Raw genomic sequence first — 57,671 nt, 5'->3', positions numbered from 1 at the left:
TCAACATTGAAAAGATTCATTATTAAAAACCATATACCGATTCTTTGTGAATCGCACTTCATTAGCTGCTAAAGAAATAATACCTATTACCGAATATCGATTTCAAAGATCCTTAAATTTATGCTTTTATCCTGAGATAAGGATTTAATTAATTCAATCTTTGTTTACGATAGCTGCGGATACAGATTGCCGATCAAATTCATCCTCATTATTTGATGAAAGATAAAATCTGTAATTTACAGACAAATGAGTAGAGAAACATCCATCAGGATCTTAATTATAAGCTACTATAGCGCATAAAAATTCTTATTTTTATGTCTAATGACGCGCACTAGGTTCGATGCATTAGTGTTTAGGGCGGGTGCTATTATCTCAGCCAAGCTACGCTAGCTCACAGTATATGATGCTTATTTTAAAGTATTTTATACTTATCTAAATTAGGCTTACGCACAAATGCAGACGCACTATCTAGCAATTAGATTAATAAAATATAGCCAGAAGAACGCATGTTGCAGCATTGATTTTGACTATTCGCATCTCTAGTATCGACAAAGAAACTATTACTCGCTTGTGTGTTTTGATTATGAGTAGCGTACTAGCATCCCTAGTAACTAATAGACCTATATAATAAACAAAGTACATTCTGGTACGATTAATACCAAGCACTAGTAAGTTTTCATGTTGCACACTAATGGTAGCAACGGACTCAAGCAACAATTGCAGGCCGTCAATAGTAATTCGATCACTTCAGATAATTAATGTTAATAGTAATGAGCCAAGATTTGAGTGTACAATGTGCAGAAGTACAAAGGTGAATCCTTCAATGGCGAATTTTGTCTGGCCGCAATCACGCTGTTAACCGCTTTAGAAATATCTGCAGATATTGTTGTTTGACGGCCTTCGTTTTCTGAATGTATTCGGCCTAAATACGCATAGATTTTACTTGTGTGGTTGCTAATTTTTAATTTTCGTTACCAGCATTAGCTGGTAACGAGGAGATGTATTTTTGCTTACTCCCACCGGCCTATTTTGCCGAGTAGAGCTCTTTGATCGCTTTATGCAAATTGTAAAAGATTCTGCTTTGTGATCAACTCGGCATATTTATTGATTGCCATTTTAGTGCTCAGTTTACTATTTTGTAGTAAAATTTATGACGTAAGCTCCCTAGCCCCATGTATCGTCATGATCATTTAAGCTTTAAAAGGTATTAAAGTCTAGCAGACTACAGGGAAAATCTTTCGGCATAATCCATAAAGAACTTTGCCTACTAATTTGTTAATCTAGTACATAGCTCCTTGAAGGATAGATAATTAAGTATCGCAATTAATTTTTTGCTTGTTTTCGATAGCGTCTGTTTCGGCTAAGATAGCAGCCTACTGTTGACTAACCTTAAAATAAGGTGTGATATGGAAACAAGTGAAATCAAAGCTGTGCTAATGAAAGCCTTAACCCTAGACAAGGCACAAGTAAGTGGTGACGGTAGTCATTTTCAGGTGATTGCCATTAGCGAGCAGTTCGTCGGTATGAGTCGGGTAAAAAAACAGCAGACAATTTATGGGCCGCTGATGGAATATATTGCAGATAATCGCATTCACTCCTTATCTATTAAGGCCTATACCCCCGAAGAATGGCAACAGGATCGTAATCTACATATTTTTTAAGTGTTGGCTTTTACCCTATAGCAATATTCTTCCCGTCAAACACAGAGAGCACAGTCTTAATGGATAAATTTCGTGTCCAGGGACCTACCCGGTTAAGCGGAGAGGTTACCATTTCGGGGGCCAAAAATTCGGCGTTGCCTATTCTCTTTGCCGCATTGTTGGCGGAAGAACCTGTAGAGATCCAAAACGTTCCTAAGTTGAAAGATATAGATACAACAATAAAATTGTTAACCTACCTAGGTGCCAAAGTTAAACAAAATGGTTCGGTGCATGTGGATGCCAGTAATATTAACTTTTATTGTGCACCCTATGAACTAGTTAAAACCATGCGTGCGTCAATTTGGGCTTTGGGGCCGCTGGTGGCGCGTTTTGGCCAGGGGCAGGTGTCATTGCCGGGCGGCTGCGCCATCGGCGCGCGTCCCGTAGATTTGCATATCCGCGGTCTGGAACAGTTGGGCTCTACCATCAAATTAGAAGAGGGTTATGTCAAAGCATCTGTGCACGGCCGTCTACGGGGGGCGCATATTGTCATGGACAAAGTTAGCGTCGGCGCTACTGTAACGATTATGAGTGCTGCGATTTTAGCTATGGGCACCACCGTAATTGAAAACGCTGCTTGTGAACCGGAAATTGTCGACACCGCTAACTTTCTTATTATACTAGGCGCAAACATTAGAGGTGCAGGTACCGGAAAAATTACTATTGAAGGAGTTACGCGTCTCGGCGGGGGTGTTTATCGAGTACTGCACGATCGCATAGAAACTGGCACTTTCCTGGTAGCGGCGGCTATCTCCCGCGGTCATGTGGTATGTCATGCTACCCGCCCAAATACGCTGGATGCAGTATTAGCCAAGTTGCGTAAAGCGGGCGCGGATATTACAGTTGGCGATGATTGGATTAGCTTGGATATGCACGGCCAACGTCCAAAATCAGTTATGGTGCATACTGCCCCCTATCCCGGATTTCCCACTGATATGCAAGCACAGTTTAGTTTGCTTAATTTAGTGGCGGAGGGAACGAGTGTGATTACCGAAACAATTTTTGAAAACCGTTTTATGCATGTGCCTGAGTTAATCCGAATGGGTGCTCATGCGGAAATTAAAAGTAACAAAGTTATCTGCTATGGCGTCGAGACTCTGTCGGGCGCACAGGTCATGGCAACAGATTTACGTGCTTCCGCTAGTTTAGTGCTTGCTGGCTGTATCGCTGAAGGTGTGACGGTAGTTGACCGTATTTATCATGTTGAGCGCGGTTATGAACGTATAGAAGAAAAGTTGCGGCTTATGGGTGCCAATATAGAACGGATCATCAGTGAATAAACGATGCTTCTGGGCACATTGTTTGTCGGGGCTTAATATATATTTAGTTTGACGTGTTGCTTGCAAGCGTAGTTATATATTGACACACTCCTCATTAAGCACCGAACGTTGGCATACTTAGCGGTTGCACGCTCTCTGTCTTTGTTTTATCGGCAAGCGACTTATCGCATCATTGACAATTCTAGCACGAGTCCTTTATTTTAAGGATAGATATTTAACATGACCAAATATATAACGTCAATTTTTTTATTGTGGCGTAGGATTATACTAGGATCAGCGGTCCGTAATAAATATCTGCTACTTGATTTATCTTTCGCGTATACATATAAACCATCTTATGGTTTATTTTCAGTATTACAGCATCTACTCAAACATTAACTTGCGCTGTCGTGGCAAGTTAGCGACACTTCATTCATCATGAAACACTTAATGAGAATAAGGCCATCACTGTTGTTCGTGGCGTTACTTTATGGCTATCGATGCTGATATTTATCACCGCGTATTAATTTATTGATTACCTTTGGCAGCCAAAGTCGTAGAAATTATTAAGATCGATAACTTTTAAGGTATTATCCTTATTTTATCTAACATAATGAAAATATTACTTTTACTAACTTGTAAATCATATTAATCAGAGCGAAGCCGTAGTTGTTCGTTATTTATAGAAACATAGGTCTACAAGAAATTCTGATACTCTTACCGGATCGGGATATTATGGTAAAATAACTTTTGTATATCCTTGATAATAAGATTCTTACAGATTTTAGGTATTCACGATCACTACTACCACATTAATAATATGAGGATTTTTGTTTATTGCAGTTGGTGAGGATTATTAGTAAGTTATTAGGCGTTGATTGTAGCCATAATAAGGGAGCAGTAAAAATTATCAAAATTACTAGAATTGCTAGGCGCGTTAATTTTTTCTGTATTTATTAGCTGATTTTATCAGCATCATTTATGACATGTTTATTGGTCAACAGATAGCTTTTTTCATTTATAATCACATCGGATCCCGATGTGCAAATTTCTAATTAATTATGAGCACTGTTGTTTATGACAGCGTTCAGTAATTTTAGGATTATGAGCCCGCCAGGGGGCGTATTAGGAACATTGTGGTAGGATAAGATTAAATATGAGTAGAACGGACACCTCTGCACAGCTGTCCGTTTTTTGTGTTATTTAGCGCAGTAATAGGAAAATATTTGCATCGCCGCGCACAATATTTAAGGCTATGACCGCCGGTTTGGCTTCCAATAGTTTGCGCAGTTGCGCCAGATTTTGTACTCTTTCGCGGTTTAGGCCAACGATCACATCTCCTTTTTGCAAACCAATCGCTGCAGCTAGGGAGTCTTTGACGACATTCTCCACTTGAACACCTGTAGTTCCATCTTTTAACTGACCATTGCGAAGAGAGGCCCCCTGTAGTGCTGGGGTGAAAATTTCTTCGCTGTTGATGGTAGACGCACTGTCATCTAGAACTACTGATGTCATCTTTAGTTTACCGTTGCTTAATATTCCCAGTTTAATGGTTTTACCAGGCGCTGTCGTGCTAACCTTGACTCTCAGTTCGGCAAAACTATGAATCGGTTTGCCTTCTATTGATATAATGATATCGCCAGCTTTGATATTAGCCTTGGCAGCGGCAGAATTCGGCAAGACCTCGCTGACGAATGCTCCGCGCTGGGCTTCAATATTAAAAGCTTTAGCAATATCGGCCGTCAGCTCAGTGCCTTTAATGCCTAATTGGCCGCGTTTGACTTCCCCATATTCTATCAGCTGTTGACTAAGGTTTTTAACGATATTGCTTGGTATGGCGAAGCCGATGCCTATATTGCCGCCACCAGGTGCCAAAATGGCAGTATTAATACCTATAAGTTCGCCATTGAGATTCACCAGGGCACCACCAGAATTACCGCGGTTGATGGAGGCGTCGGTTTGAATAAAGTTCTCAAGCCCCTCTAGATTTAGACCGCAGCGACTCAGGGCTGATACAATACCGCACGTCGCGGTCTGGCCTAGACCAAACGGATTGCCAACTGCGACTGCAAAATCGCCGACTTTCAGGGCATCAGAATCGGCTATCGTTACCTCGCTGAGGTTTTTTGGGGCAGGTAATTTTAGTAGTGCAATGTCAACCTGCTCGTCGTGCCCTACTAGCTTAGCTTCAAATTCACGACCGTCATTTAGCTGGACTTTGATCTTATCCGCTCCATTAACCACATGATTGTTAGTGATTACATAACCCTTAGCAGCATTAATAATGACTCCTGAACCAAGACCTTCAAATGATCGCATTCCACCGTTGCTGCCCGGGATGTCTGGGCCGAAAAAGTATTTGAATTCTTTCGGTAGCCTTGGACGTCTGACCGGCTGGGAACCTTCAACATAGACGCTCACCACCGCTGGCAAGACTTTGGTTAGCATCGGTGCCAAGCTGGGCATTGGTTGTTTTTCAACTCCTGTTGGTAAAGCCGCAATAGGAGCTGAAAAAGGGAATAGACTTAGTCCTAGACCGAGTGTCAATGCATTAAATAGTAATTTTATTTTCATTGTAACGTTAACTCGCTCGCTTTCGTATCAGATACTCTGGTTAAAGTATCTGGTGCCGGTATCCTAATATCAATTATAACCCTGACGGCACGGAAAATGTAGCTTAGTCACACGCTTAAGCTAGCGTGCCACGAGGATGATGGGAGCTTATTTGCTACGCACGCCTCGCGTCGTGCTTAGTAAGCCACTGGCGTTTTTTGGGTAATCTCGAGGCTGTATTTCTACTGAAGTTTGATAGTTATCTGTTTCTGCTTCAGTCAGAAGAGAACTGAACGGATTATCCTCTCTGCGCTGATCTGGTAGAAGGTTATTATAGCTTTTGGCCATATGATAGTAAAGCTGACGGTAATCATATGCCATATTGTCTAGCAATGTCGCGCTGCGGGCAAAATGATTGATCAGCTTTTCGCTAAACTCTTTTAGTTCGTCTTTGCTTTTTTTCAACTCTTGCTGAAGAGTTTGCTGCTCACGCAGTTTACGGTTACCAAACCGCATAGCAACTGCACCAATGATAATTCCCACAAACAATCCAATCAGCGCATCTGCCAAGGCCATAATAACTCCTATTTTGATTTTGTTTTATCGTAGGGTTTAAATATGCACTATATTCATTATAACAGGTAACGTGTCATCAATGGAAACGTGCAATGTGATTATTTTTATTGCTCTTGGCGCTATGTTATTGTATTTGTTTGCGTTACTATCTAATAATGTGCATTCTGCATTTTTACCACCACCCTTTATTAAAGGGGTTTAGCACATGTAATCTAATCTGCTGTCGCAGCTTGATCAAAAATGTTGGCAAAAAGAAAATAGCAGCTAGATGACTTATAACCCGCATTCCATTTCCGTTAAAAATGGATCTAAAACAATTAAGCGCGTCGTGAACTTATGCCACTTTTTTTTCTTATTTATTCTATTACTAGTATCCGCAGCTTGGCTAGGTGTCCGTATAGGTGACATAAATGAGCTAGTACAAAGTTTATAGATGTATGATGTAAGTAAGGTTACTGAGGATGACAGGCAATACCTAGCTAATAGATTAATTTTATCGCAGTCTGTTTAAATAACACAAACAGTGACTAAAAGCATAGTCTATGACTTGATTTTTATCAGTGCTTAATGCGTTGCAGGTACATGATGAGTATAAGGAAGGCTTTATTTATAAGGCTACTAAGATTTTTTAAATATTATCGCAAATAGCTTCAAGGCTGAAACTGATTTGTTCTGTTTCGAAGAATTTTATGATAAACTTCGTCGAAGTGATGTTGTTTATTAATTTCATACAAATGTTGTTTCTGTACGGAATTACATGTATAGCCACTTTTAATATTTTGCCGGGCAAAATTTATCGAAATATATTTTTATCACGCTTTTCCTGCTTACCATAAAACTTATCAAATATCATGTTGACGTGATGAATAATGTGGATATCTGCATCGATTACTAGGCTTAATGCTCCCTAATTTAGGTCAATTTTTACGTTCCCTTATATGTGCCGAAACAATACTGGCGATAGCGCCGATGTTCAAGTGTTTTTAGGGGTAAGACTTTGGGCTGTATTGAAAGCACTCAGTAGTGGCAATGAATTATTAACAGCTAACAATTTTGGGCGTGACCGGCAGTATGGTGACGCTCGATTTAGTATAGTTGTACGTCTGATCACGCAGTAAAACAATAGTAGTTCTCTCCGTGCTTTATGTTATTTATAACATACTTTTGTACAATGTGTAGAAGGTGGCAGAAACGAGAAAATTTTTTTCCCGACAGGTTTTAGCGTTGTTAGATAATGTTTACGAGTGCCTAGTTGGACTGGAGGTCCACGCTAGCATTTTAATATCTGTGCTGTATAAGGGCTTAATTATTAAGCTTATAGTACTAACATTGTTGTCGCATTTTGCAAGCAATGCTAAGCCAGGAGTATCTTAGGGTGTCGTATTAGTCTTGATAACACAAAATAGTCTATCTTTGTAGATTATTTCTTTATAAAGTTGCGTTATTACGTTCTAGTATTCAGATTTTTTTGCAAACTTTAATTATACCCACAAATTCCCATTTGGAAGTTGTGGCTGGAAGGCAATAGAGATTAGTCTAGTAATTTACTTGTATATTAGAGATTTTGCGTGCTCATCAAAAAACAACTTAAATTGGAAAAGCTTTTAATGAAAACTTTTATGGCAAAGCCAAAAACAGTCAAACGTAACTGGTATATTATTGACGCCGAAGGTAAGACTCTTGGTCGGCTTTCTACCGTATTGGCTTGTCGTCTGCGCGGCAAGCATAAAGCAGAATATACGCCACATATGGATACCGGTGATTATATCATTGTTCTAAACGCTGAAAAAGTACTTGTTACCGGTAATAAGCGTAAAGACAAGAACTACTATCACTACACTGGTCATGTTGGTGGTATCAAAAAAGTGACATTTGAAGAAATGATTGCCCGCCGCCCCGCACGTGTTATTGAAATTGCAGTGAGAGGCATGCTACCAAAAGGCCCGTTGGGCCGTACTATGTGTAGTAAATTAAAAGTTTACGCTGGGGCAAGACACAATCACATAGCGCAGCAACCACAACTTCTTGATATTTAATAGGAATTATAAATAATGGCTGATACTCAATATTACGGTACGGGTCGACGTAAAAACTCTTCTGCTCGCGTCTTCTTTAAAGAAGGCAGCGGAAACATCGTTATTAATCAACGCAGTTTAGAGCAATACTTTGGTCGGGAAACTGCCAGAATGGTTGTTCGTCAGCCTTTAGAGCTGGTCGACATGGTTAATAAACTAGATCTGTACATTACCGTTAAGGGCGGTGGTATTTCCGGTCAGGCAGGCGCTATTCGTCATGGTATTACCCGTGCATTGATGAAATATGACGAAACTTTGCGCGCTGATCTACGCAAAGCAGGTTTTGTTACCCGTGATGCTCGTAGGGTTGAACGTAAGAAAGTCGGTCTGCGTAAAGCACGCCGTCGTCCGCAGTTTTCTAAACGTTAATTGCGTACTTACTCGTTTAGAGTACTAATTGCAGTTAGTTATTCACATTAATTTGCTATATTACACCTCATGAAATAGACAAAATATGATAAAATAATAGGCGTTCATATATCTGTTACTTAAGTTAGTGGTTCGTTAACCGACTGCAAAGTTTTAGGCTTTAGTTGTATCGGGCAAAGTAGTTACGGATCAACGTCGAACAAATCAGAAAAATAATCCTGAGCTTAGGGGGTTATGCGCAGTATTTTGAATAAATTTGAAGGTTTTTATGGCCTACGCTGCCAATAAACGTTCGGTTACGGCGCTGTTTTTCGGCACGAAAAATATTTTTAGCCATTAAATGCGCATCATGTTTAACTGAAAAAGTTGGTGTTAAAATTAAATAGATTAAGATGAATAATCTGCTGCATAACTTACTTGACTTTAACCGCTACTGCATTGCGTCAACATTGATCGATCGTGAACTGGTATTTTATAAATACCTTATTATCATGGAATATTTGGATAAACGATTTCCTCATCCGTCGTTGATGCTGTATTATCTAGCAGTGCGCGGTGAGCGCCGCTTGATGATGCAGCACTGTAGACAAAACGATTGTTATAATCTTATGCTCAACATTGAGCAGTTAGTGGCAGCGAGGATGCTAACACTCTCGTCTGCAACTGCGCGACGTACTGCTAGCGGCGCCGGTCTTTAATGAAGTGCCATTGCTCATGAGCGAAAAAAATTAGTTTTGTGGATTGCTATCTCGCACTTTTGTTTTAGTGTTTTTCTTATTTGGCATTTAATTGTCCGGAGAAGGTGCCAAAAAATTAAAAAAGTATATGACGAGTAGTATTTGAACTAGATGCTTTCTTAGCTTTATTGACCGAAGCAGAGCACGTAATGCGCCTACAAACCCCGGGGTAAAAAAAATGTCAATAACTCAGCTTTCGCCGCGGCGTCCTTATTTGTTGCGAGCATTTTACGAATGGTTGCTTGATAATAAATTGGCGCCGCATCTTGTCGTAGATGTCAATGTGAGTGGTGTAATAGTGCCGATACAATTTTCCCGTCATGGGCAAATTTTACTGAATATAGCGCCAATAGCAGTGGCTAATCTTACATTGGATCATGATAAAGTGCAGTTCAACGCTAGTTTCAACGGCGTTCCGTGTCAGGTAGTAGTGCCGATGGCAGCCATATTAGCTATTTACGCCCGTGAAAATGGCGTTGGCACAATATTTGAGCCTGAAGTGGCCTACGAGCAGTTATCGCAGCAGTATGCTAATAATGCTAAAGCCCCAGACTTGACTACGAGAACCGTCATGTCGGTGATCCACGGTGCCCGGATGGATAACGCGCAAGACAGCGATCCTGAAAACGATCTATCATCTACGTTGTGTGGTGCAGGCAGACCGCCATTACATTTAATTAAATAAAATCGTTTACTTATTTGTGCGGCACTGAAAAACCAGCCTTAAGACGATCGTCCTTAATCTAACTACTAATAAATGTGGTTGCGTTATGTAGTTTTGTGAATAGTACGGTAGATAGTTTGCTTGCTATGTATCGGAAAGTACGGGTTTTGGCTTGCAAAATAAAAAGCGTCCTGGAGTTGACGTGGACTGCTTATGTTTCTGGTGTGTGCGTGGATGTAAGCATGTATACGATTAAATAATCTATGAGGCCTTGTATCATTTAGGCCCTTTAGCAAAGATAGTGATCACCAGATCGTCATTATCTTATCTTTTAAAATTCGATGCTACAATAGGCTATCTAGCTAACTTTGTGAGAACAAAAGACAAAGGCGATTGTTACTAGATCTATATCCGACTTCAGAATATATCTACATTTAGTTAAGATTTCTGCTAATCAGCACCAGAATATTTACTTATTTGACAGTTCTAATAATTTTGCTACTTTTTGGTTTTTAGATTATTTTAATGAGTTATATCGTTAACTTAGCATTTAATATTATCGATTGTAGCCGTGCCGAATTTATTGCTTAGCATGACAAATACTCACTTACATATTTTGTGTGCATTCAGTTTTTTTAATAAAAATATTGTTTGTATATTTAAACAATTTAAGAATATAAAGATGTAATAAATATTTTATTTATACTAATAAGGGATCAACGCAAAAATAACGGTTCTCCTAATCTTTTAGATCGATATTCTTAGAATCGCTTATAGATTTCTGTGAATTTAATTTACACACCTGATCACGTTGTTTTTATGGTAATATGTCATACCGAAAAGTCACCATACGCTGAAGCATTAGTTATCTCGTTGCCATAACGTTGAGCGTGAAGATGTAAATAGGTCATAATCTACTTGAATATTAATAATAATTCTCCTTCAAAGATATGCATGCATTAAAGGTTTAATATTTTGAATATTGCAGTAAAATATTTTGCTTGAATTGCAGTAATTATATAATTTCTCGTGTTCATCGGACGTGGTTGACCAAATCAGCTGACGAGCACACAATGATTATTGCTTTTACTCAACCGCCTATTGCAAGGTGCTTTTAAGGATAGAATTATCAGAATAACATTCTGAGCCGTGTCTTTATTTCAATAGCCTGTCTTGATCGAGACACTTAGGTTTTAGTTAATCTCACTTTGGCAGATTGAGTAGATCTATATGAAAATTGCTACAGCATTTGTGTTAAATATAGCTAGTTGCATTCTGGTCGAAGTACATATTGGCTAGATTGAGCAATGCAGCACAATCAGTCCGATTCAAAAATTTTCTATTTATGGCACTAATCTTTAATCAAACTCTATATTTAACCATGAATTTGTACGAACCCTTATAAATGTTACTTAAATAAGTATGTATCACTATGCGATAATCTTTTGTGCTAGTATATTTATTTACTATTAACCCAGAGGGCGCCTGACTTTTTATAAAACTAGGAATAAATATATAACAGTTATGCTGAACAGCAACATTACTGCAAATGTTGTTTATCACTAGATATTGTAGTTTCTATAGTGTTATTGTCATAACATAGCAGTATTTCACTATGCTTTATGGTAAAAAATGTTCGTTGCTATTAACATGGGTAATAGCAGGAAATATCGGCGAGATAAGAGCTTTCTGCTAACACTAGATTATATCATATAATTTAACGTAAAACTATATATTGTCGCCTGTTTGCATCAGGCTCAACTGTATCTTTTGTAAAAGTGCTGTCAATATCTAAAATATATAGTTAGATTGTTAATGCGGTCGGTAGGGCTCTCTTCTCTAAAGTAGAGAGAAGAGGGTAAATGTTGTAATACAGTAAGATGAATAATTTAAACACCAGACAGGAAAATTGTTTGTTTAATTAATTTAAAAGTCCATTTTGTGAATGATAGATGCTTCCAGCGACATTAAATATAATTAGCTAACAGCAATTTTGTAGATGTATTTAGTTACTTTAGCAAACTTCTGTTAAAAGAACGAAGTCATATATAATTTATAGTTAAACTACTTTTAGTGGTTTCTTAGCAAATCATTATCTAGGGAGTAAAATTCTACCTGATTGTAAGGTAGATCAAAAAGTATTAAGTCTCCTCTTGTTACGCTATTATGATCTTTCCTTGTTAAAAAGCAACTATAAGATAGTGATTAATTTCTATCGCGTAAAAAAAACGCAACTACTAGTTGTTTATATACGCAAAGTGTTACGGTGTGTTGCTGTAGTCTTATTTACCAACTTAATAAGACTAATAACTCATATATCGATTGCGGAGCAGTGGGTAATCAGCGTTTATCGGTAGTAACATCGTAGCGCATTAGGCACAGACCGTTGCGATGCAAGTTACAAGTAAGGAGATAATATAGTCTATATTTAACATAATTAGGCCTGATAGTCTTTTAACTGGCTATATTTGCATACAATTAAAGTTTAAAAAGGTGCTCAGTTTTGAATCCAAGATCGGGATTATTCGGCCAGGACGAAAGTACTTATTTGCGCCGATTTACTTTTTCTAGTTCAAGAACGTCATGATAACGACATCATTTTTACTTTTGAGGGGGGGGGAGATTGTAGATACCATGTGGTTAATGACCCTATATCATTGTGGTGCATAATAGTGAAGTGTTGCAATTTATCAGTATATTTTAGAGTGTGGGGTGCCTTAGTAAAAAGATATTTTCGCAATGACTGTTTTCTCCTAATGTTACTATTTTAGGGTTATTCTGTATTTTCTTAAATTATAAGACCGGAAAAATTTTATAAAGAATAATATGTTTATTATCAACTGTTAAAAAACAGCACAACCGTTTAAAAACATCTATATTAAGGGTATAGATCTGAGCTATACCTTTAACTTTTAATGGTCTTATCACAATAAATAGGCTGAGGCGTTACAAAGTTCTCCTAGATAAGCATTGCGCTTAATTTTATTAAGTTGCTAATGTATGTAGAAAACTTCTCTAGTATTGTTAATACGGCTAAAGCAATTAAAGTTAGTAATATCGTTAGCTGCATCAGCTATTGCGCTGTACTGTCAACGACGATATTAACTGCTTATGGCAAATCTTGTGGAATCTAATCGTAAAGGCAGTGAATCTTACTTGACACTTCGAGATCTTGAACCACATATAGTATAAATTTTCTGTGACTAATAATACGTTAATATCAGCTAACTACACTGCCCACCAAAGAACAAGAGAAAAATTTCTATATAATTTTAAGTGAAAAGGCAACATGGTGAAAAGCTGGTTAGCAGTATCAGGAGACTGTCAATAGTTACACGACTAGTTTATACAAACTATGTTTGGCGACATTACCGTTAAAAGCGATCCTGGCCAAGGGCCTTGCTTTATCCTATTTTTATTGCGCCGTTGAAGTTGTGCAGGTATGAAAGTAACCTTAGTATGCAAAAGAAATGTCACTTGCGGCACTAAAGTTTTTCCTAGTAAAAAGCATATGTTACTTAACTTTTTTAGCGTCCTTTCGTACTAAGAAGGTTTTTGTAGGACAAAAACAATAGCACTGTGCGGCCGAAATATAGGATGTGCTATGAAATCAATCCTCTAAAATTTACGATACTTATTCAATTGATACAGACGTTTTAAGAACATACCGATAGCGATTCCTGTCATGCGCCGGTAGATGCTAGGTTGCGGCGAATAAAAATTGATAATTAATTTAGCATAACTATGCTGAAAAAGCATACGGAGTAAGTAAGGAATGATAAATTAATTAAAGTCTAGTGATATTTTAAAAATGATGTCTGGCTACCTGGCGATCCTGTATTCCAACATGGCTACTAGCGCTCGGTCATACATCTTTAAAGAGAGATAAAATAAAGGGTGTAGAGAATTATTGTAGACTTGCACACCGTTTGTATTAATGTGCTTAGTATATTTTAGCGCTCTGAGCTGTCGGAGCAGTGGGAGCAAGTCTAGAAGTAGATCTAGAAAGGTAAAGCACAAATATTGCCATAATGTATAAATGTTACATGATTTAGGTTGAGTAGATATAAAATTACTACTATTTATTATTTATGTCGGGTGGTGTACATAATATCTGTATTTTTTATCTAGATTGCTTAGCAAAGCAAAATAGGGCAATGGCAAATAATAGATTAATATTTAACATTTATTAATATTTAAGATATGACAAATTATATTAATTAAAGTAACAATCTTACCTACTAAAATAAAAAAAATGTAGCCAGTGATACAGATCAATTTCGTTGTTGAGTGATTACATCGTCAATAAAGACAGTAAATTTATGAAGTGGTGCTTACGCTGTTGATTATTGATCGCTTCAAACCGGTTAGACTTATTTGCGTTCGATAAACTAAAGTTTGCATGTGATAGATAATTTATCGGTAAAGCCGATATTATTAAAGAAGCAATTTGCTCTGGTGGAAGCAGCTGTTTTGACAACTTGTTCGTTTGATGAAGGTTTTGCCTCAAAGGAATAACTTTTATATTTTATTTAACTTTCATATTCACTTTAACTTTCTCGCTTAGGTTATTACCTATAATACTCACAGTCCGTTTAATGTTAAACTTAGATACAGATCTTTATGTAACTAATATATATAAAAATACTAGCGCAAATGTTATTCATCTAGTATATGAATAACATTTATATATAAATATAACAGTATGATTACGCCGTTGGTTGATATGCAACAGACCTTTATTGCTGAGGCAATTAAAGATATCAATAAACTGGTGGTTCGTTGTTTAAATTTATCCCATGAAAAGTTTATGGGATGTAGTAAATCTTTGCTGTGATATATTTTGTTCTAGTTGTTTATCAGGCTTTAGTAAGCGCTATGGTTGCTGACGATAATGTTGGTTAATATTTTAGTTTTTGATATCGTGAATCACATCGCCGTGATTGTAGCATAATCAATAGATCTCTTACTAAGAGGCAAGTTTCATTATATCACTCAGCTTTGCCAAGTGCTAATTAAGGCGATCGTGCCATTGATAAGGTGTGTAGTGAGAGCTATAGCCAACCAGAAAATTCACTTCCCTATTAGGGGAAGATCTATATCATTTCCACCTTATATCCATAGACTGCTTAGTCACAAATGTGTGTATCGCATAATGCAAGTAAATAAATATATTTTAATGCAATAACCCCTATTGCACAGCATAAGACGAAGAATATGCAGTTTGTGGTATAGAGAACTATTAGCGTATTGCGTAACGGCTTAAGATGACTAGATATTCATGCATCCAGACCCACAAGCGGCGTGTTCTTATAGTACAATAACATATTGTATAATATAGTGAAAGTTTATTAGATATCGAATTAGTAGTGCAGCAATTTTTTCTAAATTAGCTGATTGACAGACCGGAAAAAGCGGCACGTTGGTAGACGAAGGTTGTTATACTTAACACGCTGAGTTTAAATGCTAATGCCCTTAGTACATACTATACCTGTTAATGACCACGCATGTATGCTACACTAGATGTAGGATAGGAAGAAGCCTACTTATCTAGTAGTAAGGCAGATTTAATTAAGGGTTTGTGATATAAGAAAGCTTAAACCGCGATTTATTGCAAATAAGTAAAGGCAGTAATAACTCGTTTCACGCCGTTTACTTTACTGGCAACTTCGGCTGCAGCTTTGCCTTCGGCAGTATTCACCATTCCCAGCAAGAAAACTTCGCCATTCTCTGTGGTAACTTTTACATTGGAAGATTTAACCTTGGCGTTGGCCAGTAGTTGTGAACGGGTTTTAGCGGTGATCCAAATGTCCATGGACGTACGTCTTAGTGACACTAACTGCCCCTGGCGTATCTCATTATATACCTCAGTGGCACCGTTGACAAGCATCGCAATCTGCTTGGCGCGTTCAGCAAGCTCATGAGTCGGTGCCTGTCCTGTCAGCAGAATTTTTCCCTGGTATACAGTATTGACAATATGCGCTTCTTTCTTAAGTTGCTGATCTTTAGCTAGAGCATTGGAAACTCTGGCTTCAAGCGCACAATCATCAACTTGGGTTCCTATAGTACGGGGATCAGTTGCGGTTTTAGTGGCGACCGCAGCAGTACCAACTATTACAGCGCCTACACATCCTTGTAGTATCATAGCTACACACAGTAGTATTAATGATTTATGAACCTTCATTTAGGATCCTTAATCATTTGGGTGGGGAAAAGATTATTATCTATCAAATCACATAAACAGTTCATTATGAGCATATGCATCTCTTTAATTCGCGCGCTGCACTGGGAAGGTATGCGGATTTCAACGTCTTGTTTCCCTAGTAAGCTAGCTACTTCTCCTCCGTCATGTCCCGTCAAGGCGATAATTTTCATACTCCTGGTAACGGACGTCTTCACGGCTTTCACGATGTTACGACTGTTACCACGGGTGGAAATTGCCATTAAAATATCGCCGCCTTGCCCGAGAGCGCTCACTTGTTTAGCGTAAATTTGGTCATGATGTTGCTCATTGAAGATAGATGTCAAGACTACAGGATCGGCATTTAACGCCATGGCTGGCAAGCTTGGGCGCTCGGCTTCAAAACGATTTAACATGCAGGCGACAAAGTGTTGAGCGTTAGCAGCGGATGTGCCATTGCCGCAACATAAGATTTTTTTATCATTAAGCAGCGCTAGCGACAGCACGTTTGCGGCAAGAACAATGACATCAGGCAGTATTTCAGCTGCCGCAATCTGGGTTTGGATACTTTCGGTAAAACAGTTTTTTATTCTTTTTAACACGTTTATAACCTGATAATTAAAAATGAATTAGTGTTATTAAGGTGGGTGTAAAGGCATTTTTAGCCATGTTACTCAACTATTCGTTAATAGCGATAATGTTAAAACGACAAGCACATGTATCAAAACTGGCGCGTTGTCAGTCAAACCTGTGTAGCCGCTAAAAACGGCGCTGCTTAGTTTAATGGAAAGTATATTTCGGTAGTAGTTTTATAGGAGTTGCTGCAGCTGTAGTAGATTTTAAAGATCACTCCTCTGCAAACGGTCTTTCATGATTAAGGCAATCATGCCTGCCGTGAATATACATATTGACGTTTTTAATAGCACTGATCGTTCCCAGATTTATGCTGCGCGCTAGTATTTAATCTATGACCACGTCTTGTAGATTACTTAAATTCACTGGGGCGATAAAAGTGCATTCGTTTTGCCCGCACCCTGTAAGCCATAAAATAGCACATTTCTTTAAAGTGATTAGGCTATGCTTCTAGGTGTTTATGCTCATAGCGTACCAAAAGTCATACCACTGCAGAGAAATACCGCGGAAATAAGACTCTCTTACTCTGCTGATGTTAATGCTAGGTTGTTGCTCGTCAGCAGCGAAATATAGTTTCATTCTAACTACTTCGATTCCTAAACTAGAATATTGTGAATAGCATCAGCTTCATTGACTGTACTAACTTGATATACGGCGTAAGCCCTTGCGTTAGTTTTTGATCAATCAGTGAGAGAATGATCGGTAATCAATATTAATTTTGGTATTATTACATTTACTACTTTAAATAATAGTATGGCTTAATAGATGTGCTGCCATTCATTCCTGACACTAAGGCGGGCATGTAAGCAAGCGATAATTATCAATTAATGCAAGCACGTTAGGAAGTAGTCCTTTTTACATAAGAAAGCATACTGTTATTTAGTAATATTTTTTCTAAAAAGCTAAATACTAAATTAGCAATCCGGATAACACAATGAATCAACACCCCAAAATGGATATTTACGCATCAACTTTATATGTGGTACCCACGCCGATTGGCAATCTACAAGATATAACTTGGCGCGCGCTGTCTATCTTGCAGGGCGTTGATCTTATTGCTGCTGAGGATACCCGTCATACCGGTCTATTATTAAAATATTTTTCCATAAATGCGCGTTTATTTGCGTTATACGATTATAATGAACAGCAAAAAACAAGCATTTTATTAAAAAAGATGAAAGATGGACAGAGTATAGCGCTGGTCTGTGATGCCGGAACTCCTCTGATCAACGATCCGGGATATCATTTAGTGCGTTGTTGCCATGCTACCGGTATTCGAGTGGTTCCGTTGCCAGGCGCTTGCGCGGCCATTACCGCTCTTTCGGCTGCTGGATTACCCTCTGATCGTTTTTGTTATGAAGGATTTCTGCCTTCGAAACGAAAAGCACGTCTTAATTCTTTGCAAGCGCTAGCACATGAGCCGCGCACCTTGATTTTCTATGAGTCCCCCCACCGACTTTTGGAAAGTATAAAGGATATGGTTATCGTCTGGGGGCCGATGCGTTACGTGGTACTAGCGCGTGAGCTGACTAAAACCTGGGAAACCATTTATGGAGCTCCCATCGAGAAAATTTTTGCCTGGATACAGGGAGACGATATGCGACGCCGTGGCGAAATAGTACTCATCGTGGAAGGTTATTGTGAACAAGGCGATAAGCTTCCATCTCAGGTGCTGCGCACATTGTCGTTATTACTGAACGAATTACCCTTGAAAAAGGCAGCGGTTTTGGCTGCTCAGATCTATGGCCTGAAAAAAAATACGTTATACCGTTACGCGCTTAATCGGCAGCAAAAAATTTAATGCGATACTGCAAATTAATCATTAAATAACATATTGCAGGTGACAAGCTTCCAGACATTGCTTTACACTGCATAATGGAGTTGACCAAACAGTCGTCGCTTTTATGGTGTTCTTGCAGAAACAAGCACAGTAAGAGAGGAGGAAAGTCCGGGCTCCATAGGGCAAGGGTGCCAGGTAACACCTGGGGGATGCAAATCCACGACAAGTGCAACAGAAAGCAAACCGCCGATGGCTCGCATAATGCGGAATCAGGTAAGGGTGAAAGGGTGCGGTAAGAGCGCACCGCGCAGCTGGTAACAGTTCGCGGCACGGTAAACTCCACCTGGAGCAAGGCTAAATAGGGGTTCACATGGTGCGGCCCGTACTGAACCTGGGTAAGCTGCTTGAGTCAGCTCGCGAGAGCTGACCTAGATGAATGACTGTTCAAGACAGAACCCGGCTTAACGGTTAACTCCAATCTTGTATTAATTACGGTCTCTAATTATATTAAGATTTTACAGTTATCAGCCAGTGGTTAAATTTCTTACCGATCGGTAAGAAAGAAATAAATTAATAGCGCGCCACAATAGTGCGCTTGTTGCAACGCAAGCTGTTTGTTTAGTAATCATAGTCAAAACGCGGGGTGTTGTAGGAAAGATGTTGAAATACGTTCGTTAGCCAGCTAATTTTACTTGACCACAGATTGATTATAGATAATCGCAACGACCGTTGTGTGACACTTTCGGAATTTCACCCAGCGCAAGCGTTTTATATCCTAATGCACACGAACATTTGCTGACGCATATGCAAACTATAGTCTATACGCGCGGTAGCCAAAATATTTGAACAGTTATGGGTTTTCTCGCTGTAGTTTAGAATTCAATTATAAGTTGCATGTTGTTCAGCGTTAGCGCGCTTATATTATTTGTATATCTTAATGTGTCCCCGTGGCTGGTTGATTTTTAACATCAATGTGTTGCCGTCATCATCTTGTACGGCATGACCGCTGGTATCTTGTTAGTTAGCTATGCTTCGTAAGACGATATTTTATATATCTATAGAAAATAAATGCGTTAACTAAAAGTCCCGCGTCTACCTACGCCTACACTTCTTGTAGCGGTTATTATAGCAAAGCTTAATGCAAAGATTTTATATTTAACAGTTACCTAGACATAACATGCTTGCAAACAACGTAATTTTTGGTTGTATTTTGTTTTATAAAAAAACCGAGTATCCTCCTTTAGGAGGGGTAAATAAAATGTAAGTTGGTTAAACAAGCAACTTGTTAGCAATTTACTATTAACGTTATATTTTGAAATCCCAAATAAAAATCTATGTTAAAAGACATAGCGTTGACGCAGAGATTTATGTGAGTAATAAATATATTTGATGGGCGCGCAGCTTTGTTGCTCGGTAAAAAAACTAGGACTAGTTACTTAGGCGTTTAGCTATATATTATATAGGAATTAAATAAAGAGTTATTAGATGTATGGTCGTGTTTGTTAACTTGCTGCAGAACCGCAAGTTATTTTACCAATGTTTGTTATATGTATTGCGCTAAAGCGCAGGAGAGTTTTGCTAAAAATAATAGATAAGCTTATCTAATTATACATAGACCTAATGTTAAAGGGGTTGTGGTGCTTAATCACTTTGCTAACCAAAGTTCTAGTTCCCGCCAAAAATGTTTCTTTGATAGATAAGATAGCGCGTAACCCTGATCCCTTTAGTTTGTATTATTAATACATTGTTCTCTTAGTGCCTGAAAACGGTTAAAATAAGGTTAGGATGAGATCGTAATCGCGCCAGATTGAATTGCTGCACGTCGTCGGAAATAAATAGACGTAAACTTTACCGCTTGCTGAATGGCTGAGTATTTGGTCCCGATCGATCGGTGTATCAAAAAAACCGCAGTTAGTTTTTGAAGTCAGCAGTGTTAATACACTACCAGTAATATCATTTGAGATCGGTAGTTGTTGACGGAGTACTGTTTCTAGATAAGACTTTGAGCAGGATATCAGATAAATATAAGAGGTTGTTTGCTGGGCTAGGGTAGAAACAATGTACTATAAACCTACCTTGAGTGATAGACGCAATTATTGACGACATCCGGTGATCAATGGTCATATGACCAAGCGGTGGAGGGAATAGCTGTGTACCGCCGCGAGGTGTACTAATACCTAGTTGTTCGGCTTTACAAAAATAATGTTGTGTGTATTTAGAGTTTAATGACTGCAAAATAATGGTATAAAATATAGGCAACATGTGCCTTTTAAACAATGTTTAGTAGCTAATAAATATCGTACAAGCGGTTTACAAGCTCAAAGTAATTTGCTCAGGTCTTAACTATCGCATTTTCAGAGGGTATCCTTATAGTAGTTAATTCGTTTTGTTAGACGCAAGTACCTAACAGATAGCGCATGCGGTTGAAAGATCTATTGCAAGATTATTAAATGCGTGACAACCTTTACCGATTTTACCTTAACTCGCTAAAGGAGTGAAACTATATTTCATAAAGATTATTATTTATTTTCTAGTATATTCCTGCCATTAATCATCATTAATGACAGTGCTTAAGATTAAAAGATCTTAGTCGTTAGATTCAAGAAAATATTTAACAGTAAAGTAAGAAATTAGATCCACGCATTGCTACTATTTATTATTATATTTATAAGTGCTAACATTATCTTTACTCAATCTGCCATGAGATGTTAACATGAACATTATTGGCATCAATACACTTATCATCAAAATATAGTATCATGATTATTTCTTAAATTATTTACTACTATTTTGTTTTAAATAGATAATATCTGGCGATGCGCTTTTTAGCTAGTAATCTAGCAAGTTATTTAACTGAAGTTATTATAGTCAAAAAGGCTATAAGAGATGTAAACCATTAAAAGTTTGTCTGCAGCGATTGCAAAATCTTTTATTAGTTGTAACTAAGAATACTAGTAACATAAATAAATTATCTATAATTAATAATTAGTTACCAAAGTTATATTGGCCACGCATCAAATTTTATATTTTCCTCTATTCAGAGGAGTAGATAATGCACTACATACTGCAGTATGTAGTTATTTTATCTATATAAGAGTAAAATTAATTATAACATTACACGCAACTTGGAAATGTACAATAAAAGTATAAATGGTTTTTGCTTGACACGACCGTGTTCGTTAATGTCAGTCATAAAGCTGATTGCTAGTTGACAAAATAACTGTTTTCTTTTGAAAAAACTATCAAGGAATCAGGGTAAAGATTATTTTATTTTCCTAAATAGTGTTTAGCCTATGTTTGATTACTAAAGTAATCATCTAGTTGTCCGGATCGAGTATATTCTTCGTTTATAGGATAATTATAATGTAATGTTTTATTCTAGCCAGGATTATACGCTCGCGTTCATAATAGGTTCTTTAACCTTTAATAAGCTGAAAATTTTACGTTAATCGCTAGTATACTCCGAAGAGTTTGTTACGTCATGTCCCCTTTCAGGGTTATTTCAAATTGAAGCATACGCACTTTATGGATTTTAGTAACACTCGAAAGAAATTAGTGCCGTATTCATTACGGTTGGTCGTTTCTTGTCAGGAAATTGCTTAAGTCTTTTAGTTTGCCTTTTATTATGTTAATAAATTAGGAAGTTAGGTGACCTAAAGTTGTCAGAATCTACACTGATAACGGGTTAAAATCAGAATTGTTCGCAGTGATAGTAAGAGTAGCACGTCTGCTAGATTTTACTGCAAACGATTAAGCTAATGTAATCGCTAAATGGTATTAATTCACACCAGGGTAATTGCTTAAAAGTAACAGTAAAATGTAATTTTGTAAGGCGTTGTTGATAGAGAGAATATGTTGTTTTATTTTTATTAATATCTTAATTTAATAGTTGTATTGCCGAAAAATATTGTGTTATCGACATGTAACATGTTGCGTTGACCGACCATACATCCCGTAAGCAACTGATATCGTATTTTACGGCCCCACCATTTACCGTCTCACAAATATGCCTATACCTAGTTTATCCTAGTTCATTAGATAGACTGATATTACGAACATTGTGCATATCGCTAATAGATTAGTGCTTGTGCTATTATTATACAGTGGTTAAAATTTAACGGGTGCATCTATTATTCGCATTCTTTAAGAAGAGGAGTGCAATCGCTGTTGGCCGGTATTGCGGTTCAATAGCCATAATAATTATATCTGATATACTTATCAGATTAAAATTGGTAAACAGGAGCTTAATTCTAGTCATCATAAGCATCTAAATACTATTGAATTTTCTAAGCGTTACTATAAAGTAAGGTCAAGACAAGTTTCTATCGTACCGACGATAATAATCAGATTATAATTATCTCTATAATGTAGAATAATTACTTACCAAGAATCTGGTATTGCGATTAGATCGTGATCATTATTACATTGTGGTAAGTGTATCGAAGATAAAGCCGACTATAGTGCTAATTCGCATGTTATCCAGAGATAATGGGCACTGCTCAGTTCTAGTCAATATCGCAAAGATGATTACTGGCATTTTTTTAGTATGATTTACTTTTTAATACGTTTTTTTAAAGATTGTCTTTTGAATTTTGCAAATAGCTACGCAAGTATTTTTTTAGTTTATTGGCCAGTAATTTGACTGCCGATTGCTGTTTGAATAAATTTATTACACAGGGTGTGTGATATCCTGTGTTCGTTCTATTAACTAATAGAAGTGTTTATAATTTCCAGCACTCAAAATAAGCTTGCTACTTAGTTCATAAAATTGCAAATATGATATATTTATTAGAGTAAATCTGGTTAAAGGCGCGATAGATGGCCGGTTAGTTTCGTCTATTCGCAAGAGGAAATATTGGGCATGTCGACGCAATAAAAATTACTGATTCTCATTTAGACGTTATTTATTGTTAAAGAGATAATGTATCGACTACCCAGTTGCTGTAGCTTATGCTTTTAAGTGTCGTATAGCCCGACACCGGCGGAAAAGTGATTAGATGTACTAATGATTTTGCCAGCAGGCAATTCTAAAATTATTAGATATATAAAAAGTACTATTTTATAGTTTAGTAATATTTTACGTGGATATCTCTATGCTAACGCAGCTTATAGATAAGTAAACACAGTCTAGAAATGAATCATGCTCTCGCGTGATTTAGTAATTTGCAGTGTGTTGTCATTGTGGCATAGTATCGATAATAACGACATTGATGTGGGTAGCATCAATGTTGTCCTGTTACTAGCCACAGAGCGGCAGCATTTTGTCAAGACGATTTAATACTTTCTTCATGATTCTTCATCCGAATTAGTAGAATTTTTAAACCGTTTACGGCGCCAGATGATCACTAGAGAACTAATCAGTCCTATAGTCAATAGCGCCATTGGTAACAGCATCAAGCATAGCATCAATTCCTCTTCGTAAGAGTTAAAAACCGGCGTTGTCCCAATAATTAACCCTGCGAGGGTTAATATAAATACCCACAAAAAAGCGCTGATACAGTTAAAAAAATGAAAACGAGAACTGCTTAACCCGGACAAACCGGCGATTGTTGGTAACAATGTGCGAACAAAAGCAATAAACCGGCTAATAAGCAGAGCCGATAGCCAATGGCGATGAAACATTTGGTACGCTCGTTTATGGTAGTGTGTCGGCAGATGTTCCAGCCAACTCTTCACTACCCGGTTATTTTCTAACCATTTTCCTTGTATATAGCTAATCCAACTGCCCAAACTAGTTGCCGCAGTCAACAGCAATAGAACAAGGGGAAAATTCAGTATCCCTTTTGCAATCAGCACACCAAGCAATATAAGTAAACTATCGCCGGGTAAAAAAGCAGTGGGTAGTAAGCCATTTTCTAAAAAAAGAATGAGAAATACTAGCAAGTAAATGGCCCAAACTAGGTTAGAATTAGAAAGTGTTTCAAAATCCTGTTGCCATAGAGAGTGCAGTAGTTCCTTAAAGGTATCCATTGTATATTCTCAATTATTTACGACATGTAAATTACTATTTGTAACCAAAGTTATAATCAAGAAAAACCGGTGTTTAGGCGTTCTAGTTCATTTAGAACTTTTATTTGCTGCTAACGTTCTATCAAACGGTTTCTTTATTAGTATCGTCAAAATACGTTTTTGTTTCTAAAGCGATATAAAACACCACCTACGAAACAGTTATTAGCTAACCGATTAAAATATAAAAGTATATATAATAAAAGCAACTTGATTGATATAATGAAATATAATCGATTATGCATTTGTAAAAAACTGTGAGGCCAGGATACGATCATCGCTATGCATTTTATACTCACTTTAACACTCGCAATCACGTTTACTAACTTCTAACACGTCTGTTTTGTTACCGCACTCTTACCGACAGCGTGCGCTAGTAACAAGCCTGATTAATGAAAAACAACTTTATTCCTCATTGGGCGTGAAAACAATATAAAACAGTTCCTTGATATGGTAAGAGTATAGGTAATATCTAAGAGATATTTAACGAACTATATAAAAGTAGTGTTAATCGACTAAATAGTTCTGTAGGTTATATCCGGTAAATGAAGGCTATAGCAGCTTATATGGAAATAAATTTGAATAAAAACTAGCAGAAAGATATTTATACCTGTAAATTTTGCATGGTAGGTAATTAATACCGCACTATTGCTTTGCACTTTTGTTTATCCTTTATGCACAGCAATGATTATTTTGCTCTTCTTTTCTTATCACAAAGATTATAGGTTTGGAGCAAACTTGAACTTTTATCTCATCAAAATAATCGGCTATTAATTGTCTTAAATATCTAAAAAAAGTTTAAGTAAAATTTGCTTCATTTTTCTGTTTAGTAAGTTAAAAGTTAATTTCTTAAGCTTATAACTTTCGGCTCAAAGCATTTTTAATACCTGAAAGTATTATTAGTCGGTATTTTAAAAGGTATATTGTTCATCATTATCGACTTTAAGCTGCATTTTAATTTACTGATGATCGTGATGTTAGCGTTCCTTTTAGGATACTTAACTTATAAGCGAATTAGATTTGCATTCACTCACTGTTGATAACAAACGATTGTTACACTTACTATTTGCACAATTGTTATATGTTATTATTAGTTTAGCATTATTGATCATCTAGATTTTAAAGCAACATATCTGGTAATACATATTAACTTAGCTTCGTATCTTTGTTGCGTATTTGTTCACCAAACATATTTATTCGGCCGTTGCTCACTGTGCTAGATAAATAACTTGGTTCTTCGTAAGATTACAAGTCCGTAAATGCGGTGCGCAAAAAAACTGTGGATTTTACCACCATTACAGCACGGCGTAGCATTCTATGCTTACTGCATATTAGTAGATAAATTCGTCATTTGCTGCGTAGCAGATACGTGTATAATCATTAGTTTTATCTAATTGATAAAAGTATTTATGAAGCAAAACGGATATATTTGCGAGTCAATGCTTTTTACCGTGGAGTTATTACATCTCTTTTGAGCTTTCATCATTCATAGCAGTCGCGGATTGTTTGCCTATCGTATTTATTAAGCACTATACTGTGTATAGTGAATCGCTAGCGGATGAAAATTAAAAGTTATGACAATGCTCTGGATGCACATTATTTAATGAAAGGCATAATGTTGGTTGTCACGGCAATAATTAACTTATATAATGATTTTAACTTAAAATATTAACACGGTGCCGAACTTTAAGGCACTTCATGTGAGGTATTTATTTAGCTAATTATTTATTAATAACATTAATAATCTATTAATAATTATTATAGTGTAGTATTCGAAATCGGCAAATTTGGTCGTAGCAAGAAACTCGAGATATCTTTTTAACAGAGAAAGTATTCACTAATCATTTTGGTAATTGTTTATTCATTCTAGCGTTGCTTATTAGCCTAGTAACGTTGTTAATATTTTCGTCTTTAGATAATTAAGTTATAGTATAACTTTGCTAGGTCAAAGTTACAGCAGATACTTATAGTGTATAGAGAGTTTTTCTCTTTTGCTTTTTTTGTACGAGCTAGTAATAGGTATTATTAACGAGATATGTCATTTTATTTATGGAGGACTGCACATTTTCTCATTTATTTTACTCTCTAACGCATTTATAGGTTAACTACAAATACACCCTCCCCAACTAGCTTTTTCTTTGCTAATCTTCTAGTTATCAGCAATCTTCTTTGCGCTGATTATTGTACCCTGATGGGGCTTCATAATGTTTAGGTTCATTGAGTAGTTATCGTTAAAATATAACTGTCAATGCTGGATTTAAAATCGGTATTTGTGTAATTAAATAGCATTGCTTGGTATTTTCAAAAGTTGATGCTATGTAGCCATTTTTGTCTCGTAGTAGGGAAACCTTTGCGGGATTATTGCCTTAGTATTTAGTTGTTGCTTTTGAGCAAATTGTCTACTGTTTAATCATTTATATGTTTGTTAGGCTTGATATAATATGCATAATACATGAACTAGTAAAAATTGATTTCACGATGTACGCTATTTCGCTGTTGCCGGTGATCATCGCCACCTATACGTGAGAATTTTAAGTATCATTGCTGATTTTTCTCTCTGACGCGTGCTTTTCTAAATTTCCATAGCAAAATTATTCCTTGTGTGAACATCAGGGTCTATGTGAACTAATTAATTTTATTTTTATGAGATATGGCGGGTTTGTAGGCATTGTAAATGAATTATAAGGCAGCTTAATTTTCGCTAGCAGATAATAACATCACATACTTCTGTCACTGTTGTTATTTACATTAATTTTTAATAAAAAGAAGATGTTAACATTTATGTACTGCAATTTAATCTGCCACTTCTGGCATGATAATCACTTAAGGTACTATCCGTGCAGCTAACTCATATTCTTGTTGATATGGCTAATTATTAATAGCTTTTGCTATCTAGATATCTACTAGATTAGATATACGTTTTTAGTTTAGTAAATTAGTTGTTATTATTAATTCAAGTATTTTACTAGGTTCTATTTTGTGTTGTATTCACAATACAGAGAATAAGGTAACATGGATGGTTATTAGTCAGCTATAACAAAAATAAGCATTACATGTATAATGCTTGTTTGCTTATTTGCTTATTTGCTTATTTGCTTATTTGCTTATTTAGCTAGATTACTCTACCTAGAGTTTCCGTTCTTTAATTTTCCTAGATCCGAAAATGGAGGGTAGCATTGACTAAGCGGGCATTGATGAATGAATAAAAACGCAAATGCACAGTAAAACCAATTTTAGGCTCGTGCATCTTTGAAAAAAAGAAGAAGCATAACTGCTTATGACATAGCCTGGTTTTGTGAATAATATGAACATCTAGGTAGGCAAAGTATTATTTTGCATGTAAAATACGTAAAATAGGCATTAAGGATTTTGCAAAGCCTTTTGGCTAAGAAAAGTTACCGCACTTTCTCCCACAATTAGCAATTATGCAGGCTTTCTCAAGCACTAATTTTTTGTTGCTATTGAATTAATTTTGAGCTTGATAGCCTTTCACAGCGTAATCACGTTCTTTATCTATCAGTTTTTTTATGTTTTGGTTTTCTGGTAGCACCATATTAATAAATCGTTAACATAGAGCGATGCACTGCGTTAGTAATAACGTTCTATTTCTTAATGGTTAATTATAATTGATTTAGTCATAAGTGATAACTCTATCATAAACTCTTGGTAGAGTATAAGCCAGTGTTAAAGTAACCGATTGCAATAGAACGTTTTGCTGAGCAAAACCCCTTACTAATTTTGCAACTTACAAAACACATGTCTTGTTAATACGATCTCTATAGCGCCCTAGATTTATAATCTGTACCGATAGCTATATATAAAAATACCACTATCTTACCGCATTATTAAGAACGTATAGTTTAACTTATTTCCCAAGATGTTTATGGTGTGACCGCTAATCTTTTTATAAAAAATATAACACATTATAAAATAAGTAACAATAATATAAGAGTGTTTTTTAAAAAGTAATGCGCAGATAAATCCGATAACGTTAATGCTGCAAACGTAATAACATTACGGCATTAGGTAGTGACACACCTGTGTTACGGTGATTAGATCATTGTATATTAGCATGATTTTTTTTGATCTTGCGCATACAAAACTGCTGATATTGCATTGCAATAAAACTAATCAGTCAGTAACTTGATCATTACATATAAAACAAACCACATCAGTTTCTTCCTACTTTAGATATCGTTTTATCAGATGGCCTTAAGAGCTGCTTTTTTATCAATGCGGTTTTAACCTAGTTGTTTAACTGTCAACTTATCTGATTCACTCCCCAATTTTGGTATCTTTTAGGCCTTGCTTTTATCGCCAATAAAAACGTGATTACTGATCAAAACTGTGTTACATGAACTTTGTTATAATAGTAACTATTGACTAATAATTCATAATCACCTGAAAAACACGACCGCATTTTCAGTACAATGAGCGTAAATATTATAATTTTTAATTCATGAAGGAGGGGTACTGCGTACAATAAGGATTAGACTCTAATTAATTAATCACAACTTAATATAATGTTTTTAACATATTAAATTTTAACTAAAAGTGTTTATTTATTAACAAACGCTTTTTTAACACAAGATTTGTGCTAGATAAAATGCCAGCTATTTTGCATCATGAATATGAAAAACACTAGATATTATTACAAATAATGCGCTATATGCGATAGAAATATACTCTAGTTTTTTGTGTCATTGCCTTTTCGTGTGGAATTAAGTTTCGGCGTAACATTTTGTTATAAAATATCATATTACAGAAATATACAGTATATAATCATGAAAATAGTCAGTATTACTAATAATTCAATTGATAACCTGCACTATCGCCATAGTGTAGTTCAAAGACAGTAGCTGCAAAATAAAAGTACTGCGAGTTAGTATTCGGATATATTTTGCAATATAGAAGCCGAAACGTTATAAATTATATAACGAAACGTGAAAGTACTACAAATATTACTATGAACGTATTCAGCACTTTTTGTGAAGAGCTGTAGAAACATCTAGCTCATTTTGCTACCCCGGTCTTTCGGGTATATAATCATAAATAACCATAAGTTATGGGGTATATATCAAAATCGATCAATGTACGTTAGATGATAAACTGATTAGTTTTCTCAATAAAGATATGCTGAATATCAAGAAAACTTGCGCAATTTAAAACATACCAGGGGGAAGGTGTTATTAAGTAAAGGTAGTATGTCCGCGACACGTTTAGATACAACAGTACCACCACTGTGGCTATATTATATAATATAACAACAATAGCAACATATTAAAATACTCGTTCTTGATGTGCTTTTTGAGCCACCGTCGATTAATTTATGACTAAGACCTATTACTCTCTGATAGAGATACAGGCAAAAAATACACAATACCAAAATCATCTTTATGGTGCTTAACACCTTGTAATAACGATAATATCGGTACTATGACTGTCATGTGTCTAAAGCAATAGCATGGCTTGGTACAAGTTATTTGGTTCCATTTGATGACTTAACAATTTAGAATAATGGCATGAAGCATAAAAATAACTTAGTTAAGCAGCCTTGCTTAACATAGCACGTTAACCTATATTAATATCTTTTATCTTACATTCACTTGTCACTAATAATTTAGTGACATTGCATTGTATGCAGGACAAGTCGGTCATGAAGTTTGAGCAGGAAGACGCACTGTATCTAATTGTGCTCTTGCACTACGCTGTGATTTATGAATGTGCTGCAATCAGGTATCTGTATTGCTTGTTTAATTCTATAAATATACGTTTATTGACACTGGTGAACCGTCTTCTTATTAATTTACCCGCAGGTTAATATGCAAACCGCTGCTAAGAATGCACTAATCTATCAAGACGTATTCCTCGGTATCATCGAGGATTTTATTTGTTAGTCATTCAGATCTTTACTGGCTTATCCGGTCATTATGTTGAGGTCAGAACAATTAAAACATCTGCATCATCAATGACATTAACAATCCTGTAAAAATGTAATTCTTCTATTTAAACAGTGCACAAACCGCGTTTTATCGTCGTTGACATATGACTTTGGCCGGTGTTTTTGTTAGATACCGTTAACACAAAGATAAACACCGTACAGTTTAGTGTGTGTTATAAGCACAAACAAATCATCGTCGAACATTATGCTAGTGTTAAACTTGTAAATCCCATACCGCGTATATTTTTTGAACCGACACAGAGTATCGTGGCCTAAATTAACTTATTTAACATCAACTACTGTCTATTGTCTTAACTGTATAATTAATTATCGTACTCGTATTTTGCTATAACTGCTGGCCTGCTATTAATAGCAGGGATAGTAATTGCCAACCAGGAAACTTATGTTTTGGCAACACTGATCGAGTTTTACCGTAGCAACTTCAATAGTGAGCATTAGCCACAGCAAAATTATTAATTAGGTTAAATGTTACTACAATGCTATAAATTGCCTTGATGATCGTCACTACTAAGCTAGTAGAACTTAGTATAAAATTACTAATCGATGTTAAACACTATTCTATAAGCGCTCTTAATAAGATTTTTTGATAAATAAATTGATAGTAACTTACAGTTAATCTTTGTCTTAAACATTTAGCCATCATATTTATGACTATTTTCAAACTTACATTTTATCATTAATGTCAAAAAAATTCATTTTGGTTGATAACATTTTTGTCTCTCTATAGGATTAGCTAACTTAAAAATAATGACTTTAGATCATAACAATGTCATGTTATGACAGCCCGTTTTAGTTTTTTGATAAGTTTATCCTAGCGTTCTTATTTAAGAAGAAAGCACCATCAATTATAATTTATTTATCTGCCACGTCAAAATCGCTATCTATCCGGGATTCATATTTATTTACAGAACGTAAAAGACAATCTCATCGACTTATATTAAGATTAATATCGTATTCTATTTCCCGCGTTGCTACCACAACTATCTGATCTGAAGTAGTTTTGTACATATTTCTCAATATGTCATAACATAGTTTATAATAAACTGTTGACTCTGTTTATTGTCGTCTTTTTAACGGTATCTTTCGTCATGTATAGCGTCTGTTTTTTAAGAAGATTTTTTTGCAGCGGAAGATATTAACGGATTTATTCATTTATAAATGCTATTATTGTAATTTGCAGTAAAGTATAAAAATGCTCGCAACATACTGCAAAACATGGCGCCCATCTTAAAACCGGTATGGTGCTGATCATTAATTTATTGTGAGTATGGTAATCAACTAATACCCGTTTACAAAATAATCAGATAAATATGTTTTTTCTTTCAACATTCGATAAATGCGAATGATAGCGATGGATTTTCATTCTTTTCTGGCTGCATGATGATGAAGTTAGGACTAACTGAAATATTGCGCGCTTTATACTAGCGTATACGGCATGACTACTGTGAACTTAGTAGGTTTAGTTAACTAAATGGAGTTCCAAATGCGTCGATATTACCGTTCTTATCGGGTATTACCGTTAATTCTATGTGTAAACTTTTTGAGTTATTAGATTGCTAAAAATAAAGTTATCTTACTGACAGTATTTCAGGAAATTTTGGTACTGAATTAATCTTGATTATCAGCTTTTGTGACGTAAATACTTTTAAAAAGATTGTGCGTATGTTTAACTATTTTAAACAGTACTGCATTGCTCATGAGTAGCCTATTTATGAAAAGTCCTCTTTTAACAATAAGACCTACATTATTAAAATATCAAAAATCAAACTCTTGTGTGAATAAAATGCTTGTGTGTATGAAATAATGCAAAAGCTATGATTTGCAGCGTAGAACCTTTATTGGTCGTTTTTACTGCTTACTGTATGGGGATGATGGCTATCGTCGAGCGTTGCGGTCTGTAGTTGGTAAAATTCAGTAAACTGCAGGTATACTATGGTTTTCACTTATATATTTTAAATTATGTAGTACGCATAAGTGAAACTTATTTGTTTAAACGTAACCGGTAAATGTTTTATTTAACGTTTAGCGCATTTTAACGATTAACATTGCTTACCGGACCCTAATATTTTTAAGTCAAGAAAATTAGACTCGAACTGGAGAAATTGACATGAACTTTACTTTACCTACCCTACCATATAAGTATGACGCGCTAGAACCGGATTTCGACAAAGAAACACTAGAAATTCATTATACTAAACACCATCAGACCTATATCAATAACGCTAATTACGCTCTAGAGGACTTGCCAGAATTTGCTCAAATGTCAGTTAACGAACTTATTAAAAAACTAGACTATCTCCCGGTTGACAAAAAAACTGTATTACGTAACAACGCCGGTGGTCATGCAAACCACATCTTATTTTGGAAGGGTTTAAAAAAAGGTACCACCTTGCAAGGCAAATTCAAAAGTGCGCTCGAGCGTGATTTTGGCAGCATTGATGCCTTTAAAGATACATTCGAGAAAGTTGCTTTAACCTGTTTCGGTTCTGGATGGGCATGGCTTGTAAAAAAGGATGACAAACTGGCCGTAGTGTCTACCGCTAATCAAGATAATCCACTGATGGGTGAAGTCATTTCTGGTACTTCCGGGTACCCGATTTTGGGTCTGGATATCTGGGAGCACGCATATTACTTAAAATATAAGAACCGCCGCTTAGATTACATTAAATCATTCTGGAATGTAGTTAACTGGGATGAGGCGTCTACTCGTTTCATTTATGCTTAATTCCTTTCCGTTAAGCACCGGAAATAGCGGAGTAATATCGACCCCCCCCCCGCGAACATGCAGGAGGGGGATTTTTTTCTCTGCGGATTATCAACGGATAATACAGCCTCTTCAAGGACGAGTAAGATAACTGTTTAAGTATTTCATATAACACGTTGTTTACTGTCAGCGTTTTCACAACGCATTTGATCATAAAGTATCATTAATTGCAGAAAACTTGCGCAACTAGGATGAACACATTCTTTACGAGAAAGCTAGGTATAATACCTGTCAGTAAAATATCGTATTGTAAATCTTAGCATGCAGGTTTCCCCCTTTTTGTCGATTACTGTACGGGGTTATAGAAATTAACCAAGGTCGCGTGAGAGAATTTCACTTTTAAATAAAATAATAACGTAGATAGAGGAACTGTCGTCACACTGACTTTAGCTCCAGCAATGCCTGTCTATACTATTCTTTGGCTGGTGGGTGCTGTTAGCTTCGCTAAGGACATACTTTTAAAAGTAACGCGTTAAAGGTTAATTAACCAAATAACTTTCGACAAGTTTACGCAATGACGAACAACTCATGTGTATTTTATGTTGTCATACGGTTCGTAGTTCTCAATGTGCTATATTTGTAATATAAGTCGCATGCTGTTGTATATGGAAGTTATTATACTTGATAAGTATAAACCTGTTTTCTTCCGTATCACTTTAATTATTTTACGTATGGTCGGATTGAGAATAATCTCACGTTTGATGTAGCAGCAGGCTAGCTTGCCTAAATAAACAGCTATTATACATAGCCAGCTATTTAACTTGAGTTGCTTGTATTTGATAAACAGTAGTCTAAATTAGCCGATCAATTCTATGCTAGTAATTGTGCGCACAGTGCATACTGTGCCTTTGATTTGGGTTTTATCCATAAATTATTTATTCCATCCTTTAAGTGTAACTGCAGATGGATCGTTAATTATTGCTTGCTTTAGCCGAAGTATTATAAGGTCATATGCTAATCGATAAAGATTACTTAGTTGATCTACTCAGAATATACTAATTTTAGTGCATGATTTATTTGCTGTTTGAGCTAGCTAGTACTGTGTATCATACTTTCATTTTGTAAGTAATGTGATGTGTAATATTCGCTATCAGACTTACTAATATTTTATGGTGCTGGGTAAGTGCATCGAAAACTTTTTTATTCAAGTAGGCGCAAAATATATCTACAATCAGCATTTGTCAACAGTAGAGCAATGTCGTTTATTTTCTTCATAACTATAGAGCAATCATGTGTCTAGGCACTGACAGCACACGATGCCAGTGCGTGCAACAAGCAGTCCTTGATGCCTTAATTATACGACGCAGGTTGTGATAGACTTATATAAAATGAATAAAGTCTAGGTTAGTTTTTCTATTCATCATCGCTTGTATATCTTCCTGGATTAAAAGTATACTAATCGCTGATTAGCTATTTATTGTCAGTGAAATAGATCGTTTACTTGATATGATTTGCGTTTTAATTAAAAAAACGTAATCCGCGTTGATTTAGAACAGATTTTGGTTATCTTCATCAAACTGATCGTTCAACGTGATAATATTTTTTGATTATTTTCCTCTTTTCTTTACCGTAACCGGTATCTTAGTTACAATAATTGTAAAGCTAAGCTAACGGGGAAAGTTATTAGTTCAAATATATTGCGGCTGCGACGCATAACGCATTTTTTGTTAAAATGCCCCGGCAGAGAAAAGATTCCTTTAACTCGCTATTAAATGAGTACCGGTCGCTATAACTGTTAATAACATATTAATTAATAAACTCATGTCATGCAAATTAAGATCATTAGTATTATATTGATAATATCAACCTTGCAGTTATGAACTAGCTGTTTAAATAGCTTTGATTTTATATTCTATGATGCTGGTAAAAGCTTTTATTAATAGCCTAGAAATGAGAGAATTTACAATTCTAGAGCCGAGGTCCATCGTTATATCGGCTCTGGCGATTTACTTTCATCGTTGTAATAGCATTGATTATCACCGTGCGTTCAAGATCCTGCTACGTTAAGTTAATGATCATCTTTGTGATTAATGTTGTCAGCGTCACTTTTGTTATTTATTTTGTTTGGTTAGTAGTTCTTCACATTGCTCGCATGACTATTAGCAACATTGTTTTACTAAACTCTACTGTTATCATCTGGCAGATAGAGTAAAACAGAGTAAGCTATTGTACTCTTAATCATAAGAGTATTCTTGGGTATGTATATATATTACATAGCTTGCTTTAATGTACTATTGTAACATCTATCATGTGATTAGGCTATGATCATGTAGTCGAAATTTAATTTAAATTGTATAAATTTTAGCCGATAATGTAAATCCATGATGATTTCTGTGAAGAAGTATAAATAGCAGCAAATATGCCTAAAATAAACACAGAACAAATTTATTATTAGAAGATTTTGAGGTCAAGCTCACCGTATCGTGATAGACGAACAGCGGTGTTAATAGAGTACAACGCGTGGTAAAGTAGCTATAAATACTAATTTTCAAGCTATTAAATTAGCTTACCGCTCTGTCGTTATAACTGAATTAATCTTTGCCTGACTACATCGATTACATATTCATTTAACCATAAATGTTTGCAATGCATTGACTATTTGTTTGCACCTTCCTTTCATCGGTTTATTGTATATCTGCATGCAAATTTTGCAAGTTTCTATAATGCTTAAACTCAGTACGAGCATTTATTCACTTTAGCTGAGCTTATTAAAGATCTGATACCAGCAAGTAATGAATTAACCTGATAAATGTGTTTCTAAAAGCTTGTAGATCTGATCACGATTGGCATCAAGGTCAGTTATGCAACTATTGCAAGTTGACTTAATGGTAAAATGTTTGTTAATTTATTCGTAAGTTTGTATATTTAAAGATTTTTCATAACTGATTATCACTATTATTTTTCTTTATTATCGCGGTAAGTTAGTTGTTAAATTTCTTAAAAATCCTTGTTAAAACAGCTAATAAAGGAATATACCGCTATTTAACTTGATAATATATATCCCTATAAATAAAAACTTATTTTAGGTTTAGGTATATTCCTCGCTATCCTTTATTAAAAGGATAGTCCACTATTGTGATGGTTAAAACTATTAATACTATACTTAAAGGTGATGAAGGTAATACGGATTTTGAAAGATCGCCGTATTACCCCTGTTGAATCGACTATTATTGCAATAGTGAGATATCCGCGACCTGTAAAAATAGCTCACGTAACTGCACTAGCAATGTTAAACGGTTCACTCGCATGTTACTATCCTTCGCCATTACCATGACATTATTAAAGAAGTCATCTACTGGCTCACGCAGTGTCGCTAGTTCTACCAGCGCATCTTGATATTGTCCGGCATCAAACATTGGTTGCAGTTTTTTGCGTAATACTATCAAATGAGTCGCTAGCTTGATCTCCGCTGGCTCTTTGAGTATCGAAGTCTGCAGATCCGAGTATACCAGATCTGTGTATTTGGCCAACATATTCGACACCCGCTTGTTTACTGCCGTTAGTGCTTCTGCTTCCGCTAGGGTTCGAAAATAACTTACTGCACGTACCCGGGCATCAAAATCCGCAGGACGAGTCGGACGATTTGCTAGTACCGCCTTAATTGTGTCGACACTGTATCCTTTATCTTGATACCAGGCCACGCAACGGCATAAGATGAAATCTACAACATCTTTTACTACCCTATCATTCGTCAATGTTTTGCCGTACGAGCGTGCCGCCTCTTTTGTTAATGTCTGCAGATCAAGGTTAAACTGTTTTTCTACGATGAGGCGCAGTATGCCTAGGGCAGTTCGGCGTAAGGCAAATGGATCTTTATTGCCTCTCGGATGCTGACTAATACCAAAAAGACCAGTTAGAGTATCTATTTTGTCGGCAATGGCCAACGCGCAAGACACTTGTGTCGTAGGAAGCGCATCGCCTGCGAATCGTGGTTGATATTGTTCTTTTAGTGCTATTGCTACTGTTTCTGGCTCGCCGTCATGGCGAGCGTAATGCATTCCTATCACGCCTTGTATGTCGGTAAATTCAAATACCATATTAGTCATCAAGTCGCATTTGGACAACAATCCAGCGCGTTCTGTTTTTAATACATCTGCGCCAATCCTGGTTGCTATCCAGACTGCCAGAGATTTGATGCGATCGCTCTTATCACGAAGGGTACCAAGCTGCTCTTGAAATATTACTTTATCGAGGTGTTGATGATGAGTTTCTAACCGCTGTTTGCGGTCGATATTAAAGAAAAACTCTGCGTCTGCCAAACGCGAATGCAGAACCTTTTCATTTCCTGCAATAATCTGTTGCGGATCTTTTGACTCTATATTGGAAACGAAGATAAAGTTTGGCATGAGGTTTCCTTCGTTATTATATACTGGAAAGTATTTTTGGTATACTTTCATAGTATAAACTAACGCTTCCGTTGGCACTGCGAGGAATCTTTTTTCAAAGCAACCGGTAAGAACCACTGGCCATTCAACCAACGCCGTTACTTCTTCTAAAAGTCTATTGCTCAGATCGGCAATTCCACCTAATTGTTTGGCTGCCTCTTCCACGTTCTTACGAATTGTTTCTTTACGCTGCAAATAATCTGCCATTACCCTTCCGCGCGTCAGTAGTACTTGCGGATAATGATCTGCGTGCTCTAGATAGATTTCCTGCTCGCCCATAAAACGGTGGCCGAGCAGAAGGCGATTTGTATCAATTCCAAACACGCTCCCTGGTATTACGATATCGTCTAGCAGTATTGTTACAGTGTGTACCGGACGAATAAATTGGGTATCTTTGTCGCCCCAGCGCATCATTTTCGGTATCGGTAGTTTTCCCAGCGAGCGGTTGACTATGTCACACAGTAGAGTCTGTACAGAATGCCTCTTTTGTGTGCGATAAACTAGCCATTCTCCTTTTTTGGTTGCAAGGCGTTCGGCTTGGTTTACGGTAATACCGCAATCTCGCGCCCATCCTGTGGCTTCTTTAGTAGGGTTTCCATCAGCATCAAACGCTTGGGCAATAGCTGGTCCACGCTTCTCAACGTAGCTTTCGTCCTGGTAGCCTTCGAAGGCGGCTACTTTAACAGCTAGCCGCCGCGGCGAGGCAAACCATTTTACTTCGCCGTAGCGCATGCTGATGGCCTTAAATTCACGGCTTATTTGAATGGTGAATGCTTCAGCCAAGGCGCGTAGCTCCTTGGGCGGCAGCTCTTCCGTACCAATTTCTACAAGAAAAGTTTGTTGCGTCATGGCGCCTTTTAATTTCTGCACAACGGAAAATTCATCGCTTTTCGTGAAGCGAAGTAGGCTACCGCCACAGCTTTAGTCAAGGTTCGGATCCTCAAAATATAGTGCTGTCGTTCCGTAACTGAAATTGCTTTGCGAGCGTCTAATAAATTAAAGCTGTGCGTCGCCTTGAGAATACGTTCATAGGCCGGAAGAGGTAGAGGTTTTACCAAAGCTAGCAGGTTTTTCGCTTCTTTTTCGTACTGTTCAAAGCAGGTAAACAAAAAATCAACGTCGGCATATTCAAAATTGTAGGTGGATTGCTCGATTTCATTTTGGTAAAAAACATCACCATAGGTAGTGCTACCAAGCATGCCATCGTTCCATAACAGGTCATATACGCTGTCAACACCCTGCAGATGCATTGCTAAACGCTCAAGCCCGTATGTGACTTCGCTTGTAACCGGCCGGCATTCCAACCCCCCTACCTGCTGAAAATAAGTAAGTTGTGTAACTTCTATGCCGTTTAGCCATACTTCCCAACCTAGGCCCCAGGCTCCCAAGGTAGGGCTTTCCCAGTTGTCCTCCACGAAACGTATATCGTGAATAGTGAGATCCAAGCCCACTTTTCTTAACGAATTGAGATATAATTCCTGGATATTTTCCGGCGAAGGTTTGATGATGACCTGAAATTGGTAATAATGCTGCAGTCGGTTGGGGTTTTCACCGTAGCGGCCATCGGTAGGACGACGAGAAGAATGCACATAAGCGGCTGCGATGGGTTCCGGACCAAGCGCTCGCAGGCAGGTCATAGGATGGAAAGTACCCGCGCCGCTTTCTATATCTAGCGGCTGGACTATAGTACAATTCTGACTCGACCAGTAGTTCTGTAGCGTCAGAATCAGACCCTGAAAGGTCTTGGGATTAAATGTTTGCATGTAAATTCACACACATTGCAAATGAATCTAATGAGAGAGCTAAAGTATATTATATGGCATTTAGATATATATCTCGGATCCGGCAGCAATTACGAATATGCATCGCAGATTTAACTAGCATAAGCAATGTTGCACTTATTAGCCAAATGGCATAAAATAAGCATATATAACTTTTATTTGTACAATGAATATTGGTTAGGAGCAATTTATACAGGTGGGTCGCTTTTTATGCAGCCCCCCTCATAGTTAATCGTTTATGTAAGATTAATTTTCTTTGCCGCAATGTATTTTGTTTTTGCAACAGCCAACAGTTTAAACCGGTCATTTGATTCTTACTTAGCACATATCAAACGTGTAGGTAGCACTAATGCACATGCCAGTATATTTCATTTCATTAATACACAGTATATACTAACATGGCCACGTTAGCAATATCGTTAGTAGTTTTCCATCGTTATTTATCCAGATTTGACATCTACCGCAAGTTTATAAAAATAATAATATAGAAATATATTTATTGTCAATAAGCTTGACAATAAATTAATACGTGGATATTTAGTTAACACTTGTTACAACTATTATAAATTTAGTTCGTAAGGTTTACGACGCAAGCTTGATAAGCATTTTGATGTTACGGTGTGCGCTAGGTGCACTGACGATAATATATAGCAATTTGCTTAGGTTCTTACGAACGAAGTTAGCTTCATTAGCTCAGATATATTAAAAGTTACTTTAATTGTGCGATGTAATGGTATTCATTGCATACGGCATACTGTTGATGCACTTTTCCAACTTTGCTTACTTATAATGGTTCGTACTCAGCCCCCGATACAAAAGTGTTAAAACGTTTGCTACTGAGATCTCGATACCCTGCCGGCACGAGTCAATTTTTGTTTAACTAATTCTATAACCATTGATCGAAAAGCATAATTACATTGACGCAAATATACTAATGAATATAAAATTTGTGGCCCTTGTTATCAAGCAGGGTTTTATCTAAGTGAGCTATGAAGCATCTTTGTCAGTAAAATTGCTGTTGTAACACATGCTTAATATTATTGTATTGCTGGACATTAAATCTTTTATTCATGAGAATTGATAAAATATGGCCGCCGTCTTAGTTAATAATATTATATACCTACCTTTTACTAGCAGACATGAAAATAGTGTTAATTCAAAGGGTAACACTAATCATGAAAACTGCTAAGTACCTCGGCTCTTAATACAAGACATGTCTAATCACGCTTGCTTTTGGTAAAAGATTGCCGCTGCAATAATGGCCACCTTCATCGAAAGAGGTATTTTTCTGCTCGTCGCAAACTGATGACTCTGTCGTTTAAGATGTTAGTTATATTAATTACTAACCATGCTATTAGTGCAATAAAGTAACCTCTTAGAATGAAAGGAAATAAGAATGAGCGTAAGTAAGGTACGGCTGAAAGCGACCTCTTATCTTTTGATGCTTCTTTTTATCACTTTGATCATTCCGCTACATTTATTTCCTTGCTTTATCTCCGGCTTTTTGGCGTATGAGGTGATTCTGTCTATGACACCGTGGTTTGAACGCTTAGTAGGTAGCAGACGCGCTCGCTGGGTTGTGGTGATGCTAATTGCCTCGTTTGTAGTGATTACTATGGCATTGTGTATATTGAGTTTGATAAGGTTCCTAACCTCTGATATTCAAAGAGGTATCGCCGTTACCGTCGAAATCAATCACATTTTTTCTGATTTAAAGAATCGCATTCCAGATTATCTTCCCTCATTTTTGCCCGAAAGCGTGGAAGAACTGAAAGATCAGATATTCGCCTTAATTGAATCTAATTTAATTATTATTCGTAATATGGGTCATTCTTTCTTGCACGGACTGATTACGATTTTTATCGGCTTTATCATTGGAGCGGTGATTTCTCTTAATAAACCATCCAAGCGTAGTACGTATTTTACGCAGCAGCTGCTAGAACGCCTGTATTATCTTTCTCAAGTGTTCCGTAGTGTAGTATTCGCCCAGATTAAAGTATCGTTAATCAATACGCTGCTAACATCTATAATGATTCTGATAGTATTTCCTTTGTTCGGAGTGAACCTACCGCTAAGTAAAACGCTTATTGTAGCAACTTTTATTTTTGGTTTACTGCCTATTATCGGTAATCTTATTTCTAATTTTATGATTATAATCTCGGCACTCTCTATATCATTGAGTGTGGGAGGCGTGGTTTTGTTTTATCTGATTTTGATTCACAAGCTTGAATATTTTCTCAACGCCGAGATTATCGGGAGCCGTATTAATGCAAAATCCTGGGAGTTGTTGCTAGCAATGCTTGTCTTCGAGGCCATCTTTGGTTTAGAAGGTGTGGTAGCGGCGCCTATTTATTACGCTTACCTAAAAACCGAATTACGAGCACAGGATCTTATCTAATTTCTAATTGAGTATTGTTATAATAACACCTCTTATCAGTCCCCGGGGGGCTTATTATGCGCGCATGGCATAGCAAGTCAGTTTTTGCTCCCCATCGCGCTAGTACTTTAACGCATTGTGCGGTAAGGTACTTTGATTACAGATAAATAAGCGAACTGCTGTTGTATTTATAATGGTCTACAGGGTTAGAGTACCCTCTGACCACACCTATCCGCTCTATTGCGCAAGAAATTATAAGGCCCATAAGATGTGTGCTAATACTTATTTCGATAATCAATAGTCGCCAAAACATTTTTATTGCTAAATTTATTTGCTAATTGTTGTATATATTGCAACTGGGGTAAATTTTTTATCTCTGGTTTCGGGATACCCGTTATTATACTAAGCACTATTTGAAAATATTTTAATAGCGACTACATTAACTCTCTCTGCGCTCAATAGTTAGTTTAAACACCATATAGATTAAAGCATCTAAAATAATCTAGGATATCGTTTTTTCTCTACCTTGTATTTTACTAATCCTAATCTTGCCTGCAACGTTCTTATTTACTAAGAACTGTTAATATTAAATATTTTGGCGCAACAGCATCAGTTGTTGGTATTGATTGATAATACTTACTAATCACCCTGTTCCTAGGGGACAGATTTTACTGTATCGAAGCAGTTAGTAAATCTCAATATTATTTTGTTTATTGAACCACTTCACACTAGGCATTTCCGTGTAAACTTAGCGGATATTGTTACCATTAATGAAGCATTAAGCAAGGTTTTTTTAAATATTAACGATATTATCAGTGAGCTTATTTCCGTGCAACATCGATTTGCAATGCTAAAAACACATGCATTCGTCAGAATAATCTATTGTGCTTTTTTAATATTTAAAGATTTTATCCAGTTATGTTATAGCCGCCGCGTTGATGAGATTATCTTATGTATATATCGCTTTCAACTGCTGTAGTGCACTTTTGTTCGACAAATTAAAAGACAAGATATATGTCTCTCTGACAGTGTTTTCTCAATCTGCGTATTTTACCGCAGCGCGCTTTATTAGAGCTTGATAGTAACACGACATGTTGTATTAATAGCGCATAAGACCACACTACCACTACTATTATACTCAAGCTTGAGTAAGAGTTACATGATCGCCGCGAATACTTGCACATTTGATTACGTGTTAAAACTAAAGCGCGAAATTGCAATTTCTAGCGAAAAGTAACGACTGCATGTCATAGACATAGTAATATATGTTAGTTACCATTAATAACTCTGTCATGAATCTAACGGTATGATTATTATATCGCTAAAGTTTGGAGAGATGCAGATTCTCTCTTCGGTTATCGAAAAAGGCGCCTGTAAACATGCAATGGCTTCCGTACTTAAAGCTTAAGTAGCGTAGGGCGCAATTTTTTTAGCGCTAGCTTCTTGCCACGTGGTGCTTATAGCAATCTGTTGCTGCAGGAATTAAAGGATATGCTGTTTTTAGATTACAATTAAGCGTAATCGTCTTACGACACCGCATACTTCTAACTGTTTTAAGTTAGGATTGTCTTTAATGTTTAGGCGATGGTTTTCCATTCAAGCAAAATTACTGTTAATAAAGCAAATCAACATCGGGTAACACAATAATAGTTATTATTATTTAATAATTGCAATATTTGCACTAAAGATAACTCATATCCTAAAATCACCTTGCATATTGCTGTTAATTTATAATTAATAATTCATCATCGACATAATAAAAAGAGGAGAATAAAACATTCCACGCACTTTTGCTGTAAAGCAAGATAAAATTCTTAATTTGTTAATAGGATTAAGGTAACGATCACACAAGGTTAGATGAATGAAATTCATATAAAAACGTTATTTTATTTTTGATAGGATGCCGCTTAAAGATTTTTGTCACTACACGTTCTAAACCAATAAATAAAAGATCGTTGTTTAATCCAGGTACTTGCATGTATATATAGTTAGTTAACTAGAGTTTCTATGTAACATCATGTTTAATAATATATTAATATAACTCGATTACGCTATATGCATAATGGTTTTTTCTCTATGGTTGCTAGAGTAATTACTTATACAATCAGTAGATTTTCATGAAAGGCACTTTCTTTTACCACTCGGCAAAAGAGTAGCTACTGAGATAAAGATAACAATATCATTTTAATTACTAATTAAAAATAAAAGAGGTTTAACCATCATAATTCTAAGTTATTACCAGTAAGTTAACTCGTCGGAAAACTGATGGCAAAATGTACAGCAGTGCTTAAAACCTATAAATTTACCGAGGGGCCAATAATCTTCTCATCACACAGGTAAATAACAGTAATATTGATACAACACATTTATTTTTTAATTGTTTAATCAAAGTAACACACCACCAGGTTCATCAATAAAAAAAACGATAAAATATCGAGATAACCGCAAAGTAATTTTAACTTTATTATTACATTAATTTTTAATAACTCCTAAAATTTGTGTCATTAAAATAATTCATTTGGAATTTTATTCCGTAATAAAAGCAAGTTATTGCGTGCTTTTAAAGCGCATCATCTCTATCCTAGATGCGGTATAGATTATCTCAATAAAGATCTTTTTGTTCTAATAGCAGGATGAACAGTGCTCAAAATTATTGATCATGCTAACGCAATGATGCTTACAGTCCTTATCAGGGTTATTAATTAGCTCGCCACCAGCTAACATTTATGCAGTTTTACATATTAAAGACAGTAACTATTGTATATATCCTATAACAGTAATTAACTTATCTTTTCCGTTGTATAATACAAGTTATAGTTACGCTTATAACTATGGCCATCTCTATGGTGCAGCCATGAAAAGTTTCTCTATTTTCTTAAACATATCTCCTCCTTTTTAAGTATGATAACACTCTCTCCGTGGTAGCAATCAGCCGGCTAACACTAGTATATGTGTTGTCTCATTTCTCTTGTCTGGTCTGTGTGCTATTATGATATGAATCCGTAAAGTCTACTGTTCGTTTATTATGGTATTAAGAGCACGGTAACAATAAACATGCTCTTTAGAGCATGGGGATAAAGTATAAACATTAAAGTTGACCACCTAATTTTGGGATGTTTTCTTACTCTTGAAATTCTTTATAAATACTCAAAGAGTAAAACATTTATTTGCTGAACTTAGACGTGCAATATCTACGCTAATTCTCGATTAGTATAACACTTATTTGGATGTAATTAAATTAATGAACGTAAGTAGTTTTGCTACAACTATCTAGGTAAGAACCCTACGACTAGAATAACAGTGGAGTATTTTCTATAATTGTTATTAACAACATCTGCATGCGTTTAACTCATTGCTATGCATAAGTAAATGCAACTTCTTTTAAATTTAAAAAATAAAATATAAAATAATTTCGGAATCTTAATGTCAAAATCATTCCACGATTTTCTATAATTAACAAATTTATAGCACTATATTTAGTTGTATCACTGTGCTAGTTTTTTGATTTTTTATTGCGGTAGCTACTTTATATATAGCGTGAATGTACAGATGAACCTAATGTTTAGTGCATTATTTGATATAGTTTTATGAAAAATTCTGGGACACTAGCGGCGGTAAAGCTGGTAACAAAAGTATTGCCTTCATCGTCATTTATAATGATAGTCAAGATAGTCCGTTGTTGGGTAGTTAACAGATGCAAATAGCTATCTGCAAAATCACAAAGAGAAAGCACAAATAACAAACATTTTGCAATATTGTATCTTGTGTACCGATAAATATTAGTGATATAATCTAACTAATTATGATGCGGCGACGTTGCTTACATCTATAATAATAAAATCCTTATCTGTATCTGGCAGTATCGCTGGACCGTTTGCCTATAAAATTAGTAGACTGCACACGGTATTGACTAAGTTGAAAGTTAGCTTTGTTAACCTTGAAGAGGTTTTAGAGAGCTGCGTGGTCGATCTTTTTTATATGCAGTGTTCCACAGCATGCGATTGTCATCGCATGGAGTTGCCTTCAAGTAAAAATGACAACGCTTATTCTAAAGTTTTTTTAGCGCACTGAAATACGCACAGCTAGTTGGCCGAAAATATTTACCATAATTGAACGCGGTTTGAATTTAGTTCGTGCGTTGCGTCGCCTGGCACAAAAAAAGATTACTAGTTACTAGCACTGCGTAATCGGTTCTTCTAATACAGCAAAATATTGAATCCGCATCGTTAATCAGATCAAACGCTAAACTCGAGTTGGTAATGAATAATCATTGCGACATTAGAGCTAATTGCTCTTACTATATAAATGTTAATCAACAGAGGTGGTTATTATCTTGATAATTAGGTTTATCAACAATTAGTACAAATATTTAACCTACTTTGATTAGGTTAGATATGAATTGCTAGAATATTAGCATGTATTAGCGATACAATTGTCAGAGACATGACCTATTATTTTTTGATTAAATATAAATTACAATTAATAATTGTGTAAAGGTAAACTTTACGCCGCAAACTTATTCACTTATTATTTCATTACAAGATAAAGTATTTTCTTATTTTTACTTAAGTGATTTTATATCCAAATCTATTAATTACCTATTAGCTTAAGGAGATGGTAATAAATTTATCACACATTATTCTTATCGCTAATAGGGTTATTATGCATAGAGCAATGGCGGTGAATAGTCGATTGAGCCTATTTATATGAGCGCGTTGAGAAGTAAAATTAATCTGCATTTTGTAATAGTTATCAACTTCATTTCCTCGCCTATCCGCATTAATAGGAACCAGCGCGCTAGCTGATTATTAATTTACTATTTACGCTACATGTTAAAATCTAACAACAAAGATAATGTTATCAAAATATATTTAATATATGATTATATCGTGCTTAAGTAGGCACGATACGCAGTAGATTTACCGTTATTTATAATCTTAATTAAGAGCTGTTGTTGATTATCCTCTGACTTACTGATTTATGTGTTGGTAAGAACGTCATTATACACGGCATTCAGAACTAATGAGATAAAAGCGTGATGATTATTGCAATTAAAATAAGGGCAGGGATCATATGAGCATTTCCTTAACCTATACCGACACAGCGACATAAGAAAAATAATAATTAAGCAATTGAGTACAATGAGAAGTCGTAACAAATCATCAGGTTACTAAATGATTATGAGTTGCCATTGCTCTAGTTTAATAAAGATTAAGCATCGGTTATGCTAATGTTTACCTTATTATCATAGAAGTTTAGTTCTATGTCATTTCTTAAGGGTCACAAACAGACTATATTAAATATAAATATTTTGCGATTGATAAGTTAGACAGGGTTAAAGAAACTTTCTTATTAAAGATAAATGACTGATTAAGGAATAATTGCGATATTTCATCAAAATACAGCTTTTAAGCATTATCACCTTTTTTATAGAAAATAAGGTCTTGCTGTACTTGTTACAAATTTAAAAGATAAAAATAGTGTTAATAAACATCAATATTCTACTGCTTTTTGTTTGATTAACTCATAATTTTAGTAAATTCCACTACAAGTGGACTCTAGTTTTTAATTATTACCTTGCAAATAATATGCGGTGGGAGCCTTTGACGTAGATGTACGTTATGACATTTCAATTTTTATTATGAGCCATGCATCGTAATTATGCAGCAAAATTTGGAGTTCAGTCTGCGGTTAAATTTGCAAGCAATCAGTAATCTCACGGCTTGCAGCATCTTTAATTTTATTAAAGATTAACGTTTAATCGTTATTAAGATTCATGATTGTACTATGGCGTCATGCAAGTAATGGTTACGTGAATTAATTACTTGTTGCGATACCTAGCAGCACTAGATTGTTATCATTAAATTTTGAACCTGTCAGAAAGAATATTGCCTTTTCCCTATTATAGCTTTGTTTATGTTGTCAACATACTAATTTGCCTTAACTATAATAAGTTTTGAGGGGCAAGTTTTTAACACTGGTTAAGGGTAAGAGCTTTTCGTATGATAATATTCTAGTATTTACTAAAACACAGCGCTGAATATGACGCAATGAGTGCAAAAGCCGGGTTGATAATAATTTATAGCCCTTGGGCTATCCACGCGTGGCATATCATGTGGACTTGCGTTCTTAACGTTGAAATTCAGATGAAATTTTTTCTTCCTTCGGCTTTAAAAGGAGCATGTAATTTTTACCGACCTGTGTACGCTAAACCTAGCGTAGCATGCTAGGTTTTACCTTTGGTGTTGGAAACAAGATAGGTCACTTTGTTTTGCCCACTTTGTACCCTAAGGAGGCGCTCATTTATAGTTGATGACCAATTAGTTGGCGCATATGGGCGCCAGCACCGAGCAATCCTGGTTGCTCATGACGAATTAAATAAACTGGAATTTCCATCAGATAATCTTTAAAACGACCTTTGTCTTCAAAGGCTGCACGGAAACCAGAAGTGCGGAAGAAATTCAAAAAGCGTGGAACAATGCCGCCAGCGATATAAACGCCTCCGCGGGTACCCATATTCAACGCCAAGTTACCACCGAAGTGGCCCATTAGAACGCAGAATAGTGACAAAGCTCGGCGGCTGTCTATACAGCTGTCTGCCAGTGCCTGTTCAGTTACCTGATTTGGCACCAGTTGCTCCGGTAATCTGCCATCGGCTTGTACGATCGCTCTGTATAAATTTACCAGCCCTGGTCCGGAAAGTACTCGTTCCGCGGAAACGTGCCCTAATTCCGCGCGCAGTATAGATAAAATCTTGTCTTCTTCTTCACTATTTGGAGCAAAATCTACATGTCCGCCCTCGCCTGGCAGGCTAATCCAGTGAGTATCTACCTGGATCAAGTGGCTGACGCCTAGCCCCGTACCGGCACCATAAATTGCAATTGGTTTACCGGCAATAGATGTACCTCCACCGAACTGAATGACGTCTTTTGGGGTTAGCATCGGAATAGCCATTGATACTGCTATAAAATCATTGATTATTTCGAGTTTTTCCAACTCTAAGTTGGCTTTCATTGCTTTAATAGAGAATGCCCAAGAATGATTAGTCATTTCCACCCAATCGTTGGTAATTGGACAAGCAATAGAAATACATGCCTCTTTGATCGTAACTTTTTTATCTATTAAATAATTACAAATAACCCTTTCTAGGGTATCATAATCATCGCTGGAATAAATATGAATTTGAGAGATCGCTCCCTTTTCCACATCGCACAGGGCCAGTCGAACGTTGGTCCCGCCAACATCGCCGACCATGACATAATTTGTCATTTTTTTCAGGCTCCATTTATTTAACTATTTACTGCCAGTAGTTACATTAGACAATGCGTTTAATTAATTCTGAATTAAGTAATAGTAACTCTTGCGGTATTGTATTGCTATAAGTGAGTGAATTATTTATAATTGATTATAATATGCTGTTATGCAGCCTACATGTAGTTTTGTGGAATGCATGTAGGTATATAAACAACATGCACGCTTGCTAGTAATAAAGTCCCCCTACTAAGGAAACGTTAGAGCCTTACATATTGCACTATTTACCTGATAGAATTCAGATTCTTTTCTAACAAATAAATAAGGTATATCCTGCTGGCTATCTCTCTGTTGCTTTAGCATGATTTTAGCGATACACAATTATATTGTTAATTTTAAACAAGCAGTTAACAGACTACATCAGTTCTTCGATTTACAATTATTTATTTTAAACTCGCAAATAATTAAGATCTAATCTTTTAGATTAGTACTAAAAAGTTTAGTGGGTGTTGACCCAAAGGCTTTACGCCATATTATAACGAATTATTGATCTACGCTAAAACGGGATGCTCTATGTAGCAGAATCAGTATAACAATTATGAATTAAAGAAATATCTGGTTAGCAACCTATATTTAAAATTCAATGCTTGAGGCCACACGTATGTTATGTATGTGCATTTATCATAAACGACTGGAAATTAGTATACTTCTCAAAAAACTATGTAAACGCTAGAATTATTGTCACGTTAGAGTACATCTATGTATATCATTTTATAAAACACTTAGAGTCGTTAAGAAAAAAGTGTTTTTTAATTAAAACCACCCGGTTGTATCTTTAAACGAATGATTTGATGTTTGAATGCTGGGTGTAATCGAAATTATTAGCTAGCTAGTATGGCTAATAATTGTGTGTATTGCCTTACAGCGTGCAGCGCAGTAGATATAAGAAAAAATAACCAAGTCCTTCGCCCTAACATTATTGCCGCCACCTAGGCAATAATTGGCATAAATGTTGCTGACGTGGAGGTTACAAGAGCGATAGTTATTTAAGTTAAAACAAGCGTACATTCTAACTAAATGTCGAGGACAGAAAACAACACAAGTGCATAATTATTTATATAAGTATCATGCAGCTGTGATTACTAGAATAATACAGCGTCCGTATAGCTTCACTAGCTAATTTATTAGATTTCTCTTTCCGAAGAGAAATCTAACTAACATGTTGTACTTCGGTTGTTTTTATGACTGTAATTTATGACTATAATGCATAAGCGGATGATAAATTATCTCAAGAATAGTTGCATAAACTACTTTTCCTTCTTATTGAAGGAAGCAATTTTCTGCTAATATTCTTGCCGTATAATTTTTATTATGAATAAATAAAAACAATGGAGGGTGGTAGCTTATTCAGAACAGTGAGCAAGAAAAGCTATCATCAAAAAGTCAATTTAAATTAAATATGCTAACTACCAATAATCTAAAATAATAGTTTTGCAGGAAAGATAAGCTGTTGCGAATAAAAAGTTTACATGATGAGTTATCATAAGATGATGAATAAATAAAAAGTTGTTCTGACAGACATCAGTTAATGACGATGTTGCAGGGAAGATGCAGAGATTAAAATCTGAGATTGGCTACAAAGCCTATAGTGGTATATAACGTGAGAGAAGGATTTATATTTTAAAATAAATATTTTATGACCCAAGATCTAAAATGCCCGACCATTGCAAAAAAGTAAAATTAGTCCTTAAGAGGCGCGACAGATTCTTGCTATTGGCATGAGATATAGGGTTTCTAACCAGCTCAGATGAAGATACTTACACATATAAGTAAATGAAAGCTATTATGTGGACAGCAAGTTTTCTATTATAATAATATATTAAGTCAGTTGGTGTGGTGCTTTAGGATCGGCAACGAAATACGAGGAGTAAATCTCTAATACCTATCTAGAACACGATAATTTGGACAAAACCGTAGAGTGAAGAATATTTATTAACTTAAGTTACTGATAACAAAACTATTAGTTTGTTTTTGTTCCATATATGATATTAAAAGTGAATAAATTAATCAATATTATTAACGCGTACGTGGGTTACTAAGTCAAAGTTGCTTTAGCGGTTGCCCAGGTAGCACTGCATTTAAATAACGGGGCAATAAATTTTAAGTGCTATACAGATAAAGCTTGCAAGCTTAAAGAAATTAGTAACGTAGAGTTACTCGTTATTAAGTAATAAATTTATTTTGAATATTTTAGCGTGCTAGATTACGTATCTAGATAGTGGGGCTTCACCACGATGGAAACGGTTAGATGCTGGAGCACGTCGTTGGATAGTGCAACGACAGTACTTACTAGAGCAGCATTATGATATATTTGGCGTTTAGATGATCAACGCAGGGAATCGTAAGCCGTAAGCTGTTGGTGCCAAGTGCTAGAGTTATTTGTCATATAGCAAAAGTTCGTAATCCGTATTTCGGGGCAGATTAAATGTCAAACTTAAGTTGACACATGAAGGATTATTCCGAAATTCGGGTAGATAGCTATCACCACATACAATTAATAGAGTCGATAACTACTTTTATAATTCTTTTGTTTTATAACTAGCATTATCATGAGCTATTACTAATTGGTTGCCGACTATAATTGCTGCATCACTTTAATTATTTACTTGTACTGTAAATTATGTAGTTTGGTGATTTAGATGCCTCTAAACTTTAACTGTCAGCACTTTTGTTTTCGTTATGTCATTTACTTGAAGCGTTACTAATATCTTTTGGTACCCTACCCAGAAGCTAGCCACACTGGCTGGGCTATCTTGTCATTGGTGCGATTATTCTAGATAAGTTTTGTTGCCTAGTTGTTTTTGAAACAAATCGGATGACGCGCTAAAATAACCAACTGTTTATTAACTTATAAATTCTCTCCCTTGTAGGGAGTTTGTTTATATTTAATTACTTTATTGCACTATATAAAATAGCCAAGGTAATTAACTTAACATTATGTTTTTAAATATATTCATGGGGTTTAATGTCCTTGTAGTATCTTGCAAGCGGATTTAAGTAAATTTCGCTTCTATAAAATTTAGTATGGTATGTTTAAGCACTTATTTTAATTCTCTAAAAGATCTGTTTCATTGAGGTGTGTATCTTTGTAGTTACGCAGTTATCTATTTAATTTATGCGTTGCGTTATCCTATAGCAACATTATTATCAGTAATAATATTAGTAAATGATATAGTGTCTTGTTTTTGTGGAAGCAAAGAATACATGGAAGCTGCTAACGTAGCTTCCTAGCTTTTTTTAAGTTTTTTAGGATTAACGCGCCGTAATTCTACTTCAGTCTATATCGTATGCGGCATATTTTACAGGCGAACAAGTACAGCAATACCCTGTTAGGTGCAGCCTAGCTTTTTTTTGCCCTATATATCAAGCAACATTTTCACACCAGAACTGGCTTGATTAACTCATTCATATTTATTAGTCAACACAATGCAATCGTGCAACATGTTTGTTATTGCCAGGATTACTCTTCATGATATTGCAATTGATAACTAACTATCGTTATTTTATATCAGTTGGCAATCCCAAACGGCTCATGTTGACTAGGTAGTATAGATTACGATAGAAGCAATGTTCTTATGGCATCTGCTGCTCTGGTTCTAGCGTTCCAATATTCTATCATCAAATTATATTAAATAATGCACTTAGCATCAGTTTCATTTGCGCGATTATACCATAAGCAGTATTTACTCTGATAAATATAAAAACTTGTTACATACAAATCACCAGATATAGCACTGTAAATTTGTTAATTACAGAGAATCGTGGAATAAGTCCGATATTAAGATCGCTGAAGTTATTTTATATTTTATTTGTATCTAATAAAGTTAGATTGACTTTTGTAGTCATGCATGAAATGCATTCAGGTGTTGTTCATGTTAATTATGGCAAGACTTAGCTATTTTAGATGAGGGTTGCTAACCTGGCGTAAAATAATTAATAGTTAAATTTATAATTTTATCCGTGTTTATTAGCGTCACTTAGTTGTAGACTAGTGCAACTATTTACGTGTATAGTAAGCAATACATACTTAGTCCTGATATCATTTATAGCACTTAAGGTGACAATAATACGCTTTATTAAAATAATATTTTATTATAGTATTACATACTGATAATATTAAGTGTGTAAATGATTAATACATTAAATAATTTCTATTATATATAATTGAAATTAAATTCAAGCTGAAAATAAGATTCTATTACATAAATTTAAATCTGCGTGGTTTTCTCGGTCTGTTAAGAAAATATAAGTCTACTAAGGTTATTTAACTTATTGGTTTAATTAATAAATTAAATTTAATTTAAAACTGAATAGCAAACTTATGAGGTATTAGAACTAAATGCAGTGTAATTATTATACAGTATTTACTAATAACCATTACGGCAGTGATTGTTGATAATTTCCGTTATTGTATTTATTGATAGTGTCAATTTTATTTAACAAAAGCTAAAATTAGTTACAGCTTAGCAGTCATTAAGGATAAATTATTTATGTCATGATAAAGACCGTAAAATGAACAAATATAACACAGAAACATGTCACTCTTAATTTTTATTTAATAAAACTTTGATAAAGTGCTATGTAATTAATTATGTTAATTAGATTACTTTAAAATCTTCTCTGCAATTAAATTAATTAATTTTGTATTTTAATGTAAGAAGCGTGATTATTACTCGCCATAAATCATGCTGATTTAGATAGTACATCTACTTGATGTACATTTTATAATTATCTTAAAGGCAATGATGTTATTGCTAACATATCATCATAAACTATGCTATAATACACATTAATATCATTATTCAAGTTACTATGTTCATGCGATAGGCATCATCAATTAAAATTATAAATACTATTAGATAAAATCATGAATTACTTGCCTATAAAGGTTGCTATCATGAACAATGGTTTGGTGACTCGTTTGCGTTCTTAAGGTGATTATTCAGTCATATATTTAGTAAGTTAATTTATCTTGATGTTCATCAAGAAACATTTAGTTGTTATAAAACATTTTCCTTAAAATAGCTCGCATCCTGTTGCTTTCAAAATATTGGTCATATTTTCTTTAACCTAAGAGTGACATTTATCATCTATGATACTTATCAAAGTAATTAATTTAAATTATATTATTATTAATAATAATTATTATTAATAATATCAATATCGGTAATTTTAAATAACTATACTATGTGATTTTAAAAATCACTTTAGTAAATTGCTTTTCTATCTTTTAAACAATCTACTTACATTGCATGTGCTCAACTAAGAAAACTTAGATTTTTGTTGATAAATTTATATCAATTGAGTATTATTAAATTGTCATGATAAGTTGCGAATTATTCGTATGAACCTTACTTTAACAAGTAAAATATCTATAATTTTTTATTGCAACGACATAAACTACTTGACAAGAGTGTTTATTAAGAAAAAATAATAGCGTTTGGGTCGTTAGCTCAGATGGTAGAGCAGTTGACTCTTAATCAATTTGTCGTAGGTTCGAGTCCTACACGACCCACCAACAAAATAGTAAGTTGATCATGTATAATCGTTGATTAGCTATCTAGCATCCGACTAACTTTATTGGTTTCTATTTATTTTAAGATAAATATATTTAACGTAGGATGTCGTATAGTTTTAATATTGGAATTAATTTTGCCGTTTTGCAAAATGAAAGGTGCGGTTATAAACTAAATTAATAGTATGCTGTTTTAGACAAACATTCTGATACCCATAAATTCATGAATAAAATTTACCGCTAGACGATTATCAGTAAATATACTTTACTTTATTAAAGTAATATTTAATCTTTTATTAATCTAGAATATTTATACATATTGTATAGTAATAGTAATTTCAAACTAGTATTTAGTCGTTTATGTAATAAAGATTTTACTGCGGGGTCACTGCATAAATAGTTTAGATAAACTTTATTTTGATTTTATAAATTATTTGAATATTTATACATAATATTTATGTTAAATTTAACACATTAATATAAGGCAGCATGTTTTAATTTCGATTATATAGGAAATATATCAACATAAAATAACAACAAAGCTAATTATAATAACATGAATTTACGCTACATATTTTGCTAAATAAATTACAGTTAATAATTTTATTAATTAGCATAATTTTGCGCAAGATGATTAGTATAAAAGTTAGCAATAATTGTTGTTAGCATGATTATTTTAAGTAGGTATACATGGGATGAGATCCTATAGTATAGCGCTTATAAAATACAATTAAATGTGTGATGTTATTTAGCATATTATTTTAAATGACTGCATGGCAAGTGAATTTAATAAATATTATGTTGATAACTTGCAAGTTATTGCTATTACTGTAGCCTTGATATATTATATGTATTTTACAGTTAGCTATAGTATTGTTACTATTTATTAGCTTTTAGCTGTTATTATAAACAAATAAATAAATTATGTTATTTTAAATGTTGCGAATAAATACTTTTAGTAAAGTTGTAATACGTATCTTGATAAGAGCTAAGTATATAGCTAGGTTTTATAAGAACGTTTTCTTGATAAATTGTTAATTACTTTGTAAAGAGATATATTTTAGTTTATTTATCTATCATGATAGATGAATAACATCATTTTAGTTAAGCGATTATGATAGAGTAATAATCTGAATTAATAATTACCTTACTTATTTACATATATTTATAATTACTGCCTTGGCTTTTATTGATTACTATGTTATGATTAATTTTAAAATTTCTAACATTAATACTATTGCTATTAATAATAGTTATTAATTTATTAGGTTGTCAGTATTTCTTAACGTGACTCACTATTAAACATATTTAGTTCACATTAACCAATAGTATTTATGGTTACTAACCTACCTTTAAATAAAGGGTTTATTTAGTATTATTACTTGATGCTTATTTACATTAAGTAATATAATATGTTGGTTGTCATGAAATAATTTGTGTTTTTCGTCATGTATTAAATGTTTAATTTTTCTGTATTATACTTATTATTTTAATTGATGAGCAATATTTTATGCTTTAGTAAAGGTAGTAAGTGTTTATTCACGAGTCGTAACTGATTAGATTTTTATCTATTAATATTATAATAGATGATTATAAGCAAACACCATACCAAAGAAAGGTTAATTTATGCAATTACTGCATCACTTATTTAATACAGTTATGCACATTTATTTATGGATAAATTAATTTATCCGATTTATTCTTTATTTGTTAGATAACTACACCTAAATATATTAGATTTATATAAATAAACAAAATTAAACAATCATGAATATGCATTAAAATCAATAAAATAGGTGTTGAGAGTGCAATGTTGCGTGACATATGCTACAGATGCTCATCTGATAAAATTATCTGGGATAAGTAAAATACTTTATTAATAACGTCAAGTAATGTAATTAAGTAGCAACGAGGTTAATAGCAAAATGATGTGATGAGCATCTTTGTTAAGATGTGCATTGATATATTGTTGTCAACGCACTAGTAAAAACTACAATCACCCATGCTATGTAATTAGTACATAGAGGTTTTATTTGCAAAATGCCGGTAACATAATCTCTTTGGCTCGCGAAGAGCAAACATTTTAAGTGTGAAAGTTACAAATACTCTTGATAAATTATTATTAATAAATGCAAATTCATAAATATTAATAAATGTGCTTATGAAGTAAAGTGAAATCTTATTAACAATCGTAAAAAAAATCAATCCGATTTCGGGATACTTATTAGTAAGATGACATATAAATCAAGTTACATTTATTCCGATATTTTGTATTTCTATCTTCCACTATTAATTAAGGGTTTACCACTAAAGGTAGCATGGCAAACTAATTAAATTAGTTATTTATTTTCTTGGAATTATAAGTAAGGTAATCAACTAAAATAGCATGTAACACAGTATTATCTCTCCAGTCATAGTTATTTACACATCAACTTATTTGTTTTACTATCTAAAAGTTGTGTTTATTAGATTGATTTTTTATTTGCATCAATCACTTTAACACAAATCATGGATTGTTAAAGATTTTTCTTGCTATTTCTTTTTCATCTTAGTTTTTGTAGTGTACTGCACTAAAACTTTGCTGATAAATGTTAATAACTATTATTAATAGCATCAAAAATTTCTATTAACGGGATTTTCGTTGTTTTGTTTTAATTTCGGTTGCACGTCTATAAGGAATTATGCCAATAAATTAGCTTCTCGGTGTATCCAACAATATTGTTAGTTTGTATATCAGGAAGCATCACTATTCAATGAATCTACAAGCTGTAGTGTTTTATTTCACTTGGGTAAAACCCGGAATATATGTTACGATATTTTATTTGTCCCGACTAGAAGTTACGATAGCTTCTTCTGAAGCTATACAGCTATCTTATACCGCAAATATTTAGTAGTAAGCAATTAATGCTAGTTACTCATACCTGACTGTTTATAAAACATCGGTTTAATTAGTTTGGCGTTACACCATTACTATGTTGGCAAGGGGTTATTACGCCATAGATATTTTGATGAAAAAACTAGTAGGCAAGGCACACTTGTAGTA

At 35.1% G+C, this 57,671-nt stretch carries 17 protein-coding genes, 1 tRNA gene, 1 other RNA gene and 2 pseudogenes; 12 read left to right on the top strand and 9 right to left on the bottom strand.

Annotation, left to right across the window (positions count from 1 at the left end):
* Positions 1-1,406 precede the first annotated feature (1,406 nt).
* Both ibaG and murA read left to right on the top strand, forming a co-directional pair.
* Positions 1,407-1,661 carry a BolA family iron metabolism protein IbaG gene (ibaG, locus tag HBA_RS02945; RefSeq protein ID WP_097032518.1) on the top strand — a complete coding sequence of 85 codons (255 nt, stop codon included), beginning with the start codon at positions 1,407-1,409 and terminating at the stop codon, positions 1,659-1,661.
* A 59-nt stretch (positions 1,662-1,720) separates the two neighbouring features.
* Entirely contained in the window at positions 1,721-2,980 is a 1,260-nt protein-coding gene (gene murA, locus HBA_RS02940) for a UDP-N-acetylglucosamine 1-carboxyvinyltransferase (RefSeq protein ID WP_097032517.1), read from the top strand.
* A 941-nt stretch (positions 2,981-3,921) separates the two neighbouring features.
* Here murA and HBA_RS03625 read toward each other — a convergent pair.
* From HBA_RS03625 to zapG, 3 genes and pseudogenes are all read right to left on the bottom strand, one after another.
* Positions 3,922-4,038 (bottom strand): annotated as a pseudogene (locus tag HBA_RS03625) (outer membrane-stress sensor serine endopeptidase DegS); the annotation flags it as partial.
* 124 nt (positions 4,039-4,162) lie between these two features.
* A complete protein-coding gene (locus HBA_RS02935; protein WP_097032516.1) occupies positions 4,163-5,533 on the bottom strand; it encodes a Do family serine endopeptidase in 1,371 nt (456 codons plus the stop codon).
* 147 nt (positions 5,534-5,680) lie between these two features.
* Complete coding sequence (zapG, locus tag HBA_RS02930; RefSeq protein ID WP_097032515.1) at positions 5,681-6,088, bottom strand: Z-ring associated protein ZapG; 408 nt, start codon at positions 6,086-6,088, stop codon at positions 5,681-5,683.
* Positions 6,089-7,026: 938 nt separating this feature from the next.
* On the opposite strand from zapG, the gene HBA_RS02925 reads away from it, so the two are divergent.
* The 5 genes and pseudogenes from HBA_RS02925 (at position 7,027) to sspB (ending at position 9,954) form a co-directional block, all read left to right on the top strand.
* Positions 7,027-7,206: a hypothetical protein gene (locus tag HBA_RS02925; RefSeq protein ID WP_097032514.1), complete on the top strand. Its 180-nt coding sequence runs from the start codon at positions 7,027-7,029 to the stop codon at positions 7,204-7,206.
* A gap of 489 nt (positions 7,207-7,695) precedes the next feature.
* The gene (gene rplM / locus HBA_RS02920; RefSeq protein WP_097032513.1) at positions 7,696-8,124 is read left to right on the top strand and encodes a 50S ribosomal protein L13; all 429 of its coding nucleotides are present in this window, start codon (positions 7,696-7,698) and stop codon (positions 8,122-8,124) included.
* Positions 8,125-8,139: 15 nt separating this feature from the next.
* The gene (rpsI, locus tag HBA_RS02915) at positions 8,140-8,532 is read left to right on the top strand and encodes a 30S ribosomal protein S9 (protein WP_097032512.1); all 393 of its coding nucleotides are present in this window, start codon (positions 8,140-8,142) and stop codon (positions 8,530-8,532) included.
* Positions 8,533-8,836: 304 nt separating this feature from the next.
* Positions 8,837-9,442 (top strand): annotated as a pseudogene (sspA, locus tag HBA_RS02910) (stringent starvation protein A).
* A 5-nt stretch (positions 9,443-9,447) separates the two neighbouring features.
* The gene (sspB, locus tag HBA_RS02905; protein ID WP_097032511.1) at positions 9,448-9,954 is read left to right on the top strand and encodes a ClpXP protease specificity-enhancing factor; all 507 of its coding nucleotides are present in this window, start codon (positions 9,448-9,450) and stop codon (positions 9,952-9,954) included.
* Between the two features lie 5,587 nt (positions 9,955-15,541).
* On the opposite strand, the gene dolP is transcribed toward sspB, so the two are convergent.
* Together dolP and HBA_RS02895 are read right to left on the bottom strand one after the other, a co-directional pair.
* Complete coding sequence (gene dolP, locus HBA_RS02900) at positions 15,542-16,117, bottom strand: division/outer membrane stress-associated lipid-binding lipoprotein (protein WP_097032510.1); 576 nt, start codon at positions 16,115-16,117, stop codon at positions 15,542-15,544.
* The gene (locus tag HBA_RS02895) at positions 16,114-16,716 is read right to left on the bottom strand and encodes an SIS domain-containing protein (RefSeq protein ID WP_097032509.1); all 603 of its coding nucleotides are present in this window, start codon (positions 16,714-16,716) and stop codon (positions 16,114-16,116) included. The genes dolP and HBA_RS02895 overlap by 4 nt, the downstream gene beginning before the upstream one ends.
* Positions 16,717-17,681: 965 nt before the next feature.
* Here HBA_RS02895 and rsmI point away from each other — a divergent pair.
* A complete protein-coding gene (rsmI, locus tag HBA_RS02890) occupies positions 17,682-18,548 on the top strand; it encodes a 16S rRNA (cytidine(1402)-2'-O)-methyltransferase (RefSeq protein WP_097032508.1) in 867 nt (288 codons plus the stop codon).
* Positions 18,549-18,624: 76 nt separating this feature from the next.
* Positions 18,625-19,007, top strand: an RNA gene (gene rnpB, locus HBA_RS02885) — RNase P RNA component class A.
* A 4,806-nt stretch (positions 19,008-23,813) separates the two neighbouring features.
* Here the strand turns inward: rnpB and HBA_RS02880 are convergent.
* Positions 23,814-24,497 carry a DedA family protein gene (locus HBA_RS02880; protein WP_097032507.1) on the bottom strand — a complete coding sequence of 228 codons (684 nt, stop codon included), beginning with the start codon at positions 24,495-24,497 and terminating at the stop codon, positions 23,814-23,816.
* An 8,105-nt stretch (positions 24,498-32,602) separates the two neighbouring features.
* Here HBA_RS02880 and sodA point away from each other — a divergent pair.
* Complete coding sequence (sodA, locus tag HBA_RS02875) at positions 32,603-33,220, top strand: superoxide dismutase [Mn] (RefSeq protein ID WP_097032506.1); 618 nt, start codon at positions 32,603-32,605, stop codon at positions 33,218-33,220.
* Between the two features lie 3,206 nt (positions 33,221-36,426).
* On the opposite strand, the gene glyS is transcribed toward sodA, so the two are convergent.
* Positions 36,427-38,493 (bottom strand): glycine--tRNA ligase subunit beta, encoded by a 2,067-nt coding sequence (gene glyS, locus HBA_RS02870; RefSeq protein WP_097032629.1) that lies wholly within the window; start codon positions 38,491-38,493, stop codon positions 36,427-36,429.
* Between the two features lie 8 nt (positions 38,494-38,501).
* Entirely contained in the window at positions 38,502-39,407 is a 906-nt protein-coding gene (gene glyQ / locus HBA_RS02865; protein ID WP_097032505.1) for a glycine--tRNA ligase subunit alpha, read from the bottom strand.
* A gap of 1,414 nt (positions 39,408-40,821) precedes the next feature.
* On the opposite strand from glyQ, the gene HBA_RS02860 reads away from it, so the two are divergent.
* The gene (locus tag HBA_RS02860; RefSeq protein WP_097032504.1) at positions 40,822-41,823 is read left to right on the top strand and encodes an AI-2E family transporter; all 1,002 of its coding nucleotides are present in this window, start codon (positions 40,822-40,824) and stop codon (positions 41,821-41,823) included.
* 6,282 nt (positions 41,824-48,105) lie between these two features.
* On the opposite strand, the gene glk is transcribed toward HBA_RS02860, so the two are convergent.
* Complete coding sequence (gene glk / locus HBA_RS02855; protein WP_097032503.1) at positions 48,106-49,071, bottom strand: glucokinase; 966 nt, start codon at positions 49,069-49,071, stop codon at positions 48,106-48,108.
* 5,484 nt (positions 49,072-54,555) lie between these two features.
* On the opposite strand from glk, the gene HBA_RS02850 reads away from it, so the two are divergent.
* A tRNA-Lys gene (locus tag HBA_RS02850) sits at positions 54,556-54,631 on the top strand.
* Positions 54,632-57,671 lie beyond the last annotated feature (3,040 nt).

It is taken from the genome of Sodalis endosymbiont of Henestaris halophilus, from assembly GCF_900161835.1.
Lineage (GTDB): Bacteria > Pseudomonadota > Gammaproteobacteria > Enterobacterales > Enterobacteriaceae.
The sequence above is the reverse complement of the archived record's forward strand: the minus strand, read 5'-3'. Positions and strand labels throughout refer to the sequence as shown.

What these genes read in the sequence shown, in the direction of transcription:
- ibaG (WP_097032518.1), top strand. Translation starts at nt 1,407, where the DNA reads ATGGAAACAAGTGAAATCAAAGCTGTGCTAATGAAAGCCTTAACCCTA.
- murA (WP_097032517.1), top strand. Translation starts at nt 1,721, where the DNA reads ATGGATAAATTTCGTGTCCAGGGACCTACCCGGTTAAGCGGAGAGGTT.
- HBA_RS02935 (WP_097032516.1), bottom strand. Translation starts at nt 5,533, where the DNA reads ATGAAAATAAAATTACTATTTAATGCATTGACACTCGGTCTAGGACTA.
- zapG (WP_097032515.1), bottom strand. Translation starts at nt 6,088, where the DNA reads ATGGCCTTGGCAGATGCGCTGATTGGATTGTTTGTGGGAATTATCATT.
- HBA_RS02925 (WP_097032514.1), top strand. Translation starts at nt 7,027, where the DNA reads ATGTGCCGAAACAATACTGGCGATAGCGCCGATGTTCAAGTGTTTTTA.
- rplM (WP_097032513.1), top strand. Translation starts at nt 7,696, where the DNA reads ATGAAAACTTTTATGGCAAAGCCAAAAACAGTCAAACGTAACTGGTAT.
- rpsI (WP_097032512.1), top strand. Translation starts at nt 8,140, where the DNA reads ATGGCTGATACTCAATATTACGGTACGGGTCGACGTAAAAACTCTTCT.
- sspB (WP_097032511.1), top strand. Translation starts at nt 9,448, where the DNA reads ATGTCAATAACTCAGCTTTCGCCGCGGCGTCCTTATTTGTTGCGAGCA.
- dolP (WP_097032510.1), bottom strand. Translation starts at nt 16,117, where the DNA reads ATGAAGGTTCATAAATCATTAATACTACTGTGTGTAGCTATGATACTA.
- rsmI (WP_097032508.1), top strand. Translation starts at nt 17,682, where the DNA reads ATGAATCAACACCCCAAAATGGATATTTACGCATCAACTTTATATGTG.
- HBA_RS02880 (WP_097032507.1), bottom strand. Translation starts at nt 24,497, where the DNA reads ATGGATACCTTTAAGGAACTACTGCACTCTCTATGGCAACAGGATTTT.
- sodA (WP_097032506.1), top strand. Translation starts at nt 32,603, where the DNA reads ATGAACTTTACTTTACCTACCCTACCATATAAGTATGACGCGCTAGAA.
- glyS (WP_097032629.1), bottom strand. Translation starts at nt 38,493, where the DNA reads ATGACGCAACAAACTTTTCTTGTAGAAATTGGTACGGAAGAGCTGCCG.
- glyQ (WP_097032505.1), bottom strand. Translation starts at nt 39,407, where the DNA reads ATGCAAACATTTAATCCCAAGACCTTTCAGGGTCTGATTCTGACGCTA.
- HBA_RS02860 (WP_097032504.1), top strand. Translation starts at nt 40,822, where the DNA reads ATGAGCGTAAGTAAGGTACGGCTGAAAGCGACCTCTTATCTTTTGATG.
- glk (WP_097032503.1), bottom strand. Translation starts at nt 49,071, where the DNA reads ATGACAAATTATGTCATGGTCGGCGATGTTGGCGGGACCAACGTTCGA.